General features: G+C 61.1%; 49 protein-coding genes, 2 tRNA genes and 2 riboswitches (1 of these 53 cut by a window edge). Of the genes, 20 read left to right on the top strand and 31 right to left on the bottom strand.

Annotated features, from left to right (window positions below):
• On the top strand, positions 1-792 hold the 3' end of the coding sequence (locus WH303_RS12120) for an ATP-binding protein (protein ID WP_339518733.1). Its footprint begins 2,565 nt before the window's first position; only the last 792 of its 3,357 coding nucleotides appear in the window; its start codon lies off the left edge, out of view; its stop codon occupies positions 790-792.
• Positions 767-1,966: a DUF3322 domain-containing protein gene (locus WH303_RS12115; RefSeq protein WP_339518732.1), complete on the top strand. Its 1,200-nt coding sequence runs from the start codon at positions 767-769 to the stop codon at positions 1,964-1,966. Before WH303_RS12120 ends, WH303_RS12115 begins: the two co-directional genes overlap by 26 nt.
• 602 nt (positions 1,967-2,568) lie before the next feature.
• Here WH303_RS12115 and WH303_RS12110 read toward each other — a convergent pair.
• The 4 genes from WH303_RS12110 to WH303_RS12095 are packed head-to-tail and all read right to left on the bottom strand — an operon-like array spanning position 2,569 to position 8,389.
• Positions 2,569-3,123, bottom strand: a complete 555-nt coding sequence (locus WH303_RS12110) for a hypothetical protein (RefSeq protein ID WP_339518731.1) — start codon at positions 3,121-3,123, stop codon at positions 2,569-2,571.
• Positions 3,120-5,399, bottom strand: coding sequence for a tyrosine-type recombinase/integrase (locus tag WH303_RS12105; protein ID WP_339518729.1), 2,280 nt, complete (start codon positions 5,397-5,399; stop codon positions 3,120-3,122). Before WH303_RS12105 ends, WH303_RS12110 begins: the two co-directional genes overlap by 4 nt.
• Before the next feature lie 14 nt (positions 5,400-5,413).
• Positions 5,414-7,471, bottom strand: coding sequence for a hypothetical protein (locus WH303_RS12100; RefSeq protein WP_339518728.1), 2,058 nt, complete (start codon positions 7,469-7,471; stop codon positions 5,414-5,416).
• A 6-nt stretch (positions 7,472-7,477) separates the two neighbouring features.
• Positions 7,478-8,389, bottom strand: a complete 912-nt coding sequence (locus WH303_RS12095; RefSeq protein WP_339518727.1) for a hypothetical protein — start codon at positions 8,387-8,389, stop codon at positions 7,478-7,480.
• Between the two features lie 501 nt (positions 8,390-8,890).
• Here WH303_RS12095 and WH303_RS12090 point away from each other — a divergent pair.
• The gene (locus tag WH303_RS12090; RefSeq protein ID WP_339518778.1) at positions 8,891-9,256 is read left to right on the top strand and encodes an acyl-CoA thioesterase; all 366 of its coding nucleotides are present in this window, start codon (positions 8,891-8,893) and stop codon (positions 9,254-9,256) included.
• A 212-nt stretch (positions 9,257-9,468) separates the two neighbouring features.
• Here WH303_RS12090 and WH303_RS12085 read toward each other — a convergent pair whose 3' ends face one another.
• Both WH303_RS12085 and WH303_RS12080 read right to left on the bottom strand, forming a co-directional pair.
• Positions 9,469-11,910, bottom strand: a complete 2,442-nt coding sequence (locus tag WH303_RS12085) for a membrane-bound PQQ-dependent dehydrogenase, glucose/quinate/shikimate family (RefSeq protein WP_339518725.1) — start codon at positions 11,908-11,910, stop codon at positions 9,469-9,471.
• A gap of 273 nt (positions 11,911-12,183) precedes the next feature.
• Entirely contained in the window at positions 12,184-12,543 is a 360-nt protein-coding gene (locus WH303_RS12080; RefSeq protein ID WP_312986440.1) for a hypothetical protein, read from the bottom strand.
• A 250-nt stretch (positions 12,544-12,793) separates the two neighbouring features.
• On the opposite strand from WH303_RS12080, the gene WH303_RS12075 reads away from it, so the two are divergent.
• Positions 12,794-13,957: a saccharopine dehydrogenase family protein gene (locus tag WH303_RS12075; RefSeq protein ID WP_339518724.1), complete on the top strand. Its 1,164-nt coding sequence runs from the start codon at positions 12,794-12,796 to the stop codon at positions 13,955-13,957.
• A 494-nt stretch (positions 13,958-14,451) separates the two neighbouring features.
• Positions 14,452-15,489 carry a TRAP transporter substrate-binding protein gene (locus tag WH303_RS12070; protein WP_339518723.1) on the top strand — a complete coding sequence of 346 codons (1,038 nt, stop codon included), beginning with the start codon at positions 14,452-14,454 and terminating at the stop codon, positions 15,487-15,489.
• A gap of 112 nt (positions 15,490-15,601) precedes the next feature.
• On the opposite strand, the gene WH303_RS12065 is transcribed toward WH303_RS12070, so the two are convergent.
• Both WH303_RS12065 and WH303_RS12060 read right to left on the bottom strand, forming a co-directional pair.
• A complete protein-coding gene (locus WH303_RS12065) occupies positions 15,602-17,458 on the bottom strand; it encodes an AMP-dependent synthetase/ligase (protein ID WP_339518722.1) in 1,857 nt (618 codons plus the stop codon).
• 266 nt (positions 17,459-17,724) lie between these two features.
• The gene (locus WH303_RS12060) at positions 17,725-18,267 is read right to left on the bottom strand and encodes a putative signal transducing protein (protein WP_339518720.1); all 543 of its coding nucleotides are present in this window, start codon (positions 18,265-18,267) and stop codon (positions 17,725-17,727) included.
• Positions 18,268-18,672: 405 nt separating this feature from the next.
• Here WH303_RS12060 and WH303_RS12055 point away from each other — a divergent pair, with 405 nt between their 5' ends.
• From WH303_RS12055 to WH303_RS12045, 3 genes are all read left to right on the top strand, one after another.
• Complete coding sequence (locus WH303_RS12055) at positions 18,673-19,560, top strand: 2-keto-4-pentenoate hydratase (protein WP_021028592.1); 888 nt, start codon at positions 18,673-18,675, stop codon at positions 19,558-19,560.
• A gap of 247 nt (positions 19,561-19,807) precedes the next feature.
• Positions 19,808-20,722, top strand: a complete 915-nt coding sequence (locus tag WH303_RS12050; RefSeq protein ID WP_043341688.1) for an alpha/beta hydrolase — start codon at positions 19,808-19,810, stop codon at positions 20,720-20,722.
• 59 nt (positions 20,723-20,781) lie between these two features.
• Positions 20,782-21,690, top strand: a complete 909-nt coding sequence (locus WH303_RS12045; RefSeq protein ID WP_339518719.1) for a YbgC/FadM family acyl-CoA thioesterase — start codon at positions 20,782-20,784, stop codon at positions 21,688-21,690.
• A 314-nt stretch (positions 21,691-22,004) separates the two neighbouring features.
• On the opposite strand, the gene ygfZ is transcribed toward WH303_RS12045, so the two are convergent.
• Positions 22,005-22,925: a CAF17-like 4Fe-4S cluster assembly/insertion protein YgfZ gene (gene ygfZ / locus WH303_RS12040; RefSeq protein WP_339518718.1), complete on the bottom strand. Its 921-nt coding sequence runs from the start codon at positions 22,923-22,925 to the stop codon at positions 22,005-22,007.
• 61 nt (positions 22,926-22,986) lie between these two features.
• On the opposite strand from ygfZ, the gene mltG reads away from it, so the two are divergent.
• Positions 22,987-23,961, top strand: coding sequence for an endolytic transglycosylase MltG (mltG, locus tag WH303_RS12035; protein ID WP_339518716.1), 975 nt, complete (start codon positions 22,987-22,989; stop codon positions 23,959-23,961).
• Between the two features lie 88 nt (positions 23,962-24,049).
• On the opposite strand, the gene WH303_RS12030 is transcribed toward mltG, so the two are convergent.
• The 10 genes from WH303_RS12030 to WH303_RS11985 form a co-directional block, all read right to left on the bottom strand.
• Positions 24,050-26,068, bottom strand: coding sequence for a diguanylate cyclase domain-containing protein (locus WH303_RS12030; RefSeq protein WP_339518713.1), 2,019 nt, complete (start codon positions 26,066-26,068; stop codon positions 24,050-24,052).
• Between the two features lie 219 nt (positions 26,069-26,287).
• Entirely contained in the window at positions 26,288-27,040 is a 753-nt protein-coding gene (locus WH303_RS12025) for a sulfite exporter TauE/SafE family protein (protein ID WP_339518711.1), read from the bottom strand.
• A 119-nt stretch (positions 27,041-27,159) separates the two neighbouring features.
• Complete coding sequence (gene gcvP, locus WH303_RS12020; protein ID WP_339518709.1) at positions 27,160-30,060, bottom strand: aminomethyl-transferring glycine dehydrogenase; 2,901 nt, start codon at positions 30,058-30,060, stop codon at positions 27,160-27,162.
• Positions 30,061-30,224: 164 nt separating this feature from the next.
• Entirely contained in the window at positions 30,225-30,599 is a 375-nt protein-coding gene (gcvH, locus tag WH303_RS12015) for a glycine cleavage system protein GcvH (RefSeq protein ID WP_339518708.1), read from the bottom strand.
• A 70-nt stretch (positions 30,600-30,669) separates the two neighbouring features.
• Positions 30,670-31,803, bottom strand: coding sequence for a glycine cleavage system aminomethyltransferase GcvT (gene gcvT / locus WH303_RS12010; protein ID WP_339518706.1), 1,134 nt, complete (start codon positions 31,801-31,803; stop codon positions 30,670-30,672).
• 51 nt (positions 31,804-31,854) lie between these two features.
• Positions 31,855-31,966, bottom strand: a riboswitch (glycine riboswitch).
• Positions 31,967-31,983: 17 nt separating this feature from the next.
• Positions 31,984-32,103: riboswitch (glycine riboswitch) on the bottom strand.
• Positions 32,104-32,200: 97 nt separating this feature from the next.
• Positions 32,201-33,475, bottom strand: coding sequence for a TRAP transporter large permease (locus WH303_RS12005; RefSeq protein WP_339518704.1), 1,275 nt, complete (start codon positions 33,473-33,475; stop codon positions 32,201-32,203).
• Positions 33,472-33,966 (bottom strand): TRAP transporter small permease, encoded by a 495-nt coding sequence (locus WH303_RS12000; protein ID WP_027011305.1) that lies wholly within the window; start codon positions 33,964-33,966, stop codon positions 33,472-33,474. Before WH303_RS12000 ends, WH303_RS12005 begins: the two co-directional genes overlap by 4 nt.
• Before the next feature lie 160 nt (positions 33,967-34,126).
• A complete protein-coding gene (locus tag WH303_RS11995; protein WP_339518703.1) occupies positions 34,127-35,104 on the bottom strand; it encodes a TRAP transporter substrate-binding protein in 978 nt (325 codons plus the stop codon).
• Positions 35,105-35,415: 311 nt separating this feature from the next.
• Positions 35,416-36,171 carry a nucleotidyltransferase family protein gene (locus tag WH303_RS11990; RefSeq protein ID WP_339518702.1) on the bottom strand — a complete coding sequence of 252 codons (756 nt, stop codon included), beginning with the start codon at positions 36,169-36,171 and terminating at the stop codon, positions 35,416-35,418.
• Between the two features lie 48 nt (positions 36,172-36,219).
• Entirely contained in the window at positions 36,220-37,344 is a 1,125-nt protein-coding gene (locus tag WH303_RS11985; protein ID WP_339518700.1) for a sterol desaturase family protein, read from the bottom strand.
• A 479-nt stretch (positions 37,345-37,823) separates the two neighbouring features.
• Here WH303_RS11985 and WH303_RS11980 point away from each other — a divergent pair, with 479 nt between their 5' ends.
• Positions 37,824-38,285 (top strand): Lrp/AsnC family transcriptional regulator, encoded by a 462-nt coding sequence (locus tag WH303_RS11980; protein ID WP_043341700.1) that lies wholly within the window; start codon positions 37,824-37,826, stop codon positions 38,283-38,285.
• 131 nt (positions 38,286-38,416) lie between these two features.
• Here WH303_RS11980 and hemP read toward each other — a convergent pair whose 3' ends face one another.
• The 8 genes from hemP to WH303_RS11940 all read right to left on the bottom strand — a co-directional run bounded on the left by hemP (position 38,417) and on the right by WH303_RS11940 (position 44,420).
• Positions 38,417-38,617, bottom strand: a complete 201-nt coding sequence (hemP, locus tag WH303_RS11975) for a hemin uptake protein HemP (RefSeq protein WP_021028607.1) — start codon at positions 38,615-38,617, stop codon at positions 38,417-38,419.
• Between the two features lie 234 nt (positions 38,618-38,851).
• A complete protein-coding gene (locus WH303_RS11970) occupies positions 38,852-39,895 on the bottom strand; it encodes a Bug family tripartite tricarboxylate transporter substrate binding protein (protein WP_339518776.1) in 1,044 nt (347 codons plus the stop codon).
• A 235-nt stretch (positions 39,896-40,130) separates the two neighbouring features.
• A complete protein-coding gene (locus WH303_RS11965; RefSeq protein WP_339518696.1) occupies positions 40,131-40,544 on the bottom strand; it encodes an ExbD/TolR family protein in 414 nt (137 codons plus the stop codon).
• Positions 40,545-40,546: 2 nt separating this feature from the next.
• On the bottom strand, positions 40,547-41,272 hold the full coding sequence (locus WH303_RS11960; protein ID WP_021028610.1) for a MotA/TolQ/ExbB proton channel family protein: 726 nt from the start codon (positions 41,270-41,272) through the stop codon (positions 40,547-40,549).
• 23 nt (positions 41,273-41,295) lie between these two features.
• Positions 41,296-42,024 (bottom strand): energy transducer TonB, encoded by a 729-nt coding sequence (locus WH303_RS11955; RefSeq protein WP_312986414.1) that lies wholly within the window; start codon positions 42,022-42,024, stop codon positions 41,296-41,298.
• Positions 42,025-42,126: 102 nt separating this feature from the next.
• Complete coding sequence (locus tag WH303_RS11950; protein WP_021028611.1) at positions 42,127-42,399, bottom strand: (2Fe-2S)-binding protein; 273 nt, start codon at positions 42,397-42,399, stop codon at positions 42,127-42,129.
• Positions 42,400-42,913: 514 nt separating this feature from the next.
• Positions 42,914-43,201 carry an SWIB/MDM2 domain-containing protein gene (locus WH303_RS11945; protein ID WP_021028612.1) on the bottom strand — a complete coding sequence of 96 codons (288 nt, stop codon included), beginning with the start codon at positions 43,199-43,201 and terminating at the stop codon, positions 42,914-42,916.
• A gap of 250 nt (positions 43,202-43,451) precedes the next feature.
• A complete protein-coding gene (locus WH303_RS11940; RefSeq protein ID WP_021028613.1) occupies positions 43,452-44,420 on the bottom strand; it encodes a DMT family transporter in 969 nt (322 codons plus the stop codon).
• 414 nt (positions 44,421-44,834) lie between these two features.
• Between WH303_RS11940 and aceA the strand changes: the two genes are divergently transcribed.
• Both aceA and WH303_RS11930 read left to right on the top strand, forming a co-directional pair.
• Positions 44,835-46,166, top strand: coding sequence for an isocitrate lyase (gene aceA / locus WH303_RS11935; protein ID WP_021028615.1), 1,332 nt, complete (start codon positions 44,835-44,837; stop codon positions 46,164-46,166).
• A 176-nt stretch (positions 46,167-46,342) separates the two neighbouring features.
• The gene (locus tag WH303_RS11930; protein WP_339518691.1) at positions 46,343-46,738 is read left to right on the top strand and encodes a cupin domain-containing protein; all 396 of its coding nucleotides are present in this window, start codon (positions 46,343-46,345) and stop codon (positions 46,736-46,738) included.
• 98 nt (positions 46,739-46,836) lie between these two features.
• Here the strand turns inward: WH303_RS11930 and argG are convergent, their stop codons facing one another.
• From argG to WH303_RS11910, 4 genes are all read right to left on the bottom strand, one after another.
• The gene (gene argG, locus WH303_RS11925; RefSeq protein WP_239811673.1) at positions 46,837-48,174 is read right to left on the bottom strand and encodes an argininosuccinate synthase; all 1,338 of its coding nucleotides are present in this window, start codon (positions 48,172-48,174) and stop codon (positions 46,837-46,839) included.
• Between the two features lie 128 nt (positions 48,175-48,302).
• On the bottom strand, positions 48,303-48,620 hold the full coding sequence (gene ppnP / locus WH303_RS11920; protein ID WP_021028618.1) for a pyrimidine/purine nucleoside phosphorylase: 318 nt from the start codon (positions 48,618-48,620) through the stop codon (positions 48,303-48,305).
• A 201-nt stretch (positions 48,621-48,821) separates the two neighbouring features.
• Positions 48,822-49,610 (bottom strand): glycine zipper 2TM domain-containing protein, encoded by a 789-nt coding sequence (locus WH303_RS11915; protein WP_339518687.1) that lies wholly within the window; start codon positions 49,608-49,610, stop codon positions 48,822-48,824.
• Positions 49,611-49,821: 211 nt separating this feature from the next.
• Complete coding sequence (locus WH303_RS11910) at positions 49,822-50,184, bottom strand: ArsC family reductase (RefSeq protein ID WP_339518686.1); 363 nt, start codon at positions 50,182-50,184, stop codon at positions 49,822-49,824.
• A 46-nt stretch (positions 50,185-50,230) separates the two neighbouring features.
• Here WH303_RS11910 and folC point away from each other — a divergent pair, with 46 nt between their 5' ends.
• From folC to WH303_RS11870, 8 genes are all read left to right on the top strand, one after another.
• Positions 50,231-51,550, top strand: coding sequence for a bifunctional tetrahydrofolate synthase/dihydrofolate synthase (gene folC, locus WH303_RS11905; RefSeq protein WP_339518685.1), 1,320 nt, complete (start codon positions 50,231-50,233; stop codon positions 51,548-51,550).
• A 62-nt stretch (positions 51,551-51,612) separates the two neighbouring features.
• Entirely contained in the window at positions 51,613-52,566 is a 954-nt protein-coding gene (locus tag WH303_RS11900; protein ID WP_339518683.1) for an SPOR domain-containing protein, read from the top strand.
• A 139-nt stretch (positions 52,567-52,705) separates the two neighbouring features.
• On the top strand, positions 52,706-53,245 hold the full coding sequence (locus WH303_RS11895) for a CvpA family protein (protein WP_312986399.1): 540 nt from the start codon (positions 52,706-52,708) through the stop codon (positions 53,243-53,245).
• Positions 53,246-53,264: 19 nt separating this feature from the next.
• On the top strand, positions 53,265-54,776 hold the full coding sequence (purF, locus tag WH303_RS11890) for an amidophosphoribosyltransferase (protein ID WP_021028623.1): 1,512 nt from the start codon (positions 53,265-53,267) through the stop codon (positions 54,774-54,776).
• Positions 54,777-54,806: 30 nt separating this feature from the next.
• A complete protein-coding gene (locus WH303_RS11885; protein WP_027011308.1) occupies positions 54,807-56,021 on the top strand; it encodes an O-succinylhomoserine sulfhydrylase in 1,215 nt (404 codons plus the stop codon).
• Positions 56,018-57,418, top strand: a complete 1,401-nt coding sequence (gene gltX, locus WH303_RS11880) for a glutamate--tRNA ligase (RefSeq protein ID WP_339518681.1) — start codon at positions 56,018-56,020, stop codon at positions 57,416-57,418. Before WH303_RS11885 ends, gltX begins: the two co-directional genes overlap by 4 nt.
• Before the next feature lie 64 nt (positions 57,419-57,482).
• Positions 57,483-57,558 (top strand) — tRNA-Ala (locus WH303_RS11875).
• 37 nt (positions 57,559-57,595) lie between these two features.
• A tRNA-Glu gene (locus WH303_RS11870) sits at positions 57,596-57,671 on the top strand.

Raw genomic sequence — 57,671 nt, 5'->3', positions numbered from 1 at the left:
CGGTTCTTCAGTCTTCTGCGGGAGCAGAGCGACCAGAATCTGACGCTGCTCACCACGAAGCTGGACGAAGAGCGCTCGGCCATTCGGTCGCGCATGGAACTCGTCAATGAAAGTCTGCAGACGGCGCCGTTCAATCCAGGTACTCACCTGGTCATCGAAACGACCGACAAGGCCATCGAGGATGTGCGCTTGTTCCGCGCGAGCCTCAAGGAGTCGCTCAGCCACTCGTTCTCCAACGACCGTGACTTGGCTGAGGAGCGCTTCAAAGCGTTGGCGGCACTCGTCAAGCGTCTCGCGAGCCAGGAAACCGCAGACAAGAACTGGCGGAATTTTGTGCTCGACGTGCGGCAACACGTGGAGTTCGTTGCTCGGGAACTGGACGAGGACGACCTGGAGGTCGAGGTCTACCGCAGTGGCGCCGGCAAATCCGGCGGACAGCGCCAGAAACTGGCTGCGACTTGTCTGGCGGCTGCGCTTCGGTATCAGCTTGGCGGCCAAGACAGAGCACTGCCCAGTTATTCCACTGTTGTGCTCGATGAAGCCTTCGACAAGGCTGATGCGGAGTTCACGGCGATGGCTATGAACATCTTCAAGACTTTCGGATTCCAGATGATTGTGGCGACCCCGTTGAAGTCCGTGATGACGCTGGAGCCCTTCATTGGCGGTGCATGCTTTGTGCATATCAAGGACCGAAAGAAGTCGGCGGTCATCCCCATCGAATACGACGATGAGTCTCATCGACTGAAACTTTCCCAGGATGTGTCCAATGTCGAAGAAACTTCTGTCTCCTGAGGCAGCGCGCGATTTCTTGGTTCGTCGCTTCAACAACCAGCATCAGAACTGGCTGGCAGGGGAAGGAGCTTGGCCACTGGTTGTGGCGCTGGGCGTTCCAACCGATAAGGATATCGCGGAGGACGCTTCAGCGGTCAGGGCATGGGCGGCTGCTTGGCAGTCACGGACTAGCCCAGGGGAAGTCCTGTTTGAAGAGCGGCAATTTGCCAGGTTCGGCAGGCATCGGTTACCCAGTCGGTTGAGTTTTGAAAGCGCTGCCGTGGTGGCCGCTGCGATTGGTCAGTCCAGGCGTTGGGAGATTGCCTGCGAGCGCTATCAACTGATGTTGAGCCGGTGGCCGGTGCTTGGGCAGGGCAGCGCGCTGGCTTCTCGGTTCGATGTGCTCGCGGACTATTCTTCTGAGGACTTTGAACGCTTGGTGGCTCTACTTGCGTGGTTGACCGCCAATCCAGTATCGGGCCTGTATCTACGGCAGCTCCCTGTGGAGGGGCTGGATACAAAGTGGTTGGAGAAGCGCACGGGGCTCGTGGCTGGTCTTCTTCGCGTGATACGGGGTACTGGAGATGAAGGTAGTGACTTTCATACGTTGGCTGGCCTCAAGAAGCCAGCTCATCGAGTACGCATCCGATTGCTCTGCCCTAAGCTGCGCAGCCTGTTTGGAGGCTTGAGTGACATTGAAGCACCGGTGCAGGCGCTGGGTAGATTACCTATTTCACCTGCGACTGTGGTGATTGTCGAGAACCTCGAAACGGGGCTGGCATTTCCCGATGTTGCGAACACCGTACTCGTCATGAAGCTAGGAAATGCGGTGAGCGCCCTGCGAGAGCTTTCATGGCTGATAGACGCAGAAGTCTGGTACTGGGGCGATATAGATACACACGGATTTGCAATTCTTGGACGTGCCCGTAGGGCCATTCCACATATCAAGTCAATACTCATGGATGAGCGGACACTTCTTTCACATCGCTCCCTATGGGGAAGGGAGAGCGTCTTGGAGACAAATGCCCCTGTTGAAGATTTGATGCCCGAAGAAGCTGCTGTGTATAACAGTTTGAAGGCTCATTCTTGGGGGCAGGGCGTGCGCTTAGAGCAGGAGCGACTTGATTGGGATTCCTCAATTAAAATTTTAATGAATACACTGGCTTCTGGTGTAACTGGTCAAGCCAAAGATTGACAGTGTCTTAATTTTTTTGAGATAAGAATTAAAACTTCGTCATCAAGGTCGGTAAACCCTTTATGGGGCCTTTCCCCACTCATGGCGCCCGTCTCGTGCCACATCGGCAGTGTAAAACGGAATTGAACCGGCGTCCGCAAGCTGAATTGGCTCAATTGTCGGTGCTCCTTTTGAGGGCTCCTTTGCGAGGCAGCGCAAAGGAGCGGGTTGAGAGAGGTTGATGCGTTTCTATCCGTTGAAATACAAGGAAAATTTCAATGATATTGATTGGACACCTTTAGCTTTATTTCTACATGCTTGGTAAATTTATGCTTTAAATTTTGGTATTCCTTTGCCCGTTGTGCATATAGATGTGGGCAATTTATGCTTTATTTTGCGGACAGGATTTGGGTAACGGCAAAAATACATTACTCCTAAAAATTAAATCGGAACCAAACTTAAGCCAGTCGCAAGTTCGCGGTGTGAATTGTAGATTTCTGAAATCAGCAAGAAATCTAAGCCCTTTGACCGCGATGCTGAAAGTCAACTTGCGTGGGCTGCTTTGTTACAAAACCGCTGAAATATGCCTTAAAGAGCTTTGCAGGTGATTTTAATAATTAAATTTAACCCAAGTGATTCCTGATTGAAACCACCTTTCTATTGCTTGAGATATTATTGGATTTTAGAAGTAGGTCGTATTTTTCTCTCAGTCTTGCTAGTTCAGCATTCGCATCTTCTAGCTTTCGTTCGGTCTCTTGTAGGTCCAACTCAGTTATGCGATGGGATTCAGATAAGCCATCATAAAGCTGACGCCAATCGGCAATCCGAGTAGCTAGTTCGCGCTTCACACGCATGCGACCAGTTACAGCGGTTGTTTCCAGTTTCTTCTTCCAGCTCTTTATATCTTGAAGTAGAGACTTGTACCTCGTACCATACAAAGTAGTGTTGTGAATCCCGGCTCTTCGAGCAACTTCATTCGCTGAGAGCGCACCTTTGTTTGCAGGGTAGATACCTTCGTTATCTCTTATCTCCGCTTCTATGGTCCTCATCGCTGTACGTACAGCGGTCTCCACCACATCCGCACGAGCCTCACCTTGTTCTAAGGCTTTAGCGCGGATTTTTTCTCGTGTATTTGCATCGTGAGGCATCTTAGCTTTTTGTCTGCTTGTTTCCTTCATAGGGGCAATTCTCCATTCATAACGGCCTGCACAGTAGGGTCATCCATCCATTTTTCCTGCAGCTCTTGGAAGCGTGGGACAAGAGCTCGAATTTGGCCTGCCCAAAGAGAAGCAACCAAGTCTTCTCCCCGTTCAGTCTCTTGTTGATACGTCTGCACCGCTTGTAAGATGCACTCATCTACATCTTGTCGGTGCCACGCCTCCTCTAAGCGAAAGTCGCAATTGGTGGCGCAACGTGACGGCTCTGGCTTCCCCTTTTTCTTATTGCACGGACCGGATTGACCTGCAGATTTTGTACAGATAACGCCTGTGCGAACAGCTTGCCAATCCTTACCTTGCATGGTCAACACCTCCCCGAGTTCTCTTATATTGGCGGCATTAAAATCTTCGCCGCGCCTGATAATAGTTTTCTTTTGCTCTTGGATGGCATTGTGAACCCTTAATGCAGCAGGACCTCCGTATCCACCGTATCGAGTGTTCGCCGTATTATTCTCTCCGTTGTCGACATCTGATGTACTAACTCCTTCGGCCTCCAGCATGTCAGCTACAACCTCGCTCGCTCGCATAATCCTGAGTTCCCTGGCAATGACTTCAATTTCGGCGGTTAAGTCCTTGTCTGTGAGGATGTAATACATCGTCATTTCAATCGACTTATGACCAAAGACGTCTTGCAAAATTTTTGGCGAATTTGTGAGCGCGAGCGCTGCCAAACGAGCGATAGTCTTTCTGAACCGATGTGTGCGTAGCAACTGTCCGCCAGGACAGGTTTCCATACCGAGGGATTTTGCGAAGCTGACGAGCAAAGCGTTGAGGCCATCAGATTGTATTGGCATTGAACGGACCGACACGGAACCACCCACTTGTCCCCATAGATGCGTCCCAGGAGAAATTGTTTCTGGGTTGATAACTTTCTCACTACCGCTTAATCTTTCATATAAGGCAACAAGTCGAGCTTGCTGCTCTAATGCCGTAGCGGCGATTGCAGGGAGAGACCATGTACGAAACTCGCCATCAACTCGCTTGACCAACTTGAACGTACGTCCTTCAACTTGGTGTGTTCCGTCCTTGCTGTAAACGACGCATGAGCGATTCAGAGTAAGAGCTTCCCCTATGCGTGCAGCTGTTGCAAGTTCTGATATAAAGTAATGTGCACCCTGTACAATTCTAGCGAGGCCAAAAATATGGCTCATGTTTTCTGGCGGCCATATCTCCTTATCAGCAGCTTGGTCGGTATAGTTAGATTTTTCCTTTTTTCCCGTCCCTTTTCTCCCTTTTCCATGGGTTGTAAGTCTTATTTCATATCCTGGATTTTCTAAGGGAGTGCCGCCTGCATTTGTCCAATTGAAGTTGGCGAGATATTTCTTGCACATCTGTCCAAGATGGTTGCGTTTCTGTCCTGCTAAAGCAGCATTCTTCCATAATCCTTGAAAGTCGCTGAGTATGTGTAAAATGTTGGGTGCCAAATGTTCAATTATCCATAACGACCTTTTCCCCATTTGGCTGACATAATTATCTGGCAGCGGTTTATGAGGGTTGATTTTATTTTGCGGCAGAGGACTTGCTGATGCACCTTTGGCTTTTGAGGTCTTTTTTATATTAAATGTCCGCTCTGGGGCATCGTTCCATAGTCCTTTCTCTTCAAGCATATGCATTCGTTGAATTTCGATGCGGATGATTTTTGCAATGCTTTCAGAGGTGATAAAGGAGTCAATCAAAGAGTAACTAAAGAATTTGAAGCAACCTGTGGCTTCTGAGTTGAGTTGAGCATTATTGTTTTCTAAACTTAATGCTTTGCTTATGCTCAAAGCAGCAATTTGTGGTAGGTGGCTGTAAGCCATCATTGCCAATTTGGTTGGTCCAAGTGATTCACCATGGCTATATCTAAAACCAACCGGACCCATTCTGCAAAGAATTAAATATCGGATGATAGATAATTCAGCGTTATCAATAAGCGCCCATAAATTGTGCGAATTTGAAATTTTTTCTATTTTCACATATCGATGTAAAAAATCTAGAATACGTTTCTTTATGTTGGCGTTCCTATATGCATCTTTCCCTGTTGGATGCCATTCTTTAGGGGTTGCCCATTTGCCGAACTCATTCCCGTGGCGCAATAGCGATTTCAGTAGAGTCCCTTCTTGTCGTGATAAATCTTGTATTGCCTGAATGCTAAATTGGTTTAGAGCGTGTTCTACTGTGAATTCTAATTCCTCAGCTAAAACTCTTTTGAACGGGGTCTCAGTGACTGTCAAAGCTGATGATTCGGATTTTGTCATTTTAGATGTAATTCTTATATATTTCCATTGAATTCAACTGGGCGATGTATTCCATTGGAGATTTTATCATTCCAAAGGTGTATAGTTTGCTCGACCTCATGTTTATCAAATCCTAACAAGGCGATTTCAGTATTCTCGAGCTCTTGCTGAAATTCTCCTAGGACAAATGCGTCAATTGGAATTTGTGTTTTTAGCCACCGTAGCTCCGCAGCCCTCATGCATAGGCCTGCCATGCTCTCTTTAGTTATTACAGCATTCTTCAGGCAAAGTGTACAACGCTGAATGTGACATAAATTTTTCCCATCTGAATTGAATGTTGGGTCTATTTGGGGTGGTGGGTTAAGAGGGTCTTTGCATGAAACGCCAATTCGACTTCGTTTCAAATTCCGATATTCGACCAGCCGAGAACTTTCAACCTCCGTATAGCCTCCGTCTCTGACTATCTTTGCTAGCAACGTGAGGTCGAGTCTTTCCGAATTTTTTATTTCCTCCAGCAGGGATTCGCTGAAATTTAAGTATATCTTGGCACTTTCTTGATTAATTAGAGTGTTGTTTAAGTAAATTGCTGTACTTGAGGGCCTGCGATGTCCAAGTGCTACCATTACATAAATAATCGACCCCCCGGAGCTTCGCCACGCATACGCGGCGAAGGCATCCCTGAAATCACTCGCAGTCAATCTTAAAGGTGCGCCTATAGATGATTCATTAAAATTTAGACTGCTGACTATTTCATTGAGGAAATTTTTGTCTCCACCTCCTAGTGTGGAATAGCTATCAGCAGTAAGCGATTGAATGCCTTTTCTATCGAAAAACAGCCAAACAGACCGACTCTTGGCTCGCAGTCCTTGAACTTTTTTCCACAGTGGCTTCGTCTTGCTTAATGGCAGGTTTGCCGCATTTGCATTTTCCAATTCTATGATTGCAGTGGTGAGGTCCTGTAGCAAAAGCTGTCGCATCGACCAAGTTTTTTCCACTACTAATCGCAGTATTGCCCCGGCAGAGCGGTCTGTTTTCCAGTCTCCATGAACATCATGAAAGCTCCCGCCACGTTCCTTGAACCCAGTCAGGATAAATCTATCCTCTTGAGATGGGTGGTTTCTTAAAAAGGGAATTCGTGACAATCCGTCTGCAGTTGCGTCAACAGTGAGGTCCAACAGAGTTTGAGGATTCCATCCTGTTCCTGCAAGACATAAATGAAATGCATATCGGATATCGCTGCCTGTGGGATAAACGGTTGAGTAGGCGGCCATTGCATTTCGACCTGAACCAACATCAATTTTTTTTCTATATCCTACTTTGAGCTCTCTGAACGTTGGGTGTGAAATCTTTCCGCTCTCCTGTAGGCGGATTTTTGCCTTCTCAAACGCATGGCGATTCTCGAGGAGTAGAATATCAGCCTGACTTTCTGGGATTATGTCACCAGCCAACAATGCGTCTGAGCGCTTCCAGCGGTCAATCGCATGAAACCAGCCATGTTTGAGTTTTGACCAGACACGAGCTGTTACCTTCTCCGGAGGAAGATTTCGCTTGGGTTTTCGACTTTCAGGCCCCCTCCATGGTAGAGGGGAGAGACCCATTGCTTGCCGAGTTGTATCGGCCACACTCTTGAGGCTCCCAAATTGATGCCCGGTACAGCCGCGGTCAAGTGCTGCCCGACCATGCAGGTCTCTTAGTTGAGTAACGGAGTCAACGCGTGGAGTCTGATGACACGTTAAAGAAGATTGAGCCTCAATTTCGTCAAGAAGACGCCACCACCACTGAAGATGCGCTATTAGCTTGATTGCAGTGATTTCAACTGCAAACACAAGCTTTTCTTGAATCGCAGGAGCAAGCTCCACAATTAGATTGGGGCGTCCGCTGTATGGTCCATTCCAAACGCCTCCACCCACAAAATTAGGACTCTTTTGCCCAGTACTCAAACACGTTAAGTCGACGAAGCAAGGCTTGGTGTCATGTCTTGTGAAAAATGTTAGCGGGTCACCAGTTTCGATATAGTTGGTGTTGTTTGCAACCTCAGTTAATTGAGGTGGTAAATCATTAAGGTGGTCTTTTCTTGATTTTCGAATACTCACTTCTATCTACTCTGAATTTGTCTCTTCGTATTTCTCTAAATGCTCTTGATATTTATCTGGAAGACTAATGCCGAGAATATCGGAAACCCAGACTAAATATGTGAAACAAGTGCTTATATTTGCGTGGCCTAGCTGTAATTGGATTTTGAATCTAATGATGTCGGTCCCAATGGTGGCAACCAATATTCCTGGAGTATTTTTACCTAGCGTCAGAATATTTTTGTTTAGCTTGACCTCTCTTAATAACATCGAACAAGCCCACCAATCTCTGCCTAAATGAGGGGACCATCCTTTGAATGGTTGCTTTCCTGATTTCCATGTTTCGTAAAGCTGCCAAGATTCGAGGCGAGCTCCAGTGTTTTGGTCTCGAAACAGGTGGACGCAACCGTCAAGGCGTTGACGCTGAGCCGCGGCACCTCGAACCTGTTTAACCCAGATAGAAATAGCGGCGGGACGAACCTGCTCTCGGTACGAATGCAGTTTGCGGGCGAAGTGGAGCGGTATTTCGATATCACGTTCCGGACCTATCTTGTCGTTGTTGTCCATGCCGTAACTACGACCTTTTGCCCCAAACTTGATAGTAATAGCAACGAGCTGGTCGCACTCAGGCGCGGTCGGATTGCTGATGTGCCACTGTTGTTCATCGAGGGGAAGGGTGTCTATTCGGAATGCTGCGACTTCCGCACGTCGCATTGCTGACATTAGTACAAGCTCGCACATCAACCCACGAGATTGACCTTCGCTCTCGTAAATTGATTCCAGCCAATCAGAGATTTGCTTATCATTCGGCATTCTCAATCGGCGCTTTTTCTGACGAACTTTACCGCTTCGAACTTGGACTTCAATACCGCGATGTCCACGGGCGTCCGTCGCCGACCCTCGGCCAGTTACGACTGTAACCGTGGGAACAGCGAACAATTCACGCTTACCCTTTACCGCGAGCCAAGTAAGGAAATCACATGCTTGGTCTACGTAGCTGTTAACGGTGCTAGCGCTTAGTCCCACGCCGTCGCGGGACCAAGAACCCTTTTGCAACTCTTGCTGATAACGACCGAAGATGTGTTCCTTATATGTGCACGTTCTTATTTCTACTCCGCGGTACTCAGCCCACTCAAGAAAGTTGGCTAGCCAATTGGCGTAGTTGCGAAGAGACACCTTAGTCGGAGCGTGTTGAGGCTCCTCAGTTGAGGGGCGCCTGGGAGACCAAATTCCCAGACCTCTGTCTATGAGGTATTGACTGCCAAGCCGATGATAGCCAGGACGTGAGTCAAGGATGAATGGAAGTTCGGCAACTCTTCCATACCCGGCGGCACTCAATGCAGCCGGGTTCGAGTAGCAAACTGTGAATCCTGTCATGAATGAAATTTTAGCACTTCAATAAGTAGAGCCGATTCAATCTTAGATTGCAATTGATGCCTTATCTATTGTTTTTATGGTGCTGTTATAAATGTCAACAACACCGTCTATTTTCGCTACATGGAAAGCGCGCGCGTGGAGTGGCTGCGCTCGACACGCGACACGCCCCATGGCGCGGGCCAGGGCCCGGTGGTCGTCAACTGCTTTTGCAATTACCTGCGGCAGATCGAGTACCCGGCCCAGCTGGTGGTGAAGATGTATGTCAGCGATGCGGCGCGCACGGCCTTTGAGACCTGGTACCACATTGAGAGGCAGGGTGCGCCCGGCGAGGTCTATGCCAGCGGCGGCGCCACCGTGCTGTGGGTGGACTTTACGCGCCAGAAGGCAGTGGATCTGCCCGGCTGGATGCGTGGCATGGTGGAAGGCTGATAACACCGGATTTTGCAGCGGTTTGCGGATTTGCGATGTGATATTGCGATGCAATGTTGCTATGCAATGTATAGCAAATCAAAACCTGTGGCAGTTTTGGGGTTGGTCGGCGCTCGGGCGCCATGCCATGCATCCCGCGCAGGCATGAAAAAGCCCGGTGAAGGCCTTCCCTGGCGGGAAGTCTTGCACCGGGCGGCTGGGGCCGAAGCGGATCAGCGGCGTGGCAGCGCGTAGGCGATCACATAGTCGCCCCGGTCGGGCGAGTTGCGTGCGCCGCCGGCCGAGACCAGCACAAACTGCTGGCCCGTTACCGGCGACTGGTAGCTGATGGGCGTGCCCTGGCTGCCCACGGGCAGGCGGGCTTTCCACACTTCCTGGCCGGTGCCGGTTTCATAGGCGCGCAGGTAGTAATCCTGCGTGGCAGCGATAAAGACCAGACCGCCTTGCGTGGCCATGGTGCCACCAATGGTGGGCATGCCAATGGGGATGGGCAGACCCATCTTGATGCCGAAGGGGCCCGTGTCCTTGACAGTGCCGACCGGCACTTGCCAGGCGATCTGCTGGGTCTTCAGGTCCACGGCAGTCAGCGTGCCAAAAGGCGGCTTCTGGCAAGGGATCTCCAGCGGCGACATGAAGCGCACCTTGGCATTGATCGCGTAGGGCGTGCCATCGAGCGGCACGGGCTTGGTGATCGCAGCGGCCTCGTTGCCATCGGACTTGGCGCCGGCATCAGCCGGGTCGGCCTTGATCAGCTGCACTTCCAGGCCCACGCGCATGTCGTTGATGAACAGGTAGTTGTTGGTCGGGTCGACCGAGATGCCGCCCCAGTTCATGCCACCCAGCGAGCCGGGCAGGTTCAGCGAGGCATCGGTGCCCGGTGGCGTGAACAGGCCGGTGTAGCGCTTGGACTTGAACTTCAGGCGGCAGAGCAGCTGGTCAAACGGCGTCGCACCCCACATGTCGGATTCGCGCATGTCGTCGGCGCCGATGTTGGGCATGCCGACCGAGAAGGGCTGCGTGGGCGAATAGGTCTCGCCGTCGATCTTGCCAGCGGGCACGCGGCGCTCTTCCACCTGGGTCAGGGGCTGGCCGGTCGCGCGGTCCAGCACAAAGATCTGGCCGGCCTTGGTGCCGAACACCAGCGCAGGCGTGGTCTTGCTACCGGCACCGGGGAAGTCCACAAACGAAGGCTGCATCGGCACATCGAAGTCCCAGAGGTCATCGTGCACGGTCTGGTAGACCCATTTTTCCTTGCCGGTGCTGGCATCGACGGCCAGCATCGAGGCACCGTACTTGCGGTCCAGCGCGGTGTGCTTCACACCCCAGAGGTCGACTGCCGCGCTGCCCACGGGCATGAACACGGTGTTGGACTGCGGGTCGTAGGACATCGGTGCCCAGACGTTGGGGGTCGAGCGCACATAGGTCTTGCCGTCGGCAGGAGCGGCCTGGTCCTCGGGGTTGCCTGGGTCAAAGGCCCAGCGCAGCGCGCCCGTCACCACGTCAAAGCCACGCACCACGCCGCCGGGCATGTCGGTGCTGACGTTGTCGGCCACGCGGCCACCAATCACGATGGTGGTGCCGGCCAGGGTGGGGGCGGAGGTGGGGTAGTACTCGCCCTTGTCGGCGCCCTTGCCCATGCCGTTGCGCAGGTCCACGCGGCCATGGGTGCCAAAGTCTTCGCAGAAGGCGCCGGTGTCGGCGTCAAGCGCGATCAGCTCAGGTGCCACGCTGTTCATCAGAATGCGGCGCTGGCAGGCGGCGCCAGGCGCCACGCTCACAGCTTGCACCGGGGTTGCACCGGACACGCTGGGTTGGCTCAGCGGCTGGGCGGCATCAAAATAGGCCAGGCCACGGCAGCGCATCCATTTTTTCTGCTTGGCATTGATCTCGGTCTTCCACAGCTCCTTGCCGGTGGTCGCGTCCAGCGCAATCACATTGTTGTGTGGGGTGCAGACAAAGACCTGGTTGCCAATCTGCAACGGGGTCAGCTGGTCTTCGGCGCCACCACCGCCAGGGCTCACCGGCACATCGCCGGTCTGGTAGCGCCAGGCTTCTTGCAGATCCTTGACATTGCTGCGCGTGATCTGGTCCAGCGCGGCAAAGCGGGTGCCGCCCGGCGTGCTGCCATAGTGCGCCCAGTCAGCAGGCGCCTGGCCCTTGGCCACCGGTTGCAGCACGGTCGCATCCGACTTGGCCGACACCGAGGCGTGGGGCAGGAACATGCCGCCCACGGTCGCCAGGCAGCCCAGCAGCAGCAGGCCGGCCACCACGGTGGAGCCAGTCTTGCCAGCCGCCTGGCCGCGCGCGCGGCGCAGCACGGGGAAGGTCAGCGCCACCAAAATACCGATACCGGCAAGCAGCAGCAGGCGCGAGACCAGGGGCCAGAAATCCAGGCCCACATCGGCCAGCGCCCAGACCGCCGTTGCCAGCAAGGTCAGCGCATACAGCCAGGCGCCACCAGGGCGTGCGGCGGCAATCAGCACGCCCGAGACGATCAGCGCAACACCGCTGATCAAAAAGTACCAACTGCCCTGCAGTGCCACCAACTGGTAGCCATAGACAGCAAAGAACAGGCCCGAGGCCAGCAGGCACAGGCCTAGGAAAAGCAGCCAGGCCTTGGAAGCCAAGCCGAGTCGCGTGTTATGTTTATCCATTGTCACTATTGAAGTTATGCGAATCGCTGCATCGCCGTGGGCAGGCAGATGGCGGGCCTGGGCCGCAAGGCCAGGCAGGCCCATCGCATGGGCTGGAGAGAGGCGCGGCTTGATCTATGTCATGTCCGCGACAGCGCATTATCGGCGCGGAACAAAGCCGGGGAAGGCGGTGGGTGCAATTTTTGCCGGCGAGCTAAGCGCCGGCACTTGTAAGCAAGCCCCCGTGCAGCGGGGTGTGACTGCGCTTGCGGTACCCGGTAGGACTAATCGGGCTCAGGAAGCGCTGGCCTTGGGCAGCGGTGCCTGCCAGCGCGCGACAAACCAGAAGTAAAAGCCCGCTGCAGCAAAGATGGCCGCCATCACGCCCAGCAGCAGCTGCATATCGGGGTTGTTGGCATAGGGCCCCCAGATGACCCGGCCGAGCAAAACGGCCACCACCACGGCAGAAATCACCGCGCAACGCCGGTTGCGGGCCAGCACCCGTTTCTCGGCCTGTGCAATGAACAGCTCGGCGTGCTCGCCGCTAAAGCCCGCCGCATCCAGCTTGGCCAACAAGTCTTCGCGCGACTTGCCTTTGAGGATGTCGCGTGCCAGCAGAAAACGAAGAACTTTGTTGGATGCGGAATCGGCCATGGTGTGAAGAGAAAACAGCAAGAGAGAGCATAGAGCGCCCGCAGGCGCAGGACGCCCATTGTGCCTGCCCTGGCTAAGCCCTGAACAGTGCAGGTGTGAGACTAGGGTAAACCATATAATTCGTCAATGTATCTGCAATTTATGACTAAATGACTAATTAAAACAAATAATATGACGCTTTAATATGTTCATTTTGACAATGCTTGGTTGTAACATTTGTCCATCATCCACCCTGATCAGAGAGCCTGACATGAGCGACAGAACCAGCAAAAAGACCGCCCAAACCTCCCCCGCCAGCGCTGCCAAGGCCGGTGTCGGCGACAAGAAAGTCACCATCCTGGGCGCCGGCAAAATCGGCTTTGCGATGGCCGTGCTGCTGCAGGCTGCGGGCGGCTACCAACTGCGCATTGCCGACCAGTCCAAGGCACAGCTCAAGGCGGCTGCGGCGCTGGGCCTGGAGACCGTTCATATCGGCAAGGGCGGTGATCTGCTGCCGGCGGTGCAAGGCCAGTTTGCCGTGCTCAATGCGCTGCCTTTCCATATGGCGATCGAGGTGGCAGGCGTCGCCGCTGCGCATGGCGTGCACTACTTCGATTTGACCGAGGATGTGCAGTCCACCCATGCGATCCGCAAGATCGCAGCCAAGGCTGGCAGCGTGCTGATGCCCCAGTGTGGCCTGGCTCCCGGCTTTATCGGCATTGTCGGCAATGATGTGGCCAAGCATTTCGACACCTTGCATGACCTGAAAATGCGCGTCGGTGCGCTGCCACGCTACCCCCAGGGCAGCCTGCGCTACAACCTGACCTGGAGCACCGAGGGCCTGATCAACGAGTACATCAACCCCTGTGAGGCCCTGGTGGATGGCCAGCCGCTGACCGTGCATGCGCTCGAAGGTCTGGAGACCTTTGCGCTCGATGGCATTGAGTACGAGGCCTTCAACACCAGCGGCGGTCTGGGCACCTTGACAGAGACCTGGGCCGGCAAGGCGCGCAATGTGGACTACAAGTCCATCCGCTACCCCGGCCACTGCGCCATCTTGAAGATCTTGCTCAACGAGCTCAAGCTGCGTGACAAGCGCGAGCTGCTCAACGAGATCTTCGACAACGCCATTGCCGCCACGCGCCAGGATGTGATCGTGATCTTTGCCAGCGCCAGCGGCTACAAGGGCGAGCGCCTGATGCAGGAGTCCTATTCGGCCCGTATCGTAGGCACCACGGTGGCCGGCCATGCACTCACCGCCATCCAGCTGACAACGGCCGCTGGCATCTGCTGCGCGCTGGACCTGGTGGCCAGCGGTGTGCTGCCGCAAAAGGGCTTTATTGCGCAAGAGTCTATCGGGCTGGCCGATTTTCTGGCCAACCGCTTTGGCCAGTACTACCGCGTGCAGGACCTGAACGCATCGCTGGCGGCCTGAGCCACGCCCCTCGCTGCCCGCCCGGCGAGTGGCTGCCAACTCCTGCCCCAAGGCGCGGCAGCTGGTCTGGCCACCGGGCCAGGGTCGGTGTGGGGTGCATACATCTATCCACTAAAAAATGGCTGCTTTCGTCCCTGGCAGGGGAGGAAAGCAGCTATTATTTTTGTAGTTTCAGAAAGTATGTGCTGTGACTAAATGCTAGTCGTTGCCCACTTCTGTACTGCGCAATAGGTGACTTGTATCAAGCAATGTCTCTGTGGTGATCGATAGCGATTGCTATGTTGCGCAAGCCAAGATAGATTGCGTCGGCTCCTCACACAAGTTGTGACGCTAGTGACCAAATAAATCGAACGGCACGGTTGCTGAAAGCGCCGCATGGCTTGCCATGCGGCTGCGGGCAGCGTTTTGCTCTTTGTGGGGCTTTTCAGTACACATGCGGCCTGCAGCATCCTTGGGAATGGGAATGCCTGGCTCAGATACCAAGGAATCGTCATATGGCAGATCACAACTCCAACGAAACGCTTGCCAGTCCGTCCCGGCGCAAGGCGCTGACCCGCATGGGCCTGGCCGCAGGCTCGGGGATGGTCTGGTCGCTGCCGCATATCGCTAGCGCGGCAGCGACGCCGCTCAAGTGCGCCGGCGCCTATACCGACACGCTGTTCCACACCCGCAATCTGACGCAGTTTGCGCGTGAAGCCAATGGCCTGAGCCAGGGTGGTCTGCAGATCGAGGTGGTCTCCAATGCCAAGCTGATGCCGATGAACCAGGTCATGCCTGCGCTCAGCAAGGGTGATCTGGCGATCGGTGAGATCTTCATGTCGAACTTCAGCGACCAGTACCCCGCCTTTGCCATCGATTCGCTGCCCTTTATCGTGCGCAGCTTTGACGATGCCAAGCGCCTGTGGGTCGCCACGCGCGAGCCGATCGAAGCGCTGCTGAAAAAGCAGGGCATTCGCCTGCTCTACACCGCGCCATGGCCTGGCCAGGGCCTGTTCTCGCGCGCGCCGGTGAACAAGCTCGATGACGTCAAGGGCCAGAAATTCCGCGTCAACAATGTCGCCTCCAAGTACATCGCCGAAGTGGCGGGTGCGACCCCGGTCGACACGCCTGCCAATGACCTGGCCAAGGCCATCCAGGCCGGCAAGGTCGATGTCATGCTGACATCGAGCACCACCGGTGTGGACAGCCAGTCCTGGAACGCGATGGGCATCTTCATCGACATGCGCGCCTGGATTCCGAAGAACCTGATCCTGATGAGCGAGAAGAGCTGGTCGGGCCTGTCCGACGGCGCCAAGACGGCGCTGGACACCGCCGCCAAGCAGGCCGAGGCGCGCGGCTGGCAGCTGGCCAAGGATGCCGACGATGCCGCGCAGAAGGTGCTGGTCGAGCATGGCACCAAGATCAGCCAGCCTTCCTACGAGCTGCGCCGCGCGCTGGACCTGATGGGCGAGAAGTTCGCCCGGGAGTGGTCGTCCAAGGCCGGTGTGGATGGTGCTGGCGCCTTGCTGAACTACTACTTCCCCAAGAAGTAATCCCTTGGCATGTGCCCGTGGGCCTGCATGGCGGGCCACGCTGCGCCAGAGATCAAAAAACCGCCGATGCCTGCCAAGGGCATCGGCGGTTTTTGCATGCAGGTGCGGCGATTTACTTGGCGTAGATGTTCGCGATTTCGCTGGCGAACTTGTGCATCAGCTGCGGGCGGCGCAGCTTCAAGGTCGGGGTCATCAGGCCGTTGTCGATGGTCCAGGGCTCGGTGACCAGGTAGACGGCGCGCGGCACCGCGTATTTGGCAAGGCCCTGGCACTGCGCGGCGATGCGCTCCAGCGCGATCTTGCGTACGGCGCTGGCCTGCAGGCTGACGCTGTTGTCCGGGTCCAGACCCAGGCTGGTGGCCAGCTGCTTCCATTCTTCGCGGTTGACGACGGCGACACAGGCGATAAAGGGCTGGTGCTCGCCGACGACAAAGCTTTGCTCGAACAGCGGATCGGCGCAGAGCGCCTGCTCGATGTCCGAGGGCGGCACCTTCTCGCCGGTGGCCGTGACGATGATCTCCTTGATGCGGCCCACAATGCGCACTTCGCCACCCACCAGCTCGGCCTGGTCGCCGGTGCGCAGCCAGCCGTCGTCGGTAAAGGCCTGGCGCGTGTCTTCCGGGCGGCCCCAGTAGCCCATCATGATGTTGGGGCCGCGTGCCTGCAGCTCCTTGTTCTCGCCAATGCGCACTTCCATGCCATCGAGTGGCTTGCCCACGGTCGAAGGGTCGTTGTGCTGCAGCGAGTTGGCGGTCAGCACCGGCGAGGTCTCGGTCATGCCAAAGCCCTGCAGCACATTCAGGCCCAGGCCCAAGAAGCTGTGCGACACCACCGAGGGGATGGCCGCGCCACCCGTCACTGCAATGCGCAGCCGGCCGCCAAACAAATCCAGAATCGGCTGGGCCACCTTCTTTTGCAGCAGCGACCAGGGCAGCCAGCGCGCCCAGCCGCCTTGCGGTGCGTCGGTGTTGATGAGGCCATGGGCCTGGCAGTGGCGGGCCCAGCCTTTGGAGACGGCGGTTGCAAACATCGCGCGCTTGAAGGCCGACCTGGCCAGCTTTTCCTGGATCTTGGCGTAGATGCGTTCGTAGATGCGGGGTACGGAGACGAGGATGGTCGGGCGGATGCTGAGCATGTCCTCGGCCAGCAGCGCGACCGAGCGGGCATAGACCACCGTGCTGGCCACTGCCATCGGCAGGTAGTAGCCGCAGCTGCGCTCAAAGGTGTGCGAGACCGGCAGAAAGGACAGAAAGACATCGTCCTGCGTTGGCACGACGCGGCCGAGCACGGCCTTGACGTCGCTCAGCACATTGTGGTGGCTCAGCATCACACCCTTGGGCTTGCCGGTGGTGCCGCTGGTGTAAACGATGGCAGCCATGTCCTGCGCTTCTGGCGCTTGGCGTGCTTGCGATGGGGTGCTGTTTCCATCGGCCTCGGCCAGCCAGTCCTGCAGACGGACCAGGCGCGGCAGACCTTCGCTGCCGGCCAATACCGGGATGGGCGCTTGCTGCGGGTCGTCAATCACCACGCAGCGCAGCGCGGGCAGCGGCGTGCCAGTCGCCACGATCTGCTCCCAGGTCTCCAGGCGGTTGATGAGCAGCAGCGAGGCGGCCGCATCGGCCAGGATAAAGGCGATATTGCCGGGGTTGTCATTGGCATGCAGCGGCACGGTGGCGCAGGCCTGGGCCATGCCGGCCTGGTCGATGCAGATGGCGTGGACACTGTGTGTGAGCAAGGTGGCAATGCGTGCGCCGCGTGCCAGCTGCAGGCCTTGCAGCGCCTGGCCCCAGCGTGCGACCTGGGCCTGCATCTCTGCCCAGCTGAACGATTGCCAGGCATCGGTTGCGGTATCAAACCAGCGGTAGGCTTCACGTTCAGGGCTGTGGTTGCAGCGGTAGGCAAACAGCGCGGGCAGGGTGGTCAGGGCGCTGAGCTCAGGGGCCAGCGGCGCTGGAAGTTGGGCGTTCATATCTCTCTCATTCTCCTCGGGCGTCATCATCGCATTGGCGCGCCATGGTTGGGGCCATTTGCGGGCCGGATGGCCTGCGCGCTTGCAGCGATTTGCAACGAGGCGATTGTCTGCAGTGCGCGGCGGCAGCTGCAGATATTTGGCGGTGTATGCGATTTTTATACCGCATGGGTATCAATATTTGATACTTTTATTGCGCGCGCAACGGGCGAGGTAGGCAGGGGCAGACCAGTCGCTGCAGTCGTTGCAGGAGCTGCAGTCGCCGCTCAGCGGCTGCCCGAGGGCGCTGCTGGCAGGTCTTCGCGCTGGGCGGGCGCGGCACCGGGCGCCTGCTGGGTCTGCCCGGCAGCGCCGCCGCTGCCAGCGGCATCGGCCTGGGGCACGCCGCCCAGCAGGTAATGCAGGCACAGCGCCAGCAGTGCGGCGCCGGCGGCCCACCAGCAGGGGTACCAACGGGCGGCGTCGCTGTAGCGACCTGGAGCGCTCGTGTCCGCGCCCGGATCACAGGCCAGGTCAAAGCGCGGTTCATGGGCGGGCCCTGGCTGCGGCTGATCGGCCAGGCTGGGATCGGCCTGCGCCAGCTCGGCATCGTCGATCAGCGGTGCGCGCTCCCATTCCTCCAGCGCGCGGCGTGCAGGAGCCCAGTCGGCGTCGTCCACCAGCAAACGCACCAGGCTGCCGGCGGGCAGCTCGCCGATCGCGCCTTGCAGGTGCTCGCCGCTGACAAAGCTGCTGATGCCGTGCTGGCGCAGCACGTCCTGCAGAACATGGGCTTGCACGGCGCTGGCCGGCTCATAAACAGTGCGCATGTTGGGTCTCCTGTTGTGGCTAGGGATCCTCTGCAAAATCCTCGCCCAATGGGATGGACGCGGATCGGGATGAGGCGCAAGGCGTCTTTTGCAGTCAATAGCGAGCTATTGACAAGGAAGACAACGCAGCGGATCGCCCGAGTCCGCGTTTAGACCACGGCAGGGAGTTTTGCAGAGGGTCCCTTGGTCCTGCAAATACTATAGCGTCTGTTGCTTTGTGGCTATGGCGGCATGACCTGCATCAAGCAAAAGGGGGGCCATTGGCGCCAGGCCGGGCGGGCTGCGCGCTTTCCCTAGTCGGGGCGGGCGAGGGGGGTGGTATGTTGGTGTCCGGGGCGGTCTCTGAGATCGTAGACAGGTTCTCTGGCCGCATTCAGAACAGGTACTTGGAACAGGAGACTTTGGATGATGCACCCTGCTTGGCGTTTTCGTCTCTCCCCCCTCTGGCTGGCCGCTGGCTTGGCTGCCGGCGCTGGCATGGCCCAGGCCGCTTGCCTCGATGACGCCCAGGTCGCGCAGTGGCTGCAGGCCTATGAGGCCAAGCAGCCCGTGCCGCCGGCCGCCGCGATGACCGAGGCCGATGGCAAATGCAGCCGCAACAAGCTCAATGCCGCCTGGCTGGCCCAGGGCAAAAAGCCCATTGGCTACAAGGCGGGGCTGACCAGCGCGGCGATGCAAAAGCGCTTTCAGACCGACAAGCCGGTATGGGGTGTGCTGTACGAGGGCGCCCTGCTGCCCAACCGCAGCACCGTGCCTGCCGCCTTTGGCGCACGCCCGATGTTTGAGGCGGACATGCTGGTGCGCGTCTCCAGCAGTGCCATCAACCGTGCGACTACGCCGCTGCAGGTGCTCAACAACATCGACCGCATCGTCCCCTTTGTCGAGTTGCCAGACCTGGTGGTGGAGAACCCCGCCCAGCTCGATGGCGCGGCCGTCGAGGCGATGAATGTAGGCGCGCGCATGGGCGTGATGGGCAGCGCGATGCCCGTGCCGCAGTTCCGCGCCGAGCGTTATGCGCTGTTGAATGCGCTGCAGAGCATGCAGGTCGATATCACCGACCAGAGCGGCGCGCGGCTGGGTGGCGGGCGCGGCGGCGACCTGATGGGCCAGCCGCTCAATGCCGTGGTCTGGCTCGCGCAAGCCCTCCAGGCCGAAGGGCAGCGGCTCAAGGTGGGCGACTGGATCAGCCTGGGTTCGTACTCGGCCTTGATGCCGCCCCAGCCCGGCCAGCAGATCCGGGTGGAGTACAAGGGGCTCGACGGTGCACAGCCGGTGGAGCTGCGCTTCGAGTAGCTAAGCTCGGCATCCGGCATCTGTGAAGGAGGGCTCTGTCAAGTTGGCAGGGCCTTTTTACCTGGGTGACCGACATGCCCCGTTGTGAATGGGCAATGGCTGATAATCAGCCGGCCCTGTTCCCCAATTGCGCCCATGCCGGCTGGCTGGGCAACGATGTATGTCTGACGCCTCACCCCGCTCCAAAGCCCATCTCCCCGCCGAACTGTCCATGCCTGCCGATGTGATCGCCGAGCTGACGCCCACGATGCGCAGCGTGGTCGAGCGCATGGCCCGCGCCCAGCACACGCCCATGTGGGAGATGACGGTGCAAGAGGCGCGCCAGGCCTACGGCATTGGCGCCGGGGTGCTGGAGATTGCCAAGCCCGAGCTGGCGCGCGTTGAGGACTTGCATATCCCTGCGCGCGATGGTTTTCAGATCCCGGCGCGGCTCTACGCCGCCAGCTGGGACCCGCTGCAGCCGGTCTTGCTCTTCACCCATGGCGGGGGCTTCACGATCGGCAGCGTGGACACGCATGACACACTGTGCCGCGAGCTGGCCCACCTGGCTGGCTGCATGGTCGTCTCGGTGGACTACCGCCTGGCGCCCGAACACCGCTTTCCCACCGCCAGCAACGATGCCTGGGATGCCCTGCAGTGGCTGGCAGCCGAAGGCATGGCGCTGGGGGCCGATACCGGCCGCCTGGCCGTGGGCGGCGACAGCGCAGGCGGCACCTTGGCCGCGGTCAATGCGATTCTTGCGCGCGATGCCGGTATCGACCTGGCCTTGCAGCTGCTGATCTACCCCGGTTGTGCGGCGCACCAGGATACGCCCTCGCATGCGCGCTACAGCCAGGGGCCGATTCTGACCAAGCCGATGATCAGCTGGATGTTCAGCAACTACCTGCGCACGCTGACCGACCGCGACGACTGGCGCTTTGCGCCCTTGCTGGCACCCGATCTGCGCGGCCTGGCCCCTGCCAGCATCCATCTGGCGCAATGCGATTCGCTGGTGGACGAGGGCGTCATGTATGCCGAGCGCTTGCGCGCTGCCGGCGTCGATGTGGAGCTGCACACCTATGCCGGCGTCGCCCATGAGTTTGTGAAAATGGGCCGCGCGCTCAAGGAAGCGCGGGCCTGCCATGCGCAGATGGCCCAGGCGCTGCGCGCAGCCTTTGACTGAGTGCGGCGCTGCAGCCAGCCCGTTTCTTGATGGCCAATTTTTAGAATACCGACAACACCATGAGTACCTCCCAGACCCTGTTCGACACCCCCGCCACCAGCCTGGCTGATTTTCGCTGCCGCAGCCGCCAGCGCGTGCGCTGGTCCGAGGTCGATCTGCAGAAAGTGGTCTTCAATGCCCATTACCTGAGCTATGTGGACATTGCGATGTCCGAGTACTGGCGCCAGCTGGCCGTGCCTTACGAGGAGGGCATGCAGCGCCTGGGCGGCGAGCTGTTCCTGCGCGCCTCGCAGCTGGAGTTCCATGCCTCGGCGCGCCTGGACGATGTGATCGACATTGGCCTGCGCGTGGCCAAGCTGGGCAACACTTCGGTGCAGTACGAGGCCGCCATCTACTGTGCGGGCACGTTGCTGGCCACGGCCACCATGGTCTATGTGTTTGCCGACAGCGCGCAGCAGCCCCAGCCGCTGCCCGAGGCCTACCGCCGCATGGTGCAGCGCTTTGAAGCGGGCGAAGAAATGGTGGAGTTGAAGACCGGCAGCTGGAATGTGCTGGGCCAGGAGGCGATGTGCCTGCGCATGCAGGTCTTTGTGCGCGAGCAGGGCATCCCTGCCGAGATCGAGGCCGATGCCTTTGATGTGAGCGCGCTGCATGCGGTGGCGCTCAATGGCCTGGGCATGTGCGTGGCCACCGGCCGCATGCTGCCCAGCGCGCAGGAAGAGCACCGTGCCGATGGGATGCGCATTGGCCGCATGGCCGTGGCCAAGCCACTGCGCGGTGGTAGCCTGGGCCGCCAGGTGCTCGATGCCTTGGTGGATGCCGCCGCGCGCCAGGGCAAGCGGCAGGTGGAGCTGCATGCGCAGCGCACGGCCGAGAACTTCTACCGCCGCGCCGGCTTCACGGTGGTCGGTGAGCCCTACGAGGAAGCGGGCATCGCCCATATCTCGATGCAGAAAACCCTGCGCTGACCGAGGGCGGGCCCCCTGGTCTAGCCAATGGCCCTATGCCGCGATTCGATAATTTGGCCAATAAAAAGCCGGGTCTGGTTTCCCAGACCCGGCAAGTGTGATGGTCAAGATGCGCTTGAGTAGTTGTTCCGTCATGCTTGCAGAGGCTGCTTGAGCGGCTCCTGCTTGCAAAGTCCTGCAATTTTAGCAAATTACGGCGCAAATGCCATAAAAATTCTGTAACGGCTGCCGAGGCGCTCTTTTGGACTGAGAAATTGTCGTATTTGTGATGAAGCAGACAGTTACTACTGTCTTGGGAGATAACAAATACGCGCTCAGATGTCTTCCTTCAGCGCATAGGGCAGGCTGAGCAGCTGCAAGGCCGCGCCGGTGCTGCTGCCCAGGTGCAGCGGCTCGCTGGCGGCCGCAATCTGCATCGAGACCAGGGCTTCAAAGCCCGATGCGCTGGCAGCGGCCTGGACCACGGTGCCCACCGGCTGGCTGTCGTCGCTGGAGGCAAATACCTCCTGGCCCGGCTGGGGCTGCGCGGCCGAGGCAAGCCGGTACATGCGGCGCTTGAGGGTGCCGCGGAACTGGCTGCGTGCCACCACTTCCTGGCCGGGGTAGCAGCCTTTTTTGAAGCTCACACCGTCGACCGATTCAAAGTTCAGCATCTGGGGCACAAAGGCATCGACCACTGGTGTGGTGATCAACGGCACACCGGCTTGCACCATGGACAGCTGCCAAGCCTCCGCGCTGATGGCGGGGCTGGCCGTGGCCTGCGCGGGCAGGGCGCTTCCCGCAGGGGCGGCGAGCAGCGCACGGCTCTCACCGTCTGCGGCATAGAGGCGCACCACGGAAGCATCCTCCAGCGCAAGCACTTGCCAGGGCGCCAGGCTGCGCGCTTCGGCGGGCACGGCATCACCGGCCAGGCCCAGCAGTTGCACGGCCTCGGTCGCATCGCTGAGCTTGCACTTGGCGCGCAGCACAAACATCGACAGGCGTTTGAGCGTAGCGGGCAGCACATCGCGGCTGGTGAGCAGCCAGAACTCGTCTGCGCTGCGCTTGATCACAATAAAGCTGGCCTGCATGCGGCCCTTGGCCGACAGAAAAGCTGCCAGCCTGGCCTGGCCGACGGGCAGCAACTGCACATCATGGCTGAGCTGGCCCTGCAAAAAGCTGGCGGCATCGGCGCCCTCGGCGCGGATTACGCCCAAATGCTGGAGCGAAAGGTGTCCCTGTAATGCTTGAGTCATGGGGTGAATTATGATGCTCGCTCCATTGCACGGAGGCGGTAGGGTTGTGAAGCGTTTATTCATGTTGATTGTTGTGCTGGCACTGGCCGCTGCCGGTGCGGGCTATGCCTGGCTGAACCAGCCACTGGCCCTGGGCAAAGGCGGCAGCACCGCAGAGCTGGAGATTGAGCCGGGCACCTCGCCGCGTGCCGTCGCCCAGGCGGTGCAGGCCGTGGGCATCGAGGTGAATCCGGATCTGCTGTACTGGTGGTTCCGCCTCTCGGGCCAGGACCGCAAGATCCGCGCGGGCAACTACGAGATACCTGCCGGCACGACGCCGCGCAGCCTGCTGGCGCGCCTGGTGCGCGGTGAAGACAGCCAGCGCGTGCTGACCATTGTCGAAGGCTGGAACCTGCGCCAGGTGCGTGCGGCCCTGGCCAAGGAAGAGCACCTGCGCCACGACACGGCAGCCATGACGCCCGAGGAGATCATGGCAGCGCTGGGCCGGCCCGATATGCCGGCCGAAGGCCGGTTTTTCCCTGATACCTATGCGTTTTCCAAGGGCAGCAGCGATCTGGCCTTGATGCGCCGCGCGATGCTGGCGATGGACAAGCGGCTCGAAGCGGTCTGGTCGCTCAATCCCTCGGGCAGCCCGCTCAAGAGCCCGCAGGATTTGCTGACGCTGGCCAGCATTGTCGAGAAGGAAACCGGACGAGCCGAGGACCGGGCGATGGTGGCAGGGGTTTTCATCAACCGCCTGCGCATCGGCATGCTGCTGCAGACGGACCCGACCGTCATCTACGGCCTGGGTGAAAAATTCGATGGCAATCTGCGCAAGCGCGACCTGCAGACCGATACGCCCTGGAACACCTATACTCGCGCCGGCTTGCCGCCCACGCCGATCGCCATGCCCGGCAAGGCCTCGCTGATGGCCGCCATCCAGCCCGAGAACACCAAGGCGCTGTACTTTGTTGCCAAGGGCGATGGCAGCAGCCATTTCAGCCAGAGCCTGGACGAGCACAACCGCGCGGTGAACACCTATATCCGTGGCAAGTAGTCGCGGGCGCTGGCGCCAGCCGGACCGATGAGAGAAGCCAGCCATAGCGCTGGCTTTTTCGTTTCAGCGCGGGCAGGGGGCCTGCGTGTTATGGGCTGCTGCTGCCCAGCGCCTCGGTGTAGAACGCATAGCGCCCCCGGCCTTGCTGCTTGGCCTGGTAGAGCGCCCTGTCGGCCTTGCGCAGCAGGCCGTCCGGGTCTTGCGTGTCAGAGGGCTGGGTCAGCAGCGCGATGCCCACGGACACACCAATGCTGACCCGCTGGCCTTCGATCACATAGTCGGCACTGAGCTTGTCGATCACCCGCTGGGCCAGGCTGGCAGCGGCTTGTGCCGAGGAGGCGTTTTGCACGATGCAAAATTCGTCACCGCCCATGCGCACCACCAGGTCGGTGTCGCGCAGCAGCTCACGCAGGCGCTCGGCCACTGCACACAGCAGCGCGTCGCCGGTGGCGTGGCCGAGGGTGTCATTGACCTGTTTGAAGCGGTCCAGATCCAGATACAGCAAGGCGCCTGCGGTGCCGCCTGGCGTGCAGATCGGCTTTTGCAGCAGGCTGCGGTTGGGCAGGCCGGTGAGCGGGTCGTGCAGCGCCAGGTAGGCGACCTCGGCCTGCGCACGCTTGCGGTCGTCCACATCTTCGAGCACGCCCAGCCATTCGCTGATGCGCTGCTGCTCGTCCACAATGGCGGCGCCCCGGGCGCGCATCCAGCGCCAGGCGCCGTCCTGGGTGCGCAGGCGCAACTCCACATCCAAGGTGTGGCGGTGGTCGGTCAACAGCGGCACGGCCTGGTTTTGCAGCTGCGCGGCGTCCTCGGGGTGCACATGGCGCAGCCAGCCCAGCTGCAGTGCCTGCGCATCGGGCGCGCCACCCAGGGCCTGCCAACCGACGATGGACAGCGCGCGGCCTTTGGCATCGAGGCTCCACTGCACCGACGCGCCGGCATGGGCGAGGGTGCGGGCGCGCTGCTCGCTGGCGGCCAGCGCAGCGGCCACCTGTTTTTGCGCAGCCAAGGTCGACTCGATGCGCGCGCGTGCGCGGCTGAGGCTCTGGCGCAGGATTTCATACTCCTGCACCACCAGCACCTGGCCGTCACCGGTGGCTGCGGCATAGGACGCGCCGGTGCGCGTGCTGATGGTCAGCTGGCGGATGGGGCGCAGCAGCTGGCGCGAGACCCAGGCGCAGAGCAGGCCCGCAATGGCCAGCGCGGACAGGCTGGCCAGCACGATATGGATGACCGGCGTTTGCCAGCGGGCGTTGAAGGCTTGCAGTGGTTCGCCGGCAACCACGACCCAGCCGGGCGTCTTGGGCAGTTGGTAGAAGCTGAAGATCACCTGGCCGCCATCGGCACGCAGGGCCTCGAAGCTGCCCCGGTGGGCACCCACGGCCTGCAGCCTCGCCCAGTCGGGCACGGTGGTGCCGATAAAGCGCTCGGCCTGGGCCGAGCGCGCCAGTATCCGGCCCTCGCCATCGGTGATGGCCATCAGCACGCTATCGCTGGTCTGGCTGGGCGCGATGCTCACCACCTCGGCCGGTGGCGTGGTCAGCACCAGCACCTGGGGCGATGCAGCGGCCACGCGCACCGCCATCGCCACTGCCGCCTGGCCGTCCTGGAAGAAAAGCTGTGAAAAAGCCGGCGCACTGCTGCGCAGTGCCTCATCGGCCAGCGCCCGCTGGATCGGCAGCAGCGCGGGCGCTGCCGACGAGGCCATGTCGGGCAGCTCCTGGCCCGGGCGCAGCAGCACCAGGCTGCTAGGCGCCGCCATGCCTGTGAGGCGCAGCCAGCGGTCCAGCGCGCGGGGCGAGGAGAAGTTGCCATCTGCCGCAAAGGACTGCAGCATGCTGGCGCGGTTGAGCAGGTCGGACTCGGCTGCCTGGCCCAGGTTGCTGGTGATGTCGAGCATGCGGTTGAGGCTGCTGTCCCGGTAGGACTGGGCCACATGCTGCACCGTGTAGATGCCTGCGGCCAAGATGGGCAGCGCCGCTGCCAGCATCAGCAGCACCAGGTAGGTGCTCAGCGAGCGCGCACCGGCCACCATGGACTCCATGGCTGGGCCATTGGTGTCCATTCCTTCAGCGGGCAAAAGGGTCTGGGGGTGTGGTGCGGGCATGGGTTGGGGTGTGTCCTTTCCCACGGCGCAGGGCCAGATGCGGACACCGGTCTGGCCTGGGCTGGACAGAGGCCGACTGGATTATCGGGGCTGGCCCGGGGCTTTTTCAGCGCCAGCGAGGGACTCTGACAATTGTTATAGGAGTGCTTTGCCCGTCCCTGAGAGGCCGGGCATGGGTGATGCCGGGTCTGTCACTTATTTGCAACAGCCCAAGCCCCGTCAAGCCCAGTTGGAAGCCAGCATGGCCAAGCCCGCGAGGGTCAGCAGTCCCAGCACCACGCGTTTGAAAGTCACATCGCTGATGCGCTCATAGAGCCGCGCGCCCCACAGCGAGGGCAGCACCATGGCCGGCAGCGCCAGCGCCAGCTGCGGCAGCATGCGCTGGCTCACCAGGCCCGTGCCCACATAGCTGGCAAAGGTGACGGCCAGCATCGTGAGGTTGAAGTTCTGGATCACCTGGCGCTGGGTGTCGCGCGCCATGCCGGTGATCTGGCACCACAAGGTGGGCACCACGCCCGAAAAACCACCCAGCGCCGCCATGGCCCCGCCGGCCAGCCCCGCCAGCCCATTGGCCAGCGCACGCCCGGGGCCCTGGCTGAGCCGCCCCGATGCGATGCCCCCCAGCCGGTGGGAGAAGGCCATCAGCGGGCAGAAGAGGACCAGCAACGCGCCCAGCACGGTCTTGAACAGCTGGGCATCGAGCATGGGCAGCAGCTGCAGGCCCAGCGGCAGGCCGCACAGCCCCCCCAGCAAGAAGGGCCAGAGCATGCGGCCGTCAAAACCGCGCCGCACCTTGAGCGCCTGGATGATCTGCCCGCACAGACCACCAAACACCGCCAGCACCGCCGCGAGCGAGGGCTCCAGGGTCCAGGCCCACAGAGCCATGGCCGTCATGCTGTAGCCAAAGCCCGAGAGGCCCTGCACAAAGCCGGCGAGCGCTGCGCCCATGACGATGATGAGGATGCTGTCCATGCCAAGAAGTCTCCGCGCTCGGGTGCAGTCCCGGGCTGATTTTTGCTGATGGAGGAAGAGGCGTAAAAAAGCGACCCGCTGGGGTCGCTTCGGAAGAAGCCCGAAGGCTATCTTAAGACTTAAGCCGAGGTGCCGTAGCTGTCCAGCGGCACGCAGCTGCAAAACAGGTTGCGGTCGCCATAGACGTTGTCGACACGGCCCACGGGGCTCCAGTACTTGGCGCGGCGCAGCGCAGGCACCGGGTAGGCGGCAGCCTCGCGGCTGTAGCCATGGCTCCAGTCGCTGGCCAGCAGGGTCTCGGCGGTGTGGGGCGCGTTCTTGAGCAGGTTGTCATCCTGCGCGGCACGGCCCGCTTCGATCTCGGCGATCTCGCCACGGATGGCGATCATCGCTGCGATGAAGCGGTCCAGCTCGTAGAGGCTCTCGCTCTCGGTGGGCTCGACCATCAAGGTATTGGGCACCGGGAACGACAAGGTCGGCGCATGGAAGCCGTAGTCGATCAGGCGCTTGGCGACGTCCTCGGCCATCACGCCGCAGCTGTCCTTGAAGTGGCGCAGATCCAGAATGCACTCGTGGGCCACATGGCCGTGCTCACCGGCGTACAGGGTCGGGAAGTGGGCTTCCAGGCGCTTGCTGATGTAGTTGGCGTTCAGGATCGCCGTCTCGGTGGCGCGCTTGAGGCCGGGCTCGCCCATCATGCGGATGTACATCCAGCTGATCGGCAGCACGGCGGCATTGCCCAGCGGCGCGGCGCTGACAGCGCCCACCTTGCCGGGCACACCCGCCGTGGCATGGCCGGGCAGGAAGGGCACCAGGTCTTCGACCACACAGACGGGACCGACGCCCGGGCCGCCACCGCCGTGGGGAATGCAGAAGGTCTTGTGCAGGTTCAGGTGGCTGACATCGCCGCCGAATTCGCCCGGTGCGGCCAGGCCGACCTGGGCGTTCATGTTGGCGCCGTCCACATAGACGCGGCCGCCATGGCTGTGCACCAGCTGGCACAGCTCCTTCACCTGGGTCTCGAACACGCCGTGCGTGCTGGGGTAGGTGATCATGATGCAGGCCAGGTTGGCGCTGTGCTTCTCGCAGGCCAGTTGCAGGTCCGCCATGTCCACATTGCCGTTGTCATCGCACTTGGTGACCACCACCTGCAGACCCACCATCTGCGCGCTGGCCGGGTTGGTGCCGTGGGCGCTGCTGGGGATCAGGCAGATATTGCGGTGCGCCTCGCCCTTGGAGGCGTGGTAGGCCTTGATGGCCAGCAGGCCGGCGTACTCGCCTTGCGAGCCCGCATTGGGCTGCAGGCTGATGCCGGCGTAGCCGGTGGCCTGGCACAGCCATTCGCGCAGCTGGGCATCGAGCAGCGCATAGCCTTGCAGCTGGTCGGTCGGCGCAAAGGGGTGCATGTTGGCAAACTCGGGCCAGGTGATGGGGATCATCTCGCTGGTCGCGTTGAGCTTCATCGTGCAGCTGCCCAGCGGGATCATGCTGCGGTCGAGCGCCAGGTCCTTGTCCGACAGGCTCCGAATGTAGCGCAGCATCGCGGTCTCGGAATGGTGGGTGTTGAAGACCGGGTGGGTCAGGTAGGCGCTCGTGCGCTGCAGTGCTTCGGGGATCAGCGAGGTGCTGCCTTCGTCCATGGCCTCGATGTTGGGCAGGGCCTGGCCGGGCTGGGCGAAGATGCTCCACAGCAGCTCCACATCGGCACGGCTGGAGGTTTCGTCCAGGCTGATGCACAGGTACTCGCCCCAGGCCTTGCGCAGGTTGACGCCCTGGGCCAGTGCGCGCGCCAGGATGGCGTCCGTGGCTTCCTGGGTGTGCAGCGACAAGGTGTCGAAAGCGCTGTCATGGTGGCGGGCGCTAAAGCCCAGCGCCGCCAGGCCACGGCTGAGGATAGCGGTCAGGCGTGCCACGCGCTGGGCAATGCGCTTGAGGCCGGCCGGGCCATGGTAGACCGCGTACATGCTGGCAATCACTGCGGGCAGCACCTGGGCGGTACAGATATTGGAGGTGGCCTTTTCGCGGCGGATATGCTGCTCGCGCGTCTGCAGCGCCAGGCGGTAGGCCGGGTTGCCATGTACATCGACGCTGACGCCGACGAGGCGGCCTGGCAGCGAGCGCTTGTAGTCATCGCGGCAGGCCATGAAGGCAGCGTGCGGGCCGCCGGCGCCCATGGGCATGCCAAAGCGCTGGCTGTTGCCCACGACGATGTCGGCACCCCATTCGCCAGGGGGCGTGAGCAGGGTCAGCGCCAGCAGGTCGGTGGCCACAATCGCGGCGGCCTGCTTGGCGTGGATGGCATCGACGTCGGCCTTCCAGTCTACGATCCAGCCGCTTGAGGCCGGGTACTGGATGACGGCGGCAAACAGCTCGCCGGCCAGGGCCGATTCCCATTCGTCCTTGCTGTTGGCCACCAGAACCTCCAGGCCAAGCGGCTGGGCGCGGGTCTGGATGACTTCGATGGTCTGGGGGTGCAGGTCACCGGCCAGCACAATGCGGTTGCTCTTGGACTTGACCGAGCGCTTGGCCAGGGTCATGGCCTCAGCAGCGGCCGTGGCTTCATCCAGCATCGAGGCATTGGCGATGGGCATGCCGGTCAGGTCGCAGACCATGGTCTGGAAGTTGACCAGCGCTTCCATGCGGCCTTGCGAGATTTCGGCCTGGTAGGGCGTGTAGGCGGTGTACCAGGCGGGGTTCTCGAGGATATTGCGCAAAATCACGCCAGGCGTGAAGGTGCCGTAGTAGCCCTGGCCGATAAAGCTCTTGAGCACCTGGTTCTTGCTGGCCAGGGCCTTGAGCTCGGCCAGCGCGGCCGCTTCGGTCACGGGCTCGGGCAGGTCCATCGGCTTGCTGCGCACGATGGATGCGGGCAGCACCTTCTCGATCAGTGCGTCGAGCGAGGGCAGGCCCAGGGCCTCCAGCATGCTGGCCTCGTCGGCGCTGCCGGGGCCAATGTGGCGGGCGATGAATTCACTGGCGTTTTCCAGCGCGGCGAGGGGCTCTTTGGAGGGCATCAGCATGGTCCGAGGCGGTGTAAATGGAGGGGTTGGGGCTGGCGCGGTTTCAAAGAGCGCTGGCAGCGAGGAAAAGGAAAAAGGGGAGGAGGCCGGGGCCTCCTGGGCCTGTTAATCCTGCTGGTGGCCTGCAAAATCTTTAGTTGCAGGCCAACAGCAGGGCCTGGGCGTCAGGCGTTGGCGGCGAAGTCGTTGTAGGCGGTCTCGTCCAGCAGCGCGTCGAGCTGGGCCACATCGCTCAGCTTGACCTTGAAGAACCAGCCGCTGTTGAGCGGGTCGGAATTGGCAAGCGACGGGTCATTGCGCAGCGCTTCGTTGACTTCGACGATCTCGCCGGTCACGGGCATGAAGACGTCAGCGGCGGCCTTGACGGACTCCACTACACCGGCGACATCGCCCTGGTTGAAGGAGGCGCCGACCTCAGGCAGATCGACAAACACCACATCGCCCAGCGCGTCTTGCGCATGGACGGTGATGCCGACGATGGCGGCATTGGTGTCGGCGCTGTTGATCCATTCGTGGTCGCGGGAGAACTTGATCGTCATAGGAATACTCCAGTTTTGTAGGCTTGAATTGTGCTCAGGCGGGTGCGGGCAGCCGCACCCAGCAGCTACTTTAGCCGCGGAAATAGCGGGGAGGGACAAAAGGCATGGCCACCACCTCAACGGGCACCGCTTTGCCGCGCACCATCGCATGCAGCTGCGTGCCGATGGCTGCCAAAGCGGGCTCCACATAGGCCATGGCAATCGGCTTGTCGATGGTCGGGGCCAGCAGGCCGCTGGTGGTCACGCCGACGACCTGGCCAGCCAGGTTGCGAATCTCGACCTGCTCGCGCACGGGAATGCGCTCTTGCGCAATCAGGCCCACGCGCTTGCGGGCGAGGCTGGCAGGGTTGTCGATCTGGGCAAGCACCTTGTCGGCACCGGGAAAGCCGCCAGCGCGGGCGCCGCCAGTGCGGCGCACCTTCTGGATCGCCCAGTTCAGGCCCGCCTCGGGTGGGGTGGTGCTGGCATCGAGGTCGCTGCCGTAGAGGCACAGGCCTGCTTCCAGGCGCAGCGAGTTGCGCGCGCCCAGGCCGATGGGCTGCACCTCAGGCTGGGCCAGCAGCTTGCGCGCCAGCGCCTCGGCCTCGTGGCCGGCCACCGAAATCTCGAAGCCGTCCTCGCCGGTGTAGCCGCTGCGGGTGATAAAGCAGGCAATGCCGTCCACATCAAAATCGCCACCGGTCATGAACACCAGTTGCTCGACACCGGGTGCCAGACGGGCCAGCGCGGTGGCCGCCTGGGGGCCTTGCAAGGCCAGCAGGCCCTGGTCGGGCAGGGGCAGCACCTGGCAGCGCTGGCCGATGCGTTCGCGGATCAGTGCAATGTCGGCCGCCTTGCAGGCACCGTTGACGATGACAAACAGCTCCTGCTCCGAGACGCGAAAGAACATCAGGTCATCGACGATACCGCCCTCGTCATTGAGCAGCAGGCCATAGCGCTGCTTGCCAATGGCGAGGTCGACCACATCGACGGGCACCAGGGTTTCAAAGGCAGCGGCCGCGTCGGGGCCGATCAGGCGCAGCTGGCCCATGTGGGAGACATCAAACAGGCCTGCTGCCGTGCGGGTGTGCTTGTGTTCGGCGATCAGGCCTTGCGGGTACTGCACGGGCATGGAATAGCCGGCAAAGGGCACCATGCGGGCGCCCAGCTCGATGTGCAGGGCGTTCAAAGGGGTGGACAGCAGGGCGGATGCGTTGGCGGACATGGACTCTCCAGGGCAAATAACAAGGCATGCATCCGTTGCCGGTTGCACGCTGTTTGCCCTGCTGTCCGCTTTACCTGAGAGATTCACCCGCCGCCTTGAGGCCTGGGGGCTTGCTCCTTCGGTGGATGGCGTCCAGGCGCCACCTCTCTCCAGCTGGGAACGCCGGCAGGCATAAGCTGCGCGGCGGGGCCAGTCCTTTTGCCTGAGCGTTCAGCAGCTGCATCTGCAGTAGCCTGCGCCTTCGGCGGCCGCGCTGCGCGTTGGGGTCCAACGGGGGCGACTCTCTCCTGACTGCGGCGATTTTAGCGGCAACTGGCCGCTTGCGCCTGCAAAAGGGTCGGCCAAGACACAAAAAAGCCACCGGCGGGCGGTGGCTTAGCGATGTAAGCGGGCCAGATCAGCGGTAGACCAGGTCGCGCAGGGCCAGCGAGATGCCCGGCACATAGGTGATTACCATCAGGCACAGCAAGATCACCCCGACAAAGGGCAGCAGGTGTTTGATGATCTGGTCCAGCGATATGCGGGCTACGGTACAGGCGGCAAACAGGTTGACGCCAAAGGGCGGCGTGATCATGCCCAGCGCCAGGTTCACCACCATGATGAGGCCAAAGTGCACCGGGTCGATGCCAAAGTGCATGGCTACCGGTGCCAGGATCGGGGCCAGCACGATGATGGCGGCACTGGTTTCGATGAACATGCCGATGATGAACAGCGCCGCGTTCACGCCGAGCAGGAACATGGCTGGGCTTTGCAGTACCTGCTCCAGCCAGTGGCCGATGGCATCGGGCACGCCTGCGCGGGTGATCAAAAAGGCGAACAACCCAGCATTGGCGATGATGAACATGATGATCGACGAGGAGATGGCCGATTTGCGAAGAATCGCATACAGGTCCCGGATCTTGATCTCGCGGTATATCAGCACGCCCACGACCAATGCATAGAACACGGCCACGGCCGATGCCTCGGTAGGGGTAAAGACGCCGCCATAGATGCCGCCCAAAATAATGACCGGCATCAACAGCGCCCAGCCCGCCTGCAAAAATGCCTTGCCAAAGCCCAGCCGGCCTTCGCCATCGGTCTTGCCCCAGCCCTTGTACTTGCAGTAGGCCCAGACAAAAAACATCAATGCCCCGCTGATCAATAGCCCGGGACCAAAGCCGGCGATGAACAACTCGCCAATGGACACCTCGGCGCTCACGCCATAGAGAATCATCGGAATGGAGGGCGGGATGATCACGCCCAGCTCGGCGCTGGTGGCCTGCAGTGCGGCCGCATAACTCTTGGGGTAGCCGTGCTTGATCAGCGCCGGGATCAGGATCGCGCCAATCGCAAAGGTGGTCGCGACCGAGGAGCCCGAGACGGCTGCAAAGATCATGCAGGTGAGCACGCAGGTCATCGGCAGGCCACCCTGGACGCCGCCGACAATGCTCTTGGCAAACTCCACCAACCTGCGCGAGATGCCGCCGGTCTCCATCAGGTTGCCGGCCAGAATAAAGAACGGGATGGCGGCCAGCGGAAATTTGTTGATCGCGCCAAACATCTCCTTGACGGAGATGAGCATATTGGCATTGCTGGCCTGGATGCCCAGCACCGAGGCCAAGCCGATGGACACGGCAACGGAGACGGTGAGCGCAAAGCACAGCACCATCGTGGAAAGCATCACGGCGGTCATTGCGCGTTCTCCAGTTCAGTATTTTGGGGTTCCAGCAGGTTGCCGATGACGCCGAGCACGGCAAACAGAGCACCCACGGGCACGGCCAGGTAGGCCCAGAACATGGACAGCGATTCAAGCCCGGCCATGGTTTGCACGCCGCCTCGGCGCGCATAGTCCCAGCCCCACCAGATCAGCACGGCCAGCAGCGCCAAGGTGGCGATGCAGACCAAGCCGCTCAGCACGCGGCGCATCGCCGGTGGTGCCCAGCGCTTCAAGACATCGACGCTGACCATTGCGCCTTGGCGAAAGGCCATTGGGATCGCGAGAAATACCATCCAGATCAGGCTGAAGCGGATCAGCACTTCGGTCCATTCGGCGGGCTCTTCGAGCACAAAGCGGGTGATGATCTGGAACATGCCCAGCGTGGATGCGATGGCCAGCATCAGGCAGGCGCCAGCCATGGCGATGCCCGATGTCCAGCGCTCGAAAGCAAGAAAAGCGTTTTTCATGGTGACCGGGGTGGGCAGGCGCATGCAAAGCCGCCTGGCGCCACCCTCCTTGCGCGGGTTGACACGGCAATTGCTGGCGCCGGGCAGGCGTCAGCAGCGGTGGGGGGACCAAGGGAGGCGCTGCGATGGAGAGGTGCAGGCACCTGTCCCAGCGCAGGGCTTATTGGAAGTTGCGGATGCGGTCGAGGTTAGCCTTGCCGAACTGCTTTTCGAAGTCGGCATTGGTCTTGGTCAAGGTGGCGACAAACTTGGCCTTGTCGACGTTCTCCACCACCTGCATGCCCTTGGCGCGCAGCTCGGCCACCCCATTGGTGTCGTCCTGGTCCACACGGGCGCGGTTGGCCTTGGTGGCGGCCTGGGCCGCTTGCACAAAGGCGGTCTTATCGTCGGCGCTGAGTTTGTCGTAGGCGGCCTTGTTCATCACCAGGATGCAGGGCGAGTAGACATGGCCGGTGAGGCTCAGGTGCTTTTGCACCTGGTCAAACTTGGCCGAGGTGATGACGGGCAGCGGGTTCTCCTGGCCATCGACCGTGCCCTGCTGCAGCGCGGTGAACACCTCGGGGAAGGCCATCGGCGTGGTGATGATGCCCAGCGCCTTGTAAGCCTGGATGTGGACCGGGTTCTCCATCGTGCGCATCTTCAGGCCCTTGGTGTCGTCGGGGCTGTTGATCGCGCGCTTGGAGTTGGTCATGTGGCGAAAGCCGTTCTCCGCCCAGGCCAGGGCCTTGAAGCCCTTGCTGTCGAACTTGGCCAGCAGCTCGTTGCCGATGGGGCCGTCGAGCACTGCGCGGGCATGGGCCTTGTCGCGGAACAGGAAGGGCACGTCGAGAATCTTGGTCTCGGGCACAAAATTGGGCACCGGTCCGCTGGAGCTGAAGGCCAGCTCCTGCGTGCCCAGCTGCACCGCTTCGATCGACTCGCGCTCACCGCCCAGCGCGCCGTTGTAGAAGGTCTGCACCTTGTAACGGCCACCGGTGCGCTGCTCCACTTCCTTGGCAAAGGTATCGATGGCCACACCCTGGTGCGAGTTCTGGGCCACCGAGATGCTGATGCGCATCGTCGTCTGCGCCAATGCGGGGCCTGCGGCCATCAGACCCATTGCGATACCGATACCCCAGGCCAATTTTTTCATCTGCATGACGTGTCTCCCCGGCTGTGCCGAATGGTTTTGTAGGAGCCTGCGGATGCCCGCACGCGCTTTGCATTGTGGGCAAGCCGGGGCTATTCGGTATTGGGGTTTTTATGATGTCGAACGTCTGGGCCTTGCCGTACTTGGTGGATTTATATCTAAGTGATTGATAAATAAATAAGGTGGGCGATTAATCTGGCCGGTAAATGTCGTCGCCTCTGTCTCCGTGTGGACAGAGTGGTAGGCTTTGCCGCAATTCCCGCAACCCTGCCAGGGCATAGCGCCGGAGCCGATCTGGTCCTTGATGCTGCTTGGGCGGCTCAGGGGTTGAGCGCCTGCAGGCGCTCCACCGTGCCCACATCCACCCAGGTGCCGTCGTAGCGGCTGGCACTGCAGCGGCCCGCCTGCATCGCTGCGCGCAACTGCTGCACCAGCGGCATCTTGGTGCCCTGCGGATTGCCCGCAGGGATATCGCAGTAGGGCGCGCTGAACAGGGCTTTTTTCAGCAGCGCCACCGAGCAGTAGGTCAGGCGCGGGCGCGGGTCGCCTGCAGCGGGGTTCTCGGCCCGGCCCTCGGCTGTCAGCACAAAGTCGCCCTGGGGGTGATGGGGCGCATTGGGCACCAGCCACAGATGGGCCAGGTCATCGCTGTGCGCAAAGCGCTGGCGCAGGGCCTCGTCAAAGGGGAAGCCGGGGATAAAGACATCGCCCGAGACCAGCCAGAAGGCATCGTCGAGCAGCGGCAGCGCGCGGCTGATGCCGCCGCTGGTCTCGATGCCGCCACCAAAATCCAGATCCTCGCGGGAGTAGGCAATCTGCAGCCGCTTTGCACCTAGCTGCGCCTCAGCGGGGGCGGCGGGCCAGGCATCGGCCACCTGCTGGCCCAGCCAGCCGGTGTTGATGACCAGGCGTTGCACGCCGGCGCGGGCGAGCTGCTCCATGCTGTACTGCATCAGCGGCTTGCCTTGCACGGGGAGCAGGGGCTTGGGCCTGTGGTCGGTCAGCGGGCGCATGCGCTCGCCCCGGCCGGCGGCCAGCACCATGGCCTGGGCGCGAAAATCGGGAGGAAATGACATGGGTGATGGAAGCAATGGGGTCGGGCGTCCAAGCGCAGCGGGCCGTGCTCAGCCCTTCCAGGTGAAGGGAAACTTCAGCTGCTTGAAAAAGCCGTTGGGCACATAGTCGCCGAGCACGCCGTAATCGGTAGGCCAGACTTTATCGCTCTTGACGGCGGTGCCAAACACATAGTCCAAAAAGGCGAAATGGGCGGCGTAGTTCTTGTCCAGCGCCTCGGCATCCTGGCTGTGGTGCCAGTGGTGGAAGTTGGGCGTGACGATGATATAGCGCAGCGGGCCCAGCCGCACGCTGACATTGGCGTGGTTGAACACCGCCTGGAAGCCGACGATGATGATGTAGGCATCGATCACCTCCTTGCTAAAGCCCAGCACATAGATGGGCGCGAGCACCAGGGTGCGGGTGATCAGCAGCTCCAGAATGTGCTGGCGCGAGCCGGCCAGCCAGTCCATGCTTTTGACGCTGTGGTGCACCGCGTGGATGCGCCAGAGCAAGGGCACCTCATGGTAGGCGCGGTGCGTCCAGTACTGCACCAGATCGGCCACCAGGAGGATCAGGAACAGCGCAACCCAGAAGTTCAGATTGGCGACCCAGCCCCGGATGCCGTCATGGGCGGCCCAGCCAAAGAACTGGTGCACCATCAGGTTGGTGGCCAGCAGCACAAAGCCGACCACCATGTGGTTGACCAGAAAGTGGTGGAAATCGGTTTGCCACTCGGGGCGGAAGACGGGCTGGTCCTTGCGCAGCGCAAACAGCTTTTCGATAAAGATGAAGATCAGCGCGCTGCCCAGCAGGTCGAGAATGAACCAGTCCAGGCCGATATAGGGCGTGTTGGTGGCAAAGCTGCCCACGGGCACCTTGTGGCCGCCCAAGAGCGCCGACAGCACCACCAGGCCAAAAGCCGAGGCGGCCAACCAGCGCACCCGGCCCAGCACGATCAGCGCGACCGACAGGCCCCCGGCAATCACCATGCTCCAGAACAGCAGCTGGCGCATCACATCGACGTTGTAGCTGCGGCGCAGCTCAGGCGTGGTGAGGTACTGCGGGAAGTGAAAGGCCAGTACGCCCAAAAAGCACAGGGCTGCCAAGATCAGCGCAATGACGCCGGCCACCATGCCCCGGCCCGCGCGCAAGGCGCCATGGCTTTCGGACAGTTCGTTGAGTCGCTTAAACATAGCTGCTTATTGACCGTTCGTATGCGCTGATCTCCAAACTCTTAGGCGCATAGAGGGCGGTCTGTTGTCGTTGTTCCAGGGCGCCACTATGCCATGGCACAGGCGCAAGCTGCGCAGGGAAACGGGGACGCAAATGCAATAGTTTTGTTACATAAGAAGCGAGCGAGGGGGCCTCTGCGTCACCGTTGCCAAGTGGCATGGATGTGGATCTGCTGGGACCGTGTTCAGACGATGGCAGCGGCGTTTGCAGAAGGCGCCAGCTGCGCCGCAATGCAACAGCCCCCATGGCAGCGGTAACCGCCTGGGGGCTGGTGGAGAGAGGGGCTGCCGGTAAGCAGGCTCTGCCAGAAAGAGACTTCGGTAAAAGTGTTTCGATGCAGAAAGTATGCCGGCCTGTACGCCAAAAAATATTTTGTTTTTCTGGGTTAATGCCATTAATATAGAAAAATATTCTAAATTCTTGATTGTTGCAGAAAATCATGCTTCTCGATACGTTGGACCGCAAAATACTCCGCCAGCTGCAACACAACAGCCGCGCCAGCCTGCAGGAGATTGGCCAGGCGGTGGGCTTGAGCGCCTCGCCCTGCTGGGGCCGCATCAAGAAGATGGAAGAGGCCGGCGTGATCCAGGGCTATTCGGTGCGGCTGTCGCCCCAGGCGCTGGGCCTGGGCGATACGGTGCTGGTGATGGTGACCCTCGACAGCCACAGCGACAACACCTTGGAAAAGTTTGGCGAGCTGCTGGCCACCATCCCCGAGGTAGTGGAGGCACACCTGGTCTCCGGCGAGTACGACTACCTGCTGCGCGTGGTCGTCAAGGACACCCGCGACTACGAGCGCCTGCTGCGTGAGAAGCTCTACAAGATCAAGGGCATACGCCACAGCCAGTCAAGCTTTGTGCTGCGCACGCTCAAGCACGCGGATTTGCCGCTGGGTGTGTAGCGAGCCCCCTGCATCGCAAACCCGGCGCGCATAAAAAAGCCAACTTCCAGGAGTTGGCTTTTTGCTGTGCACGAAGCTGGGCGCTTGCCCCGGCCTTTGGGGGAGGGGAAGCAATCCGGTACCGGGCTTGCTTACTTGGTCAGGATCAGCTTGCCCAGCTTGGTGGTCTGCAAACGGTAGATGGCGCCGTTGTGCACGATGGATACCGCTTTGGCGCCTTGGAGCAGCTCACTGCTCTCCAGCGCGGCCGATTGCGTGGCATGGCCTTGGGACGCGCTGGCACTCTTGCTGGCAGCGGCAAGCGGGGTGGCGGGTAGGGCGATGGTTTGCATGGCAGTGCTCACAGGGATAAAACTGAAGCAAATGATAACGATTCGTATTCGTGAAGTCCAGTGTTTATTTGAAATTTGCCACGGTAAAAGGCAAAAAGCCACGGTCGCGGGGTGGGGGACCGTGGCGGGGGCAGGCTGGTGCGGCCTTTGCGGCGCGAATCCAGTTGCTTATCTGGGTGCTAATCGAGGCACTTATCAAGGTGCCAGCAGGCATGACGAGGCGCCAACAGGCGCTCAGGTCGGCTGCACGCCGGCATCGGCCAGCAGCTTTTTCCAGATCGGCAGCTCACGCTTCCAGTCGTCCTGAAAGCGCGCCGGGCTGTCATCGGTCAAAGGCACAAAGCCGGCCACCAGCACGCGGGCATTGACATCACGCGACTGCAGGGCCTTGCGCACTTCGGCGCCAAGCTGCTCGAGCACGGGCGCCGGCGTGCCGCCAGTGGCCGCCATGCCCAGCCAGCCGGAGATCGTGAACGCGTCTTCCTTGTGGCCTTGTTCGGCAAAGGTGGGCACATCGGGCAGCGCGGGCACGCGGTTGGGGCCGGTAAAGCTGATGGCGCGCAGCTTGCCGCTGTCGATATGCTGCTTGAGCGAGAGGATGCTGCCGATGCCCATCATCAACTGGCCGCCCACAAGGTCTTGCACCATCGGCGCCTCGCCCTTGTAGGCGATGTGGCTCATGTCCGCCTGGGTCAGGTTGCTCAGGCTCGCCAGCACCAGATGGCCTTGCGAGCCAATGCCATAGCTGCCGTAGGACAGCTTGCCCTTGTTGGCGCTGATATAGGCGATGAGCTCTTGCAGATTGCGTGCAGGCACCTGGCTGTTGGTGACCAGCACAATCGGCGCCCAGCAGATGCGCACCACCGGCACCATGTCCTTTTGCGGGTCATAGGCCATTTTCTTGAACATGAACTGGTTCGACAGCATCGTGCTGGTCGTCCCCAGGGTCAAGGTATGGCCATCGGCCACTGCCTTGGCCACCGCATCACAGGCCAATAGGCCCGCTGCGCCGGGGCGGTTGTCGACGATGGCCGGCTGGCCCAGCTGCTGGCCCAGCCGGTCACTGACGCTGCGCGCCAGCACATCGGTGGCCCCGCCCGGCGCAAACGGAACGATCACGCGCAAGGGCTTGGTCGGGAAGCTGGCCTTGTCGCTGGCTGCGCGCGCGACCGTGGCGAGTGGCAGGCCGCTGGCGGCAGCTGCGCTGGCAACGGCCAGGCGCAGCATCTGGCGCCGGCGCAAGGGAGTAGGTACTGGCTGGGTGCGGGACGTCTTCATCAATCGGTGTCTCCTCAATCTAGTGATAGTTGGGGGAGGCGCTGGTGATGGTCGGTTTGCCCGCCGCTGCTTCGGCCAGTACAGGTCGCCACGGCGCTTGTCCTGCGGTCCAGTTTAGGCAGGGCAAGCGGGCGGCTGGCGTCGCTTGGGCGTCACTGCGGGTAAACCTGATCCGGTCTGCATCCGCCATGAAAAAAGGGCTCCTGCTGGAGCCCTTGCCGGGAGGGTGGACGGTTTACTCGCCCACCTGGTCGGTGATGAAGCCGATCTTCTTCAGGTTGCTGCGCTGGGCAGCAGCCATCGCCTGGGCCACTTTCTCGTACTTCACGTCGCGGGCACCGCGGATGTGCAGCTCGGGCTGGGGCTCCTTGCTGGCCTCGGCCTGCATATTGGATTCCAGCTCGGCGTCGCTCACGGCCTTGCCGTTCCAGTTGTAGGTGCCATCGGGCAGGATGGCCAGCTGGATGGTGTCGGGCTTGGCGTCTTCCGGCGTGTTGACGGCACGCGGCAGGTCGATGTTGACCGAGTGCTTCATCACCGGCACGGTGATGATGAAGATGATGAGCAGCACCAACATGACGTCGACCAAGGGCGTCATGTTGATCTCGTTCATGACCTCATCGGCATCGTCTTGCGTTCCAAAAGCCATGATCAGGCACCTTTCTTGAGCGGCGTGACCACGGCGCCGGGCTTGCTGGAGTCCACATTCAGGCGGGTGCCGGTCACGAAGAAGGCATGCAGGTCATGGGCAAAGCTGTTGAGGCGGTTAAGCACCGACTTGTTGCCACGCACCAGTGCGTTGTAGCCCAGCACGGCAGGGATGGCCACAGCCAGACCCAGTGCGGTCATGATCAGCGCTTCACCGATGGGGCCGGCGACCTTGTCGATCGAGGACTGGCCCGACATGCCGATGGCCACCAGCGCGTGGTAGATGCCCCAGACGGTACCGAACAGGCCGATGAAGGGGGCGGTGGAGCCAACCGATGCGAGCACGGCCAGACCGGATTGGGCGCGCGCGGTGAACTCATCGATGCCATTGCGCAGGCAGCGCGTGATCCAGTCGCTGACGTCCAGCGAGTCATGCAGGTGCTCGGCCGTCTTGCGGTGGTGCGCGGTGGCTTCGCGGCCTTCGATGGCCAACTGGCGGAACGGGTTGTCGCCTTGCTCGCCCAGCTTGCTCAGGCCGGCTGCGAAGTCAGCGCTGTGCCAGAAGTCCTGGGCATTGCGGGCGTACTTCTTGAAACGCATGATGTCGAGCGCCTTGATGACGATCACGATCCAGGAAGCGAGAGACATGGCCACCAGAATGACTGCGACCGTCTTGGTCACGAAATCTCCCTGAGCCCAGACGTGGGCGATGCCGAATTGCGAGTCCATAACTGATCCTATTTCCGTTCGATTTAATTGAGTTCCCACTTGATGGGCACGTTGACCCACATGGGCCGGGGAGTTCCGTTGGAGGTGCCTGCCTTGAAGCGCCATTTGCGCACCGTATCCATGGCGGCCTGGTCCAGACGGTCATAGCCACTGGACTTCTTGAGCTGCAGCTCCTGGGGCTTGCCTTCTTCGTCGATGTAGGCGCGCACGATGGTGGTCCCGGTCTCGCCCATACGGCGGCTGATGGCCGGGTACTGCGGAGCGGGATTGTTCAGGTAGGCGGCATTGCTCGACGGCAGCTGGATCACCGGTGGCGGTGGAGGCGCTGGCGGTGCGGGCGGAGCCGGTGGAGGAGACGGCGGAGCGGGCGGCGGCGCCTCGATGGGCGGTGCCGGTGGCTGGGCCTCGGTGGTGCCGGTCACGGCATTGGGCGCAGGCGTTGGGTCCTTGATCGCCTGGGGCTTGGGCGCAGGTTTGGGGACGGGCTTGGGCGTGGGCTTTGGCGGCGGCGTCGGTGCGGGCGGTGGCGGCTTGGGAGTTGGAGGAGGGGGCGGCGCAACCACGGGCATCGGCTCGGGCGCAATCAGCTGCACCATGACCGGTTCGGGCTTGGGCATCTCGACTGCTGCACTTTTGAGCAGGCCCGCCTGCAAGGCCCAAAGACCTGCGACGTGCGCTGCCAGCACCGAACCCGTAACCACGATATTGCGCCCCATTTTTTTGGAGGGGCTGTAAGGGTCTGGTGAGAGCATAAGGGCAATAAAAAATGCTGCAGCCTGAAGCCGCAGCACGGCATATCAATGCGTTGGTGGCTTATTTCTGAAAGACCCACCAGAGAGAGGCAGCGACCAGAATCAGGCTACCGAGGACAGCGGCGAAGAGTTCCATGCTTTGCTTTCCATGATGGTGGTGGCAAGCTGGACCGGGTGCACTGCTGCTTCATTGCGCAAGGCAGCAACCGGACGCGACGCGCTGCATTGCTCGACCACATCGCGGGCGCAACCTTCGCAGCAGCCGCATTGCAGTCCAACACCCAGTTCGAACTGGATCTCATCGAACGACATACCCGCATGCGCGTGGCGAGCGATCTCTTTGTCCGAGACTCGGCGGCAAACACAAACGATCATGGTCAGATGAACAGCGTGGTGGCTGGCTAGTGAATAACTGAAGGGAATTATAAATAAGAATTTGTCGCATTCGCAATAATCTCCTGAGCGCAATAGGGGTGCTGTGGCCCATAGCTAGGCGATAGCCTGTGTATTTGGACCAGATTGTTAGTATTTATTGTTATAAATCAATAGTCTGTGCAATCAGCTGTTGGAAGCATGCTTACACAAAAAATAGCAAGCCTTGGCGGCTTCACACAGATCTGCCGGGCCGCGTGATTGCGCAAAGGGCGGTTGAATGCTGCATGAGGAGGGTGAATGTGGGCAGAAATGGCGTCCATCGCTGCCCAAGGAAAGGTCTCCTTGCACGCTTTGCACGGCCCTTGCCATCCATCGATAAAGGCCATGGCGTGCTGGCGCAGCGCTTGGAGGGACAGCGCCTGCCTGTGAAGAGCAGGCGTAAAAAAACCAGCATGCCTGATGCTGGTTTTTGGACGGCAGCGCAAAGGACTGCGCTGCGCAAGGTCGGCAGGACTTACTTGACGTGCTTGCCGATCAGGCCAGCCATCTCGAACATCGACACCTGGGGCTTGCCAAACACCTTCTTGAGCTTGTCATCGGCGTTGATCATGCGCTTGTTGGCGGCGTCTTGCAGGTTGTGGGCCTTGATGTAGACCCACAGCTTGCTGATGATTTCCGTGCGTGGCAGTGGAGCGGTGCCCACAACAGCGCCCAGTTCTGGGCTTGGGGTCAGCGGCTTCATGAAGGCTGCGTTGGGGGTGCGCTTCTTTGCAGGCGCTGCGGTCTTAGATGCGGTTGCCATGTTTTGGTTTCCTTGTGTCAATATCTCTATCGCCAGCCAGAGTTTCCCTCCGCTGGTTACGGCCATGCTAACGGCAAAAAAACCGCTTTCCAAGGGAGCGCCGCATTTTTTTGCCTCGAAATGTTGCTTGTTTTAGCTTTGCTAACCTTTGTTGATGGATCAACGCTATCAACAAGCAGCTTAGGGCGTTGATTCTTGTCAGATTGGGGCCTTTTCCCCTCGGAGCATGGTACTGGCTCCCAAGGCGGTGTCAATCGGGGTCGCGTCGCAAAACTGTCTGCCCTCTGCCACGCAGGGGCATTGGCAACGTGGTCAGTGCCAGGCTGGAGACGGCAATCGCAAAGGCCAGCATCTGCAGGCCGCCCAGTGTTTCGCCCAGAAACACCACACCCACCAGCGCGGTGGACAGCGGTAGCATCACTGTGAACACTGCGCTTTGCGAGGCGGGCACGACCTGCAGCCCGGTCATCCACAGCCAGACGGTGACCATGCAGGCCGCCAAGGCATAGCCCAGCAGCAGCAGCCAGGTGGCGGTGCCCACCTGGCCAAAGTCAAAATGCCAGGCCAGGTACAGACCAAAAGGCAGGGTCAGCACAAAGCCCCAGAGGTTGATCAGCGCCGCAATGCGCTTGGGGCTCAGGCTGCTGGTGAGCTTTTTGCCGATGACGGCGTAGCAGGCCTCGCACAACACCGCGCCCACCAGGAGCAGCTGTCCGAGCCAGTGCTTGCCGGGGTCCGCATCGGCGGCAGCGGCTGCAGCCGCGCCCGCATGTGCGCCGGCAGCGGGCTTGGCCAAGGCCAGCAGCACAATGCCCAGCACGGCCAGGCTGATGGCGACCATCACGCGCCCGCTGATGCGCTCCTTGAGCACGAGCCAGCTGAGCAGCGCAATGGCTGCCGGGATCGTCGCCATCGTGACACTGGCGGTGACGGCACTGGTCATTGACACGCCGGTGATCATGCACAGCGTGAAGAGAAAGTTGCCAAAAAAGGATTCGAGAAACAGCAGCCCCTTGGCCTTGGCGGGCAATGGCGCCTCGTGGGCTGGGCGTTTGAGCCAGCCCAGCATGGCCACCCCGCCAATGCCAAAACGCAGCCAGGCCAGCAGCAAGACCGGAAAAGTGGCGGCCAGTGGCTTGGAGAGCGCGACATAGGCGCCCACCAGCGACATGCTGAGTGCCAGGTAGAAATAAGCCAAGGGCTTGCTATGGATGCGCATGGGTGCAAAGACTAAATGGGGGAGCAGGGCGATGGGGCAGGCGGGGCCAGGCGCAAGCAAGCTGTCATATCCGCTTTGCACAATGGGCCATGCGCATCATGCCGCAATTGGCCAGCCTCTGGCAGGCAGCGCTGCTGCAGCCTGGACAGCAGTGGTTCTGAAAACGTATTCTCATATTGTGAAATATGCTGATATTGCAGTGCGTCAATATTTCTCAATACGAGAAATCGCATTTCTTAATGCGGAATAGTATTAATAGTGTGTTGATTTTTAATGATTAAGAATTGGTCTTATATAAGACATAAGACAAAAATATACGGCGGGGCAGGCGTACAGTAAGAGCCATGGACAGACGGTATCTGTCCACCAGTTTTCAATCCGTTAGTTCAACCCACTTGACCACAGGAGTTCCCCATGTCTCAGAAACTGAACCAGCAACTCAGCCGCGAACAGCAAATTGCCGCCCTTGAATTGGATTGGGCGCAAAACCCCCGCTGGAAGGGCGTCAAGCGCGGCTACTCGGCTGCGGACGTGGTGCGTCTGCGCGGCAGCGTGCAGCCGGAGTACACCTTGGCCCAGCGCGGCGCCCAGGTGCTGTGGGACAAGATCAATGGCGGTGCCAAGAAGGGCTATGTGAATGCCTTTGGCGCAATCACCGCAGGCCAGGCCATGCAGCAGGCCAAGGCGGGTCTGGAAGCGGTGTACCTCTCGGGCTGGCAGGTGGCAGCGGACGGCAACACCTCGGAGACCATGTACCCCGACCAGTCGCTCTACGCCTATGACTCGGTGCCCACCATGGTGCGCCGCATCAACAACACCTTCAAGCGCGCTGACGAGATCCAGTGGGCCAAGGGCGTGAACCCGGGCGACAAGGAGTTCATCGACTACTTCCTGCCGATCGTGGCCGATGCCGAAGCGGGCTTTGGCGGCGTGCTCAATGCTTTCGAGCTGATGAAGAACATGATTGCCTCGGGCGCTGCCGGCGTGCACTTTGAAGACCAACTCGCTGCCGTCAAGAAGTGCGGCCACATGGGCGGCAAGGTGCTGGTGCCCACGCATGAAGCCTGCGAGAAGCTGATCGCTGCGCGTTTTGCCGCCGACGTGATGGGTGTGCCCACGATTGTGCTGGCCCGCACCGATGCCGAAGCGGCCAACCTGATCACCAGCGACCACGACGCCAATGACAAGCCCTTCCTGGTGGGTGAGCGCACGCAAGAAGGCTTCTACCGCGTCAAGAACGGTCTGGAGCAGGCGATCAGCCGTGGCGTGGCCTACGCGCCCTACGCCGATCTGGTGTGGTGCGAGACCGGCACGCCGGACCTGGGCTTTGCCCGCGAATTTGCCCAGGCCGTGCATGCCTCCAGCCCCGGCAAGCTGCTGAGCTACAACTGCTCGCCATCGTTCAACTGGAAGAAGAACCTCGACGACGCGACGATTGCCAAGTTCCAGGACGAGCTGGCGGCGCTGGGCTACAAGTACCAGTTCATCACCTTGGCCGGTATCCACAGCAACTGGTACAACACCTTCAAGTTTGCCCACGCCTATGCCCGTGGCGAAGGCATGAAGCACTATGTGGAGATGATCCAGGAGCCCGAATTCGCTGCCCGCGAGCAAGGCTACACCTTTGTCTCGCACCAGCAGGAAGTGGGCGCAGGCTACTTCGACGATGTGACCACGGTGATCCAGGGCGGCTCGTCCAGCGTCAAGGCGCTGACCGGCTCGACCGAGGAAGAGCAGTTCCACTGATCTGCGACGCCTGCATGCGCTGCAGGCGAGACGGCCTGCAGGCGCAGCAGATGCAGCAAGGCGGCACCATCGGTGCCGCCTTTTCTTTGGCTTTTCGTCCCAGCGCTGAGGCGCAGCGCACCAGCGCTGCCAGATAATCGCTGCTTGCGCATTTGCAACGCTTATTGATCACTGCCATGTCCACTGCCGCCGCTGCCACCTCTGCCACGCCCGCTGCCCCCAAGATCTCCATCATCCATTGGCCCGCCAAGACCCTGGTCAATCCCGTCATCGGCAAGCCCAGCCGCCCGATCAGCGGCGATACCGAGTACCAGACCATGAATGTGTTCGAGGGTCTGGGCGGCAAGGTGAGCTCGGGCACCTGGCAGTCCAACGCTGGCCACTTCAGCTCCAATGTGCAGGGATATATCGAGTTTTGCGTCATTGTCGAAGGCGACTGCCGCCTGGTCGACCCCGATGGCACCGTGCACCGTTTTGGCGTGGGCGACCATTTCATCATGCCCGAGGGCTGGACCGGCCACTGGGAGGTGGACAGCTTTGTGAAGAAGGTCTACCTGGTGGCCGAGGCCTGAGCACCGTTCTTCCCCAGCGTATTCAGACGATAAAAAAACCGCCGTGGCCTTGGCAGGCACACAGCGGTTTTGCTGAGTGGAAGGATTCCGCTGGGGAATTACTTCTTGTCGTTGCCCAACTGGGGCAGCGCGTGGCTGCCGCTGGCGGTCAGCAGGCCAGTCTGGGTGTAGATGGCCAGCTTGTCGCGGGTGTCCATCAGGTCCAGGTTGCGCATGGTCAGTTGGCCAATGCGGTCAGCGGGGCTGAATGGCGCGTCTTCCACCTTTTCCATCGACAGGCGCTCGGGCTTGTAGGTCAGGTTGGCCGATTCGGTGTTCAAGAGCGAGTAGTCGTTGCCACGGCGCAGCTCCAGGGTCACGGTGCCGGTGATGGCACGGGCCACCCAGCGCTGGGCGGTTTCGCGCAGCATGATGGCCTGTGGGTCAAACCAGCGGCCTTGGTACAGCAGACGGCCCAGGCGCAGACCGTTGATGCGGTACTGCTCGATGGTGTCTTCGTTGTGGATGCCGGTCACCAGGCGCTCGTAGGCGATGTGCAGCAGCGCCATGCCGGGGGCTTCGTAGATGCCGCGGCTCTTGGCTTCGATGATGCGGTTCTCGATCTGGTCGCTCATGCCCAGGCCGTGGCGGCCGCCGATGCGGTTGGCTTCCAGGAAGAAGGCGACCGGGTCTTCGATGCGCTGGCCGTTCAGGGCCACAGGGCGGCCTTCTTCAAAGGTGACGGAGACTTCCTCGGCCTTGACTTCGACCTCGGGCTTCCAGAACGCCACGCCCATGATGGGGTTGACGATGCGGATGCCGCTGTTCAAGAACTCCAGGTCCTTGGCTTCGTGGGTGGCACCCAGCATGTTGGAGTCGGTCGAGTAGGCCTTCTCTGCGCTCATCTTGTAGCCAAAACCTTCCTTGGTCATGAAGGCTGACATCTCGGCGCGGCCGCCCAGCTCGTCGATGAAGGTCTGGTCCAGCCAGGGCTTGTAGATCTTCAGCGCAGGGTTGGTCAAGAGGCCGTAGCGGTAGAAACGCTCGATGTCATTGCCCTTGAAGGTCGAGCCATCGCCCCAGATGTTGACGTCGTCTTCCTTCATTGCGGCCACCAGCATGGTGCCGGTCACGGCGCGGCCCAGCGGCGTGGTGTTGAAGTAGGTGATGCCACCGGTGGAGATGTGGAAGGCGCCGGCCTGGATGGCGGCAATACCTTCGTTGGCCAGCTGGCTGCGGCAGTCGATCAGGCGGGCCTTCTCGGCACCGTATTCCATGGCCTTGCGCGGGATCTCGTCGTAATCGGACTCATCGGGCTGGCCCAGGTTGGCCGTGTAGGCGTAGGGCAGCGCGCCCTTGTTCTTCATCCAGCGCAGGGCTGCGCTGGTGTCGAGGCCGCCGGAGAAGGCGATGCCGACCTTCTGGCCGACGGGAACATGTTGCAGGATGGTTTCCATGGTGTGGCTTTTCTCTAAAAACAGGCGCTGCTGCGGTGCTGTCGGGTGTGGGCTGGTTCAGCGATCGGCCCGAGCAGCAGTGTGCAGCGGGAGGCAGGCGCTGGCTAGCCCAGCGCTGGCCCCAAAAATCAGGCGTAGTGGCAGATGTAGTGGTAGGCCTCGGCCACGCGGATATCGAACTTGCTGTTGGCCGGAACGCTGAACTTGTCGCCAGGGCCGGACTTTTTCCATTCGTCGCTGCCGTCGAGCTTGTACTCGCAGGCGCCGGCAACGCACTCCATGATCTCGGCGGCGGCCGTGCCAAAGGTCAAGGTGGCTGCAAGTACCACACCGACCGATTGCTTGGTGCCGTCGGCCAGCTGGTAGCTGTGGCTGACGCACTTGCCATCAAAATAAACATTGGCCTTGGTGGTGAGGCGTACGCCGTCGATGCTCTCAGTGATCATGGAAGACAACAGGTAAATGGAGGAAAACCGCCATTGTAGGCGAGGCCTTTGCCCGTCTCTGGAACATGGTGGGGCAGTTGAGCGGCATGGCAGGCATAAAAAAGCAGCAGTACCGGAGTACTGCTGCTGGTGGCCGGGCCACACCTGGCTGGGCCACACCTGGCCGGGACGCGACACCGCAATGGCGCGTCGCTCTTTGGTTTAACGCCAGTGGCCGCGGTGGCCGCCCCAGTAACCGCCCACGCCAATCTGCACCGAGGGCTGCAGCATGACGGGCGGCGGCGCATAGTACACAGGCGCCGGCGCGACATAGACCGGGGGCGGCGCCATATAGACGGGCTGCTGGTAGACCGGCTGGCTGCTGACGACAACGCCGGGCTCAGGAGCCGTGTAGGCATAGTCCTGCGCAGGTGGGTTGTCGTAGGCCGCTGCGGCAGGCTGCACGCTCAGCGGCAGCCATTCACCGGGGGCGGTGGCCGTGCGCGTGCTGTAGCGGCGGCCCGCGTATTCATACTCCACGTTGTAGCCATCGGGCTGGTTTTGCGTGGTGTACTGGTTGGCGCATTGCCGCACTGTCTGGTAGCTGGGGGTGCCGCCTTCGAGCTGGTTGCCGATGGCTGAGCCGGCAATGACGCCAGCGCCGGTGGCCGCTGCGCGGCCAAACCCATGGCCAATGCCGTTGCCGAGCAAGCCGCCGACGACGGCGCCGGTAATCGCGCCCACGCCGGAGGTGCGCTGGCCGGCATACACCTGCTGGTCATTGCAGACGGTTTGCGGCGTGTTGACCTGGCGGTAGGCCGGCGTGACCGACAGCACCCGGCCATAGGGTTGCTCGCCCGCAGGCAGTGGTGGCTGCGCGCCAGGCGCTTGCTGCGGCAAGAAGGGATCGGACGAGGGCGAATAATTTTGGGCCCAGACCGAGGGGCTGGCTGCCGCCAAGGTGGACAGCGCAGCCAGCACGATCAGGCGGGCTGAGAGCAGATGTGGCATGAATGCCTCCAAAAAAGCGATAAGTTGCTGGGTGCTCAACGCGCCAGTACCTAGACTGGGCGACACGCTTTACACCGCCTGCACAAATATCTAAGACCAGGCTGCAGGCATTAAGTTCAGCATGCGCCCATGCTGCCCTTGGCGTGTATCTGCGCCATGTCGCAGCGTAAAGCGCCGGTCAACACCGCCCAGCGGAATCCGCTGAGGGCCCTCAGGCGATCTTGCTGCTCCAAACCGTCTCATCAAAGCCCACGGTGACGGAGCCATCGACCCATTCGACCACCGGGCGCTTGATCACGCTGGGGTTGGCAATCATCAGCGCACTGGCGCTGTCGGCGTCCGTCACGGCTTGTTGCACGTTGGGATCCAGCTTGCGCCAGGTGGTGCCTTGGCGGTTGACCAGCTTTTCCCAGCTGGCCTTGGCGATCCAGTCGGGCAGATGGCTGGCGGGCACACCCGCTTTCTTGAAATCATGGAATTGGTGGTCGACGCCCTGCGCCTCCAGCCAGGTGCGGGCTTTTTTGACGGTGCTGCAGTTGGGGATGCCGTAGACGGCGATGGTGTGGTTACTCATGGACAGCAATGATGACACAGCCGCAATTACGCGACAATCTGGCCCCATGCAAACCCGTTTCGATACCTTGGAGCAGTGGCTCGCCCACTGCGAGCAGATTCATCCCAAAACCATTGACATGGGGCTGACCCGCGTCAATGCCGTGGCCGAGCGCCTGGCGCTGCGCTTTGCCTGCCCGGTGATCACGGTGGCGGGCACCAATGGCAAGGGCTCGACCTGCGCCATGCTGGAGGCCGTGGCACTGGAAGCCGGCTACCGCCCCGGGGTGTTCACCTCGCCCCACCTGGTGCATTTTGAAGAGCGCTGCCGCGTGCATGGCGAGATTGTCTCGGCCGCCGATCTGCTGCCGCATTTCGAAGCGGTGGAAGCGGCTCGCCTGCAGGCGCCCGAGATTTCGCTCAGCTATTTCGAGTTCACCACCTTGGCGATCCTGCGCCTGTTGAGCCAGGCCAGGCTGGATGTGGCGATTCTGGAAGTGGGCCTGGGCGGCCGGCTGGACGCCACCAATATCATCGACACGGACTGCGCGGTCATCACCAGCATCGACCTGGACCATATGGACCTGCTGGGCCCGGACCGCGAATCGATCGGCCGGGAAAAGGCCGGCATCATGCGCCCGGGAAAACCGGCCGTTGTCAGCGACCCGGTGCCGCCGCAAAGCGTGATCGATTACGCGCAGAGCATTGGCGCCGACCTGTGGCGCTTTGGCCGCGATTTCAACTATGAAGGCGACAAGCAGCAGTGGAGCTGGGCAGGGCGCGGCCGGCGCTATGCCGGCATGGCCTACCCGGCGCTGCGCGGTGCCAACCAGCTGGTCAATGCGTCTGGCGTGCTGGCCGCCTACGAGGCCTTGCGCCAGGTGCTGCCGGTCACGGCCCAGGCCGTGCGCAATGGCTTGGCCATGGTCGAGTTGCCCGGCCGCTTCCAGATCGTGCCCGGCCAGCCGGCGGTGGTGCTGGATGTGGCGCACAACCCGCATGCGATTGCCGCACTGACGGCCAACCTGGATGCGATGGGCTACTTTCCCACCACCCATGCCGTCTTTGGTGCCATGCACGACAAGGACCTGACGCCGATGCTGCGCAAGCTGGGCCCCCTGGTGGACCGCTGGTATTTCTGCGACCTGCCCACGGACCGGGCCGAGAAGGCGGTGGACCTGCAGTCCAAATGGAATGCCGTGCACCTGCTGTCCGACCAGCGGCGCGAAGTGGCTACAGCTTGTTACGCGGACCCGATGGCCGCATTCCAGGCGGCCGTCGAAGCGGCAGGGCCCGCTGATAGAATCGTCGTTTTCGGCTCGTTCTTTACGGTGGGCGGGGTGTTGAAGCACGGTGTGCCACGGCTCGATGCCAAGCACCTGAACTAAAAGCAGCCCCACGATGGGGCCGCTCCCAGCGACCTGTTTTCAAGCTCCACCTCCAATCGTCCATGGCAATTTTCAATCTTCGATGGCCCGGTAAAAAGCAACAGGAAGCGGAGAGCCCGCGCGTGATTCGCGCGCCGCGCAGCAATCCCGCTGAGAGTGTGGATGCCATGCGCCGCCGCGCGCGCCACCGCCTGATTGGTGCCACCGTGCTGGTGCTGGCGGCCATCATCGGTTTTCCGATGCTGTTCGACACCCAGCCGCGCCCGGTGCCAGTCAATGCCTCGATTGAGATCCCGGACCGCGAGCGCGTGGCCGCCCTGGCCGTGCCGCCTGCGTCCAACGCCGCAGCGCCGCACGGCAGCCATTCGGGCAATGACAATGGCCTGGATGCAGGCGAAGAGATTGTTGGCGCAAGAAGCAACGCAGCCCCAGCGGCCGCTGGCGCTACGGCAGCAGCGGCCGCCGCAGCAGCTGCCACGGCTGCCAGCAAACCCGCGGACAAGCCTGTGACCCCCACCGCCAAGCCCGAGCCAGCGGCCAAACCAGAGCCCGCTGCCAAGCCAGAACCGAAACCTGAGCCCAAGCCAGCGTCTAAACCCGAACCCAAGCCCGAGCCCAAACCGGAGGCCAAGCCCAAGGAAGAGCCCAAGCCCAAGCCCGCAGAACCCGCCAAGCCCAAGCGCGATGACGAGGCCGACCGGGTCCGCGCGATGATGGAAGGCCGCACGGCCACTGCGCCTGCAGCAGCACCAGCCGCTGCCCCCGCTGCCAAGCCGGCGGCCGCTGCCAGCCGCTATGCGATCCAGGTGGGTGCGTTTGCCGAGGAGAGCAAGGCGGCCGAGGTGCGTGCCAAGCTGCAGATGGCCGGTGTGCCGGCCTATACGCAGTCGGTCAAGACGGCGTCGGGCAACCGCATCCGTGTGCGGGTGGGGCCTTTCAACAGCAAGGAAGAGGCCGACAGCGCCGCAGCCAAGGTGCGCGCCCAGGGCCTGCCCGCTGCGCTGCTGCCGATGTAAGACTGGCGCCGCTGCCCACTGCCGACCCCACCACCTGTTGTTGTGACACCTTTCTACCGCGCCTCGTCATTGCCATTCATCCCATGCCGGGTGCGGGCGCTGGCAGGCGCTCCCTGGCCCCTGCGGGCGGAGCATTGACATGTCGGCCCTGGACTGGGTATTTATCTTGATCCTGCTGGGGTCGGTGCTGATCGGCGCCATGCGCGGTCTGGTGTTCGAGGTGCTGTCGCTGATCAGCTGGGTGCTGGCCTTTTTTGCGGCTCGGCTGTGGGGCGCTGAGGTAGGCATGTGGCTGCCGATGCAGGAAATGGACGAGGGTGTGCGGATCGCCGCAGGCCTTGTGATCGTCTTTGTTGTCGCCATCTTTGCCTTGGGCCTGGTGATTCGCATCATCGGCAAACTGGTTCAGATCGTGGGTTTGCGGCCCTTTGACCGCACGCTGGGCGCGCTGTTTGGTGCCCTTCGTGGGGTGTTACTACTTGTGTTGATCGCTCTGGTTTTTATGCTGACATCGATGCGGGAATCGCAAATCTGGAACACTTCAGTCTTCGCACCGCATCTGGTGTCGGCAGTGTCAGTGTTGCGGCCATGGATGCCGCAAGAAATGGGAAGACATTGGTCTTCACTGGTGGACCAGCTCACCGAAGCTGGTTCACGCATCGCGGCAGAGCCGCGTTAACGTTTTTGGAACGCTCAATATGTGTGGAATCGTCGGAGTCGTCAGTAGCACGCCGGTCAATCAATTGATCTATGACGCGCTGTTGCTGCTGCAACACCGTGGACAGGATGCAGCAGGCATTGCAACCCAGCAGGGTCGCAAGTTCTTCATGCACAAGGCCAAAGGCATGGTCAAGGATGTGTTCCGTACCCGCAATATGCGGGCTTTGCCGGGCAATGTCGGCCTGGGTCAGGTGCGCTATCCCACTGCAGGCAATGCCTACAGTGAGGAGGAAGCCCAGCCTTTCTACGTCAATGCGCCTTTTGGCATCGTGCTGGTGCACAACGGCAACCTGACCAATGCCGTGCAGCTGCGCAAGGAGCTGTTCTCCACCGACCACCGCCACACCAACACCGAGAGCGACTCGGAAGTGCTGCTCAACGTGTTCGCCCATGAGCTGGAGCGTGCCACGCACGGCATCCCGCTGCAAAAGCAGGATGTGTTCAACGCCATCCGTGCGGTGCACAAGCGCGTGCAGGGCTCCTACGCGGTGATCGCACTGATCGCCGGCCACGGTGTGGTGGCGTTCCGCGATCCGAACGGCATCCGCCCGCTGTGCATTGGCCGTGGTGCCGATGGCACCGTGATGGTGGCCAGCGAATCGGTGGCGCTCGAAGGCACGATGCAGCAGCTCGAGCGCGATATCGCCCCGGGCGAAGCGGTGTTCATCGGCGACGATGGCTCGCTGACCTTCGAGCAATGCGCCGAAAGCCCCAGCCTGCACCCCTGCATTTTTGAGTTTGTCTACCTGGCCCGTCCGGATTCGGTGCTCGATGGCATGTCGGTCTACCAGGCGCGGCTGAACCTGGGTGAGTCGCTGGCCACGCGCGTGATCTCGATGGTGCCGCCCAACGAGATCGATGCGGTGATCCCGATTCCCGAATCGAGCCGCCCCAGTGCGATGCAACTGGCCCAGCTGCTGGGCAAGCCCTACCGCGAAGGCTTCGTCAAGAACCGCTATGTGGGCCGTACCTTCATCATGCCGGGCCAGGGCGCACGCAAGAAATCGGTGCGCCAGAAGCTCAATGCCATCGGCAGCGAGTTCCAGGGCCGCAATGTGCTGCTGGTCGATGACTCCATCGTGCGCGGCACCACGTCCAAGGAAATCGTGCAGATGGCGCGCGACGCTGGCGCCAACAAGGTCTACCTGGCCAGCGCGGCGCCACCGGTGCGTTACCCCAATGTTTACGGCATCGACATGCCCACCGCCAAGGAGCTGGTGGCCCATGGCCGCAGTCTCGAAGAGATTCGCCAGTACATCGGCTGCGACGCGCTGATCTACCAGGACGTCGACGGCATGAAGAACGCTGTGGGCAAGCTCAACACGGGCGTGCATGGCTTTGAGGCCTCGTGCTTTGACGGTGTCTATGTCACCGGCATCACGCCCGAAGGCATCTCGCAGGTCAATGAAGGCCGTGTGTCCGCCGAAGAGGACGATCTCGATACCTCGCGTCTGTCACTGCGCAACGCAGATGTGACGGATGCGGCTTGATAGTGGTCTGCGTACTGCTTGGGAAGAAGAATGACTGATAAGAAATTGCCGCCGGGCCTGCATCCCGATACCTTGGCGGTCCGTGAGGCGGTGGAGCGCAGCCAATGGGGCGAGCACAGCGAAGCCCTGTACCTGGCCAGCAGCTTTGTGCAGCCCAATGCCGAGACGGCCGCGCGCCGCTTTGCCGCGCTGGAAGAGGGCTACACCTACACCCGCACCGGCAACCCGACGGTGACCAGCTTTGAGCGCCGCCTGGCCGCGATGGAGGGCACCGAGTGCGCCATCGCCACCTCGACGGGCATGTCCGCCATCTTGCTGGTGGCGCTGACCGTGCTGAAGACTGGCGACCATGTGATCTGCTCGCAGTCCATGTTCGGCTCGACGATCAAGCTGCTGGGCACCGAGATGGCCCGCTTTGGCGTGGAAACCAGCTTTGTGTCGCAAACCGATGTGGAGGCCTGGAAGGCCGCCATCCGGCCCAACACGCGCATGCTGTTTGCCGAGACGCCGACCAATCCGCTCACCGACCTGTGCGACATTGCCGCGCTGGCCGAGCTGGCCCATGCGCATGGCGCCTTGCTGGCCGTCGACAACAGCTTTGCCACGCCGGTGCTGCAGCAACCGGCCAAGCTCGGCGCCGATCTGGTCGTGCATTCGGGCACCAAGTTCCTCGATGGCCAGGGCCGCGTGATGGCGGGCGCCGTCTGCGGCACCGTCGCGCTGGTCGACAAGGTCATGGGCACCTTCTTGCGCAGCGGGGGTCTGAACCTCTCGCCCTTCAACGCCTGGGTGGTGATGAAGGGCATGGAGACCCTGTCCCTACGTGTGAAGGCCGAAAGCGCCGCCGCGCTGGAGCTGGCACGCTGGCTGGAGTCGCATCCCAAGGTGGCCCGGGTGTACTATCCTGGCCTGGAAAGCCACCCGCAGCATGCGCTGGCGATGCGCCAGCAAAACGGCATGGGCGGCGCCGTGCTGGCCTTTGATGTGGTGGGTGAGGGCGCGGAACAGCTGCGCGCCAATGCCTTCCATGTGGTTGACAGCACCTTGCTGTGCTCGATCACGGCCAATCTGGGGGATGTGAAGACCACGATCACCCACCCGGCCAGCACTTCGCACGGCCGCCTGACTGAAGAGCAGCGCCAGTCCGCTGGCGTGGGCCAGGGCCTGATCCGCATCTCCGTCGGCCTGGAACACCTGGATGATTTGAAAGCCGACCTGTTGCGCGGCCTGGATACCCTGACATGAGCACCAAAGTACGTACCCGTTTTGCCCCGTCGCCTACCGGCTTTATCCATCTGGGCAATATCCGCTCGGCGCTATACCCCTGGGCCTTTGCACGCGCCAACCAGGGCGATTTCATCCTGCGCATCGAAGACACCGATCTGGAGCGCTCCAACCAGGCCTCCGTCGATGTAATTCTCGAAGGCATGGCCTGGCTGCAACTGGACCCCAACGAAGGCCCGTTCTACCAGATGCAGCGCATGGACCGCTACAAGGAAGTGCTGGCCACCCTGCAAGAAAAGGGCGCCGTCTACCCCTGCTACATGAGTATGGAAGAGCTGGACGCGCTGCGTGAAAAGCAGATGGCCAACAAGGAAAAGCCACGTTACGACGGCACTTGGCGCCCCGAAGAGGGCAAGGTGCTGCCGCCGGTGCCCGAAGGCGTCAAGCCCGTGCTGCGTTTCAAGACGCCGTTGACCGGTGTTGTGGCCTGGGAAGACAAGTGCAAGGGCCGCATCGAGTTCCAGAACTCCGAGCTCGATGACCTGGTCATTGCCCGTCCTGATGGCACGCCGACCTACAACTTCTGCGTCTGCGTTGATGACATGGACATGGCGATTACCCATGTGATCCGTGGTGACGACCATGTCAACAACACGCCGCGCCAGATCCACATCTTTGAAGCGCTGGGCGCCGATGTGCCCGTGTTTGCCCACCTGCCCACCGTGCTCAATGAGCAGGGCGAGAAGATGAGCAAGCGCAATGGCGCCAAGGCCGTCACCCAGTACCGCGACGAAGGCTACCTGCCCGATGCGATGGTGAACTACCTGGCACGCCTGGGCTGGAGCCACGGCGATGACGAGATTTTCTCGCGCCAGCAGTTTCTGGAGTGGTTCAACCTGGACCACCTGGGCCGCAGCGCGGGCCAGTTCGACGAGGCCAAGCTGCGCTGGGTCAATGCCCAGCACATGAAGCTGACGCCCGATGATGAGCTGGCTGCGATGCTGACCCCGTTCATGAAGAACCTGGGTCTGGACAGCATCACCGTGGGCGACGGCCGCCTGCCGCGCATCTGCGCACTGTTCAAGGATCGCTGCGACACCTTGGCGGACCTGGCGCAATGGGCCAGCGTCTTCTACCAGGACGCGCAGCCCAGCGCGGAAGACCTCAGCACCCATGTGACGCCGGAGATCATTCCGGTGATCGACGAGTTGCTGCAGGTGCTGCAAGAGGGCGATTGGAGCAAGGAGGCGATCAGCGCCGGCTTCAAGCAGGTGCTCAAGGCGCACGGTATCAAGATGCCGCAGCTGGCGATGCCAGTGCGTGTTTTGGCCGTCGGCACAGCCCATACGCCCTCGGTGGACGCGGTGCTTGCATTACTCGGTCGTGAAAAAATTATCGAAAGACTGCAAAAGCGCTGAAATACGCCCTATAATTCGAGTCTTCGGTGAGCAGCAACAAGTAAATTGTAAAACTTGCCGATACGGGGGTATAGCTCAGCTGGGAGAGCGCTTGCATGGCATGCAAGAGGTCATCGGTTCGATCCCGTTTACCTCCACCAAAGATTATCGGAAACGAGAAATCGGTTCTTAGGTTTTGACCCTATCGTCTAGAGGCCTAGGACATCACCCTTTCACGGTGAGTACCGGGGTTCGAATCCCCGTAGGGTCGCCA

It is taken from the genome of Comamonas sp. MYb69 (assembly GCF_037479315.1).
Taxonomy (GTDB): Bacteria; Pseudomonadota; Gammaproteobacteria; order Burkholderiales; family Burkholderiaceae_C; genus Comamonas.
The sequence above is the reverse complement of the archived record's forward strand: the minus strand, read 5'-3'. Positions and strand labels throughout refer to the sequence as shown.

Bases quoted from the DNA above. Each gene is read 5' to 3' on its own strand.
- WH303_RS12115 (WP_339518732.1), top strand. From the start codon at position 767: ATGTCGAAGAAACTTCTGTCTCCTGAGGCAGCGCGCGATTTCTTGGTT.
- WH303_RS12110 (WP_339518731.1), bottom strand. From the start codon at position 3,123: ATGAAGGAAACAAGCAGACAAAAAGCTAAGATGCCTCACGATGCAAAT.
- WH303_RS12105 (WP_339518729.1), bottom strand. From the start codon at position 5,399: ATGACAAAATCCGAATCATCAGCTTTGACAGTCACTGAGACCCCGTTC.
- WH303_RS12085 (WP_339518725.1), bottom strand. From the start codon at position 11,910: ATGGATAAACATAACACGCGACTCGGCTTGGCTTCCAAGGCCTGGCTG.
- WH303_RS12080 (WP_312986440.1), bottom strand. From the start codon at position 12,543: ATGGCCGATTCCGCATCCAACAAAGTTCTTCGTTTTCTGCTGGCACGC.
- WH303_RS12075 (WP_339518724.1), top strand. From the start codon at position 12,794: ATGAGCGACAGAACCAGCAAAAAGACCGCCCAAACCTCCCCCGCCAGC.
- WH303_RS12070 (WP_339518723.1), top strand. From the start codon at position 14,452: ATGGCAGATCACAACTCCAACGAAACGCTTGCCAGTCCGTCCCGGCGC.
- WH303_RS12065 (WP_339518722.1), bottom strand. From the start codon at position 17,458: ATGAACGCCCAACTTCCAGCGCCGCTGGCCCCTGAGCTCAGCGCCCTG.
- WH303_RS12060 (WP_339518720.1), bottom strand. From the start codon at position 18,267: ATGCGCACTGTTTATGAGCCGGCCAGCGCCGTGCAAGCCCATGTTCTG.
- WH303_RS12055 (WP_021028592.1), top strand. From the start codon at position 18,673: ATGATGCACCCTGCTTGGCGTTTTCGTCTCTCCCCCCTCTGGCTGGCC.
- WH303_RS12050 (WP_043341688.1), top strand. From the start codon at position 19,808: ATGCGCAGCGTGGTCGAGCGCATGGCCCGCGCCCAGCACACGCCCATG.
- WH303_RS12045 (WP_339518719.1), top strand. From the start codon at position 20,782: ATGAGTACCTCCCAGACCCTGTTCGACACCCCCGCCACCAGCCTGGCT.
- ygfZ (WP_339518718.1), bottom strand. From the start codon at position 22,925: ATGACTCAAGCATTACAGGGACACCTTTCGCTCCAGCATTTGGGCGTA.
- mltG (WP_339518716.1), top strand. From the start codon at position 22,987: ATGTTGATTGTTGTGCTGGCACTGGCCGCTGCCGGTGCGGGCTATGCC.
- WH303_RS12030 (WP_339518713.1), bottom strand. From the start codon at position 26,068: ATGCCCGCACCACACCCCCAGACCCTTTTGCCCGCTGAAGGAATGGAC.
- WH303_RS12025 (WP_339518711.1), bottom strand. From the start codon at position 27,040: ATGGACAGCATCCTCATCATCGTCATGGGCGCAGCGCTCGCCGGCTTT.
- gcvP (WP_339518709.1), bottom strand. From the start codon at position 30,060: ATGCTGATGCCCTCCAAAGAGCCCCTCGCCGCGCTGGAAAACGCCAGT.
- gcvH (WP_339518708.1), bottom strand. From the start codon at position 30,599: ATGACGATCAAGTTCTCCCGCGACCACGAATGGATCAACAGCGCCGAC.
- gcvT (WP_339518706.1), bottom strand. From the start codon at position 31,803: ATGTCCGCCAACGCATCCGCCCTGCTGTCCACCCCTTTGAACGCCCTG.
- WH303_RS12005 (WP_339518704.1), bottom strand. From the start codon at position 33,475: ATGACCGCCGTGATGCTTTCCACGATGGTGCTGTGCTTTGCGCTCACC.
- WH303_RS12000 (WP_027011305.1), bottom strand. From the start codon at position 33,966: ATGAAAAACGCTTTTCTTGCTTTCGAGCGCTGGACATCGGGCATCGCC.
- WH303_RS11995 (WP_339518703.1), bottom strand. From the start codon at position 35,104: ATGCAGATGAAAAAATTGGCCTGGGGTATCGGTATCGCAATGGGTCTG.
- WH303_RS11990 (WP_339518702.1), bottom strand. From the start codon at position 36,171: ATGTCATTTCCTCCCGATTTTCGCGCCCAGGCCATGGTGCTGGCCGCC.
- WH303_RS11985 (WP_339518700.1), bottom strand. From the start codon at position 37,344: ATGTTTAAGCGACTCAACGAACTGTCCGAAAGCCATGGCGCCTTGCGC.
- WH303_RS11980 (WP_043341700.1), top strand. From the start codon at position 37,824: ATGCTTCTCGATACGTTGGACCGCAAAATACTCCGCCAGCTGCAACAC.
- hemP (WP_021028607.1), bottom strand. From the start codon at position 38,617: ATGCAAACCATCGCCCTACCCGCCACCCCGCTTGCCGCTGCCAGCAAG.
- WH303_RS11970 (WP_339518776.1), bottom strand. From the start codon at position 39,895: ATGAAGACGTCCCGCACCCAGCCAGTACCTACTCCCTTGCGCCGGCGC.
- WH303_RS11965 (WP_339518696.1), bottom strand. From the start codon at position 40,544: ATGGCTTTTGGAACGCAAGACGATGCCGATGAGGTCATGAACGAGATC.
- WH303_RS11960 (WP_021028610.1), bottom strand. From the start codon at position 41,272: ATGGACTCGCAATTCGGCATCGCCCACGTCTGGGCTCAGGGAGATTTC.
- WH303_RS11955 (WP_312986414.1), bottom strand. From the start codon at position 42,024: ATGCTCTCACCAGACCCTTACAGCCCCTCCAAAAAAATGGGGCGCAAT.
- WH303_RS11950 (WP_021028611.1), bottom strand. From the start codon at position 42,399: ATGATCGTTTGTGTTTGCCGCCGAGTCTCGGACAAAGAGATCGCTCGC.
- WH303_RS11945 (WP_021028612.1), bottom strand. From the start codon at position 43,201: ATGGCAACCGCATCTAAGACCGCAGCGCCTGCAAAGAAGCGCACCCCC.
- WH303_RS11940 (WP_021028613.1), bottom strand. From the start codon at position 44,420: ATGCGCATCCATAGCAAGCCCTTGGCTTATTTCTACCTGGCACTCAGC.
- aceA (WP_021028615.1), top strand. From the start codon at position 44,835: ATGTCTCAGAAACTGAACCAGCAACTCAGCCGCGAACAGCAAATTGCC.
- WH303_RS11930 (WP_339518691.1), top strand. From the start codon at position 46,343: ATGTCCACTGCCGCCGCTGCCACCTCTGCCACGCCCGCTGCCCCCAAG.
- argG (WP_239811673.1), bottom strand. From the start codon at position 48,174: ATGGAAACCATCCTGCAACATGTTCCCGTCGGCCAGAAGGTCGGCATC.
- ppnP (WP_021028618.1), bottom strand. From the start codon at position 48,620: ATGATCACTGAGAGCATCGACGGCGTACGCCTCACCACCAAGGCCAAT.
- WH303_RS11915 (WP_339518687.1), bottom strand. From the start codon at position 49,610: ATGCCACATCTGCTCTCAGCCCGCCTGATCGTGCTGGCTGCGCTGTCC.
- WH303_RS11910 (WP_339518686.1), bottom strand. From the start codon at position 50,184: ATGAGTAACCACACCATCGCCGTCTACGGCATCCCCAACTGCAGCACC.
- folC (WP_339518685.1), top strand. From the start codon at position 50,231: ATGCAAACCCGTTTCGATACCTTGGAGCAGTGGCTCGCCCACTGCGAG.
- WH303_RS11900 (WP_339518683.1), top strand. From the start codon at position 51,613: ATGGCAATTTTCAATCTTCGATGGCCCGGTAAAAAGCAACAGGAAGCG.
- WH303_RS11895 (WP_312986399.1), top strand. From the start codon at position 52,706: ATGTCGGCCCTGGACTGGGTATTTATCTTGATCCTGCTGGGGTCGGTG.
- purF (WP_021028623.1), top strand. From the start codon at position 53,265: ATGTGTGGAATCGTCGGAGTCGTCAGTAGCACGCCGGTCAATCAATTG.
- WH303_RS11885 (WP_027011308.1), top strand. From the start codon at position 54,807: ATGACTGATAAGAAATTGCCGCCGGGCCTGCATCCCGATACCTTGGCG.
- gltX (WP_339518681.1), top strand. From the start codon at position 56,018: ATGAGCACCAAAGTACGTACCCGTTTTGCCCCGTCGCCTACCGGCTTT.